General features: G+C 53.5%; 41 protein-coding genes (2 of these 41 cut by a window edge). 13 read left to right on the plus strand and 28 right to left on the minus strand.

Going from position 1 to position 57,671, the window contains the following annotated elements; translation table 11 throughout:
* From N5J69_RS03735 to wbaP, 23 genes are all read right to left on the minus strand, one after another.
* Positions 1–561, minus strand: partial view of a glycosyltransferase gene (locus N5J69_RS03735; protein WP_279768162.1) — the 5' portion only. The gene continues 696 nt to the left of window position 1, outside the view; only the first 561 of its 1,257 coding nucleotides appear in the window; the start codon lies at positions 559–561; its stop codon lies off the left edge, out of view.
* 15 nt (positions 562–576) lie between these two features.
* Complete coding sequence (locus tag N5J69_RS03740; protein WP_279768163.1) at positions 577–2,190, minus strand: glycosyltransferase; 1,614 nt, start codon at positions 2,188–2,190, stop codon at positions 577–579.
* A 1-nt stretch (position 2,191) separates the two neighbouring features.
* Positions 2,192–4,156: a methyltransferase gene (locus N5J69_RS03745; protein WP_279768164.1), complete on the minus strand. Its 1,965-nt coding sequence runs from the start codon at positions 4,154–4,156 to the stop codon at positions 2,192–2,194.
* The gene (locus N5J69_RS03750; RefSeq protein WP_279768165.1) at positions 4,143–5,513 is read right to left on the minus strand and encodes an ABC transporter ATP-binding protein; all 1,371 of its coding nucleotides are present in this window, start codon (positions 5,511–5,513) and stop codon (positions 4,143–4,145) included. The genes N5J69_RS03745 and N5J69_RS03750 overlap by 14 nt, the downstream gene beginning before the upstream one ends.
* On the minus strand, positions 5,503–6,324 hold the full coding sequence (locus N5J69_RS03755; protein WP_279768166.1) for an ABC transporter permease: 822 nt from the start codon (positions 6,322–6,324) through the stop codon (positions 5,503–5,505). The genes N5J69_RS03750 and N5J69_RS03755 overlap by 11 nt, the downstream gene beginning before the upstream one ends.
* Before the next feature lie 183 nt (positions 6,325–6,507).
* Positions 6,508–7,056, minus strand: coding sequence for a dTDP-4-dehydrorhamnose 3,5-epimerase (gene rfbC, locus N5J69_RS03760; RefSeq protein ID WP_279768167.1), 549 nt, complete (start codon positions 7,054–7,056; stop codon positions 6,508–6,510).
* Entirely contained in the window at positions 7,053–7,937 is an 885-nt protein-coding gene (rfbA, locus tag N5J69_RS03765) for a glucose-1-phosphate thymidylyltransferase RfbA (RefSeq protein ID WP_279768168.1), read from the minus strand. Before rfbA ends, rfbC begins: the two co-directional genes overlap by 4 nt.
* 44 nt (positions 7,938–7,981) lie before the next feature.
* Complete coding sequence (gene rfbD / locus N5J69_RS03770; protein ID WP_279768169.1) at positions 7,982–8,869, minus strand: dTDP-4-dehydrorhamnose reductase; 888 nt, start codon at positions 8,867–8,869, stop codon at positions 7,982–7,984.
* Positions 8,869–9,948 (minus strand): dTDP-glucose 4,6-dehydratase, encoded by a 1,080-nt coding sequence (gene rfbB / locus N5J69_RS03775; RefSeq protein ID WP_279768170.1) that lies wholly within the window; start codon positions 9,946–9,948, stop codon positions 8,869–8,871. The genes rfbD and rfbB overlap by 1 nt, the downstream gene beginning before the upstream one ends.
* A gap of 433 nt (positions 9,949–10,381) precedes the next feature.
* Positions 10,382–11,395, minus strand: a complete 1,014-nt coding sequence (gene galE / locus N5J69_RS03780) for a UDP-glucose 4-epimerase GalE (RefSeq protein WP_279768171.1) — start codon at positions 11,393–11,395, stop codon at positions 10,382–10,384.
* A 42-nt stretch (positions 11,396–11,437) separates the two neighbouring features.
* Positions 11,438–12,340: a UTP--glucose-1-phosphate uridylyltransferase GalF gene (gene galF, locus N5J69_RS03785; RefSeq protein ID WP_279768172.1), complete on the minus strand. Its 903-nt coding sequence runs from the start codon at positions 12,338–12,340 to the stop codon at positions 11,438–11,440.
* Between the two features lie 278 nt (positions 12,341–12,618).
* Positions 12,619–13,959: a lipopolysaccharide biosynthesis protein gene (locus tag N5J69_RS03790; RefSeq protein WP_098052856.1), complete on the minus strand. Its 1,341-nt coding sequence runs from the start codon at positions 13,957–13,959 to the stop codon at positions 12,619–12,621.
* Positions 13,956–15,179, minus strand: a complete 1,224-nt coding sequence (locus N5J69_RS03795; RefSeq protein ID WP_013358457.1) for a glycosyltransferase — start codon at positions 15,177–15,179, stop codon at positions 13,956–13,958. The genes N5J69_RS03790 and N5J69_RS03795 overlap by 4 nt, the downstream gene beginning before the upstream one ends.
* 4 nt (positions 15,180–15,183) lie before the next feature.
* Positions 15,184–16,446, minus strand: coding sequence for a colanic acid biosynthesis pyruvyl transferase WcaK (gene wcaK, locus N5J69_RS03800; protein WP_279768174.1), 1,263 nt, complete (start codon positions 16,444–16,446; stop codon positions 15,184–15,186).
* 157 nt (positions 16,447–16,603) lie between these two features.
* Entirely contained in the window at positions 16,604–18,820 is a 2,217-nt protein-coding gene (locus tag N5J69_RS03805) for a phage tailspike protein (protein WP_279768175.1), read from the minus strand.
* A gap of 82 nt (positions 18,821–18,902) precedes the next feature.
* Positions 18,903–19,937 carry a glycosyltransferase gene (locus N5J69_RS03810; protein ID WP_279768176.1) on the minus strand — a complete coding sequence of 345 codons (1,035 nt, stop codon included), beginning with the start codon at positions 19,935–19,937 and terminating at the stop codon, positions 18,903–18,905.
* Positions 19,938–19,983: 46 nt separating this feature from the next.
* Positions 19,984–20,736 (minus strand): glycosyltransferase family 2 protein, encoded by a 753-nt coding sequence (locus tag N5J69_RS03815; protein ID WP_279768177.1) that lies wholly within the window; start codon positions 20,734–20,736, stop codon positions 19,984–19,986.
* Between the two features lie 57 nt (positions 20,737–20,793).
* Positions 20,794–21,711: a glycosyltransferase family 2 protein gene (locus N5J69_RS03820; protein WP_279768179.1), complete on the minus strand. Its 918-nt coding sequence runs from the start codon at positions 21,709–21,711 to the stop codon at positions 20,794–20,796.
* A 128-nt stretch (positions 21,712–21,839) separates the two neighbouring features.
* Positions 21,840–22,976 (minus strand): EpsG family protein, encoded by a 1,137-nt coding sequence (locus N5J69_RS03825; protein WP_279768181.1) that lies wholly within the window; start codon positions 22,974–22,976, stop codon positions 21,840–21,842.
* Between the two features lie 277 nt (positions 22,977–23,253).
* On the minus strand, positions 23,254–25,431 hold the full coding sequence (wzc, locus tag N5J69_RS03830) for a tyrosine-protein kinase Wzc (protein ID WP_279768183.1): 2,178 nt from the start codon (positions 25,429–25,431) through the stop codon (positions 23,254–23,256).
* A gap of 12 nt (positions 25,432–25,443) precedes the next feature.
* A complete protein-coding gene (locus tag N5J69_RS03835; RefSeq protein ID WP_279768185.1) occupies positions 25,444–25,878 on the minus strand; it encodes a protein tyrosine phosphatase in 435 nt (144 codons plus the stop codon).
* A gap of 9 nt (positions 25,879–25,887) precedes the next feature.
* Positions 25,888–27,027: a polysaccharide export protein gene (locus N5J69_RS03840; RefSeq protein WP_013358466.1), complete on the minus strand. Its 1,140-nt coding sequence runs from the start codon at positions 27,025–27,027 to the stop codon at positions 25,888–25,890.
* A gap of 287 nt (positions 27,028–27,314) precedes the next feature.
* Complete coding sequence (wbaP, locus tag N5J69_RS03845) at positions 27,315–28,748, minus strand: undecaprenyl-phosphate galactose phosphotransferase WbaP (RefSeq protein ID WP_279768186.1); 1,434 nt, start codon at positions 28,746–28,748, stop codon at positions 27,315–27,317.
* Positions 28,749–29,533: 785 nt separating this feature from the next.
* Here wbaP and N5J69_RS03850 point away from each other — a divergent pair.
* On the plus strand, positions 29,534–31,105 hold the full coding sequence (locus N5J69_RS03850; protein WP_279768188.1) for a TerC family protein: 1,572 nt from the start codon (positions 29,534–29,536) through the stop codon (positions 31,103–31,105).
* Between the two features lie 13 nt (positions 31,106–31,118).
* On the opposite strand, the gene asmA is transcribed toward N5J69_RS03850, so the two are convergent.
* The 3 genes from asmA to udk form a co-directional block, all read right to left on the minus strand.
* Positions 31,119–32,942 carry an outer membrane assembly protein AsmA gene (asmA, locus tag N5J69_RS03855; RefSeq protein ID WP_279768189.1) on the minus strand — a complete coding sequence of 608 codons (1,824 nt, stop codon included), beginning with the start codon at positions 32,940–32,942 and terminating at the stop codon, positions 31,119–31,121.
* A 12-nt stretch (positions 32,943–32,954) separates the two neighbouring features.
* Positions 32,955–33,536, minus strand: coding sequence for a dCTP deaminase (gene dcd, locus N5J69_RS03860; protein WP_279768190.1), 582 nt, complete (start codon positions 33,534–33,536; stop codon positions 32,955–32,957).
* A gap of 78 nt (positions 33,537–33,614) precedes the next feature.
* Complete coding sequence (gene udk / locus N5J69_RS03865) at positions 33,615–34,256, minus strand: uridine kinase (RefSeq protein WP_004571279.1); 642 nt, start codon at positions 34,254–34,256, stop codon at positions 33,615–33,617.
* A gap of 284 nt (positions 34,257–34,540) precedes the next feature.
* Between udk and N5J69_RS03870 the strand changes: the two genes are divergently transcribed.
* The 3 genes from N5J69_RS03870 (at position 34,541) to yegD (ending at position 40,082) form a co-directional block, all read left to right on the plus strand.
* Positions 34,541–35,155 carry a phosphatase PAP2 family protein gene (locus N5J69_RS03870; RefSeq protein WP_279768191.1) on the plus strand — a complete coding sequence of 205 codons (615 nt, stop codon included), beginning with the start codon at positions 34,541–34,543 and terminating at the stop codon, positions 35,153–35,155.
* Between the two features lie 163 nt (positions 35,156–35,318).
* On the plus strand, positions 35,319–38,654 hold the full coding sequence (locus tag N5J69_RS03875; RefSeq protein ID WP_279768192.1) for a diguanylate cyclase: 3,336 nt from the start codon (positions 35,319–35,321) through the stop codon (positions 38,652–38,654).
* Between the two features lie 75 nt (positions 38,655–38,729).
* A complete protein-coding gene (gene yegD, locus N5J69_RS03880) occupies positions 38,730–40,082 on the plus strand; it encodes a molecular chaperone (RefSeq protein WP_279768193.1) in 1,353 nt (450 codons plus the stop codon).
* Positions 40,083–40,289: 207 nt separating this feature from the next.
* Here the strand turns inward: yegD and N5J69_RS03885 are convergent, their stop codons facing one another.
* On the minus strand, positions 40,290–41,633 hold the full coding sequence (locus N5J69_RS03885; RefSeq protein WP_279768194.1) for a carbohydrate porin: 1,344 nt from the start codon (positions 41,631–41,633) through the stop codon (positions 40,290–40,292).
* A 208-nt stretch (positions 41,634–41,841) separates the two neighbouring features.
* The gene (locus tag N5J69_RS03890) at positions 41,842–42,801 is read right to left on the minus strand and encodes an aldo/keto reductase (RefSeq protein ID WP_279768196.1); all 960 of its coding nucleotides are present in this window, start codon (positions 42,799–42,801) and stop codon (positions 41,842–41,844) included.
* Between the two features lie 240 nt (positions 42,802–43,041).
* On the opposite strand from N5J69_RS03890, the gene N5J69_RS03895 reads away from it, so the two are divergent.
* The 9 genes from N5J69_RS03895 to manD form a co-directional block, all read left to right on the plus strand.
* Positions 43,042–44,280: an MdtA/MuxA family multidrug efflux RND transporter periplasmic adaptor subunit gene (locus tag N5J69_RS03895; RefSeq protein WP_279768197.1), complete on the plus strand. Its 1,239-nt coding sequence runs from the start codon at positions 43,042–43,044 to the stop codon at positions 44,278–44,280.
* Complete coding sequence (locus N5J69_RS03900) at positions 44,280–47,402, plus strand: MdtB/MuxB family multidrug efflux RND transporter permease subunit (protein WP_279768198.1); 3,123 nt, start codon at positions 44,280–44,282, stop codon at positions 47,400–47,402. Before N5J69_RS03895 ends, N5J69_RS03900 begins: the two co-directional genes overlap by 1 nt.
* Positions 47,399–50,473, plus strand: a complete 3,075-nt coding sequence (gene mdtC / locus N5J69_RS03905; RefSeq protein ID WP_279768199.1) for a multidrug efflux RND transporter permease subunit MdtC — start codon at positions 47,399–47,401, stop codon at positions 50,471–50,473. The genes N5J69_RS03900 and mdtC overlap by 4 nt, the downstream gene beginning before the upstream one ends.
* Positions 50,474–50,518: 45 nt before the next feature.
* Positions 50,519–51,925 carry an MFS transporter gene (locus N5J69_RS03910; protein WP_279768200.1) on the plus strand — a complete coding sequence of 469 codons (1,407 nt, stop codon included), beginning with the start codon at positions 50,519–50,521 and terminating at the stop codon, positions 51,923–51,925.
* Positions 51,922–53,310 (plus strand): two-component system sensor histidine kinase BaeS, encoded by a 1,389-nt coding sequence (gene baeS / locus N5J69_RS03915; protein ID WP_279768201.1) that lies wholly within the window; start codon positions 51,922–51,924, stop codon positions 53,308–53,310. The genes N5J69_RS03910 and baeS overlap by 4 nt, the downstream gene beginning before the upstream one ends.
* A 6-nt stretch (positions 53,311–53,316) precedes the next feature.
* Positions 53,317–54,024, plus strand: a complete 708-nt coding sequence (baeR, locus tag N5J69_RS03920; RefSeq protein ID WP_279768203.1) for a two-component system response regulator BaeR — start codon at positions 53,317–53,319, stop codon at positions 54,022–54,024.
* A gap of 120 nt (positions 54,025–54,144) precedes the next feature.
* Positions 54,145–55,527, plus strand: a complete 1,383-nt coding sequence (gene yegQ, locus N5J69_RS03925) for a tRNA 5-hydroxyuridine modification protein YegQ (RefSeq protein WP_279768700.1) — start codon at positions 54,145–54,147, stop codon at positions 55,525–55,527.
* Between the two features lie 221 nt (positions 55,528–55,748).
* Positions 55,749–56,648, plus strand: a complete 900-nt coding sequence (gene yegS, locus N5J69_RS03930) for a lipid kinase YegS (RefSeq protein WP_279768204.1) — start codon at positions 55,749–55,751, stop codon at positions 56,646–56,648.
* A gap of 207 nt (positions 56,649–56,855) precedes the next feature.
* Positions 56,856–57,671: the 5' portion of a D-mannonate dehydratase ManD gene (gene manD / locus N5J69_RS03935; protein WP_279768205.1), read on the plus strand. It continues 399 nt past the right edge of the window; 816 of the gene's 1,215 nt are visible here — the first part of the coding sequence; the start codon lies at positions 56,856–56,858; its stop codon lies off the right edge, out of view.

Below are 57,671 nucleotides of genomic sequence, written 5' to 3' on the forward strand. Positions count from 1 at the left end.
AGGAATGTCTGCACGACAGAAATGGTAAATGCGTTCAGCCCACCAGTTGGCAAATGCCAGGCCAACTTCTGTCGCAGCAACGGCACAGAAACCTAAGTTATAAACACCATGCTTAAGGCTGCAAATTTCATTATCCATAACCGCAGACAATGAAGTTTCAGGCTTAGTCTGATGAGGAGTCAGCACAACGTTTGATGAATCCAGCGCTTCAAGAATATCATCCAGACGCGAGAAAATGACTGTATCAGGATCCAAATAGACGACTTTTTTGCAGCCAGGAAGTTGTAAAAGTCTTGAAAGCATAAATGGCTTAATAGCAGTTGCCAGCTCAACAATAGTGTGGCAATAAGCCCAGCCTTTCCAGTCAGGAATATCCAGTTCTGAGATAGAAACTATCTCATCAAATGGCTCATTACTGAGATCAATTTCTGGCCTTTTTTCGTCCGCGAGAACTAAATGAATTTTCCATTCAGGATGATACTTTCTGATAGACTGAAACAACATCCTTACTTTAGGTATATAGTTGAATGCTGCGCTGGTAAATACGTGAACTTCACTCATGACTGCCTCATTATTTCATTTAGCATAGATTTTACGGTGCATATCTATTAACTCTTGAACGACAATTTCAGGGTTCATAGAGGATAAAATAACACCCTTGTCGTACTCTTGTAATCTTTCTGCTGGTGCACCAAGATTGAAACTTGCAACGGGGAAACCTAACTCAATCATTTCCTGAACTACGTAGGAGAAGGTTTCAGGCCAGATAGATGGGAACAGAATAACATTTATTCCGTTTTCCTCCAGCAGCATCTTGAGATCTTCATGCTTATAAGGCCCCGTTTGCCGAACCACTTCAGAAGGGCAGGAAGCTTCAACAGCCCCTATCACAATGATTTCGATGTTATATTTTTTCTCAAGAATTTCTTTAGACAAATCCTGAAGAATTTTAGACCCTTTATGATAGCCTATTTGCCCTACTACTCCAATTTTGAGATGCTTAGTCTGAGTGATGAGGGCTTTTTGGGGCAGGTAATCAACCTTATGAGGCGTGACCTCAGCTTTATCATCATCTATTTGAGGGTAGACACGCTTGTATAGATTAAGCGTACTTTCAGAAAATGAAATCACTTTATCTGATGCGATTAATAAGTTCCCCCAACGATCTCGCCACTTTTTGATATCCCCACTTTCGAAAAGTGTAGTGAAGCCATAGGTATTATTTCTCAGGCATGAATAACATACTGAGGGATCAGGGATGTCACAATATTGTCCTTGATCATTAATTAAAAAGTGTGAGGGGCAAATAGGAAATAAATCATGGGCCAGCGTGCAAAGGGATGCGTTTGTTTTAATCTTCAAATTAATCAAAAAATCAGGAATAGTTTCCGGATTACAGAAAGACACTCCTGTATTATAAATAATTTCCTTTATCTTTATGTATTTTAACAAAAGATATATGAAATCATAACCGCTGATGTTGAATGCATTCCTGCCCTTACTGCTCACAACTATAAGTTTATAAGAGAGGGTGTTTACGGTAAAAGCAAGAATAAGGCAACACTTACCTTGCTCTATTTTTTCATTGACTATTCTTTCACGATAGTGATTTGCGCCGCCACCCAGATCATGATCCAGAAAAAAAACAGCTTTATCTGCTTCTTTTTTATTGATGAATTTAAATATCTCATCTGGCGAAGTGAGTGATTTAGAAGGTACTTTATTTTTATAACGTTTTATCTTGTCAACAAGCAGACGATAATTTCCGCTACGTAATAAATTAAAACCGCGCTTAAGCAAAACTATAAACTGCCTGAAAACTACACTTCTTGAAATTACAGGTGTTTCAGACGTTTGAGTTGTGTTTACAAGTTTGGATGGGATGTCAAGCAAGTCAACCGTATCGTCATCATAGTAACATGCCAGTTTTAATTCATCATCATCAAAATTTTTGTTTAGATTGCCATAAACAAAGAACCCGGAGTGACCAGCGTATTCGTTATCTTTAAAATAATCACCTACATCATGTCTGGCTTTGCCGTATTCTGCATCAACAAAGCAATCAGGCTCTCCTGTCAGGCAAAATCTTATTTTGTTAATTTTTTTATGTTTATTGAAAACCCAGCCGTATCCAAATATTGTCCTATTATTGCGTGTGAATGAATCAATAGCCCAATGAACATCATTCATCTTAATTGTCCTTTACAGTCCATTTTTTGATTATCCTGATCATCCAGTTTGATTCAAGCAGGGATAACTTTTTCCGCAGAATTTCAGCTTCGAGGGTTATGTCAGAAACAGTTTTCTTATATCCCTCGTTTAACTTATCCAATTCGATGATTTTGTCTTTGAGTACCACTATTTCAGATTTTTGCTTTCCTGACAATTCATTAATAGCGTGCTTTTCAGCAACAGTCTTTTCTAATTCAGCATCAAACTTAGCTTTTTCTCTGATTTTTTCTTCAGCTTCGTGAATTTCTTGCAAGCCAGGCAATACATCTTCAGGATACCATGTATATATTTTTGCCTGAGGCATACCTGATGCATATGCAAATAATTCGGACTCAAGATCCAGATATTCTTTGAACAGTTCATCATTGGAAACAAAAGATAACTCGTCAAAAAGATGTCTGACAAAATCACCACGCGTTAAAATTTCATCCTGAGCAGGTTTTGCAAAGATAGAAATTTTTCCCAAAAGAGAAAGCACTGCGCGGAAAACTAAATGGCCGAGCGTGAGGCCATTTTTAGCAAGCCATTCGCGCTCAAAGTATCTTGGATGCCCTTCCTCATCAACAACGAAATTAGAGGGGATAGCATCAAGGTAGGTCGGAGGAAGGCGCGTATTTTGTTCAAACCTGTCGTAAAAGACACCTTCTCCATCCAATGACTTCTGAAGACATTCAATATAATATTTAAAATAACCAGACACATACTCAATTTTCCAGCCAGGAGTAGTGACAATTTTAATAAATTCAACGTCCAGTAAGTTTCCTGATATGTACTTTTCATAACCATCAAGGCAAAAATCTATTTTATCGTTTTCGCCTGGCAAGAAACTATTTTCTTTTTCTCTACAAACCTGTACTTCTCTGCTACCAGTTTTTCTGAAGACTGTTCGCTTTTGAAAAGGAGCGTGACGTTCCTTTCCATAATGAACTGCGAGAATGTCTTTATCGTATGAGTCTGTATCATCGGTTCCTGCAACCAGGAGGAATGAATTACTTAAGTCGATAGCTAGTTTATTTTTAAATACAATCGGCCAGACTAGTTCTGGTACGAAGTTCAATTTTTCAGGCAGTTGTAAATCTGCCCGTACTGATTGCGATGCAAAAACATGCGCATTGAAAAAATCATCTAATGCACCCTGCTCAGTTACAACCGAAACAGGTAATTTATAATCCGGGAAGGGCAACAGTGTCTCTACAGACTTCAGCCCAACCTCTTTCAACTTTTGAAGTAAAACCTGATGACCGTATGTTTCAGCCTGTTCTTTATTATAGCGACCTTCAACGCCATACATTATTTGCCCAACATGGTCTTCAGCAGCACCAGCAAAATATTTCAGTCCTAACTGATTTTCAATTGCAATTACTAATTTACCATCAGGTTTTAGTTTCTGCTTAATTTTATTTAGCATTGTGACTGCACTATCAATGCCATCACTAAATAAATTCGAATATTCCAGAACACCTATGAGCGTAATGACGTCAAATTTTTCGTTAACATCGAAATCATCAAAACGCTCACTGACAACGGTTACATTCTGAAGATCTTTTGTTCTCAAACGTCCAATTTGCGCCCTGCGCAAACTTCCTTCCAATGCCAGAACTTGTGCGCCGCACTCACCGATATAACGAGTAATGGCACCACATCCGGAACCTACTTCTAAAACTTTTGTGTTTTCATTGAATAATGACTTTAGGGGTCTTAATAAATTAGATCGCAGGCTTGAAAAGTGGTATGTGGTAACCCAATCATTACAATGTGTTTTCAGCTCTTCAGACTGAACACTAAGATCATGCGTTTTTCCAAGTATTTCGAGGAGTTGATTTTCATGATTATCCCCATCGCTATATGGAATACCGTTGTAATCGCTACGAGCCCATATACCAGCATCTGAACGGAATTTATAGATTGTATTATTGAGCATCATTTTCATTTCCGGCGTGAGAATTAATTTCTAAATTCAGAGAAAGATCTGTCATTCCTGAAAAGGAGTCCACGGTTGGTACAAGAAAATGTATGACATCATACCTTCTGTCATGAGGCACCACTTCATCATTAAGCATTGATGCTACACCTAAAGATATAAAGTAGTCACCTGCACCAAGCTTATTCACAAAATCAAATTCGACAATTGCATGCGTTTGTGCAGCGCCATATTTTCCAGTTTCTTTGCTTAACAGGTGCGAATTTGTATTGTATACGGTCAGGCCTTCTTTGGTTTTAATGGCAAATCCAATGATAGGATTTATGATATGCTTATCGAAACGTACCGAGGCTCGCAAGCTGACTTTTTCTCCAGCGTATACTGTTGCAGGATTTTTTCTTCCGTTTGCGATCAGCTCATAGTCCATCCAGCAAGCTGACTTGTCACCCCATCGATATTCATTTTTATTATAGTTACTTTTTGAAGCAAAAACGTCGTTAATCAAATTAAGAGATTCGTTAAACTTGTTGTCGATAGTTTTTAAAATTTCAGTTTTCGAATCGTGTTGTTCATTATCACTATCATTACTGGTGGTCTTACCAAATAGAATATCCATGTACAAATTAACAGCTTTCTTAGGTATTCCCTGGTAAACTTCCTGACCATTACTAAGCAGAACAGCCCGGTCACAATGCGTTACGATTTGTTCACCGGAGTGAGTAACCAGTAATATACTGGTTCCATTTTTCTTGAGTTGACGTAAGCGCTCAAAACATTTGGCCTGAAACTTAGCATCACCTACAGCTAATGCTTCATCAACAATTAATATATCCGGATCAACCTGCGCTTGTACTGCAAAAGCTAGTCTGACGACCATTCCACTGGAATATGTTTTGACTGGCTGATCGATAAAATCACCGATATCAGCAAAATCAATAATTGCGTCATACTTCCTGTCAGTCTCTTCCCGCGAAAGGCCAAGTATTGCCGCATTCAAATATATATTCTCGCGACCAGTAAACTCAGGGTTAAATCCAGACCCAAGTTCTAATAATGCTGCAATCCTGCCCTTTGTCTCAACACTGCCTTCGGTTGCAGTCAACGTTCCACATATAATCTGAAGTAAGGTAGATTTGCCACTACCATTTTTTCCTATTAGCCCTACTGTCTCACCTTTCTTAACTTCAAAGGTTACTCCATTTAAGGCCCAAAATTCCCTATAATAATTTGTCTGCGATTTCCCTGCTAACCCTTTTATTTTTGGCAGCAGGAATTGTTTTAACCTGTCTTGTGGATTTTTATAAATATAAAAGCATTTTTTTACATTTTTTATACTTATTGCAATATTATCATAAGACATCTGCAAACCCTTTCCTTGACTTCTGGAATACTACAAACCCAACCCATGCGAATAATGAGCAACTTAAAAGATAAATCAAATACTCACTATATGATGGTATCGTACCCCAATACATTATTTCTCTGGCCTGTGAAATTGCTGGTGCAAGTGGATTTATATTTAACAGTGGTCTGTACTTTTCTGGGATTGCCGTTATAGGATAGAATATTGGCGATAAAAACATCAGGGCTGTAACTAAAATTGTTATAATTTGTCCGATATCACGCAGAAAAACGCCTACTGCCGAAAACAGCCAACCCACTCCTGTTATTAATATAAAAACAGGCAATATTAGTAGGGGTAAAAGAAGAATTGTCAGATGAGGAATACCGACTTCTATAATATAAAAAAGAACCCAGACGATGACACTAATCATAGCATGAAAAACTGCTGATAGTGAGTTGACTACCGGTAGTATTTCAAGTGGAAAAATAACTTTTTTGACGTAGTTTACATTTGATAATATTATTGTAGGTGATTTATTTGCGCACTCTGCAAATAAATTAAATATAATCAAACCGCTGAATAACACCAAAGCAAATTCTGATTTAGATGAAGCTTCAACACTCCACCTGGCATTGAATATAAAACTAAAAACAAAGGTGTAAACGACCAGCATAAATATCGGATTAAAAAAGGACCATAAAATCCCAAAGTATGACCCTTTATATCTACCCGTTATCTCTCGCTTAGTCAGATTCAGAATCAATTTCCTATTACCCCAAAGACTCGAGGCTATAGAAGCTGGAACAACACTATTAACACTTTTCATTAAGGCATCCATAGTTAACGCCAGAACTTTGATGCTGCATTTATAATGCAACGCTTAAAGAAAAATTGAGCCACTCTGGCTGAAATAATTGATGCCAGACAGACTTGTCATTATCACTTAAGCGCTGTTTAATAAGATGCTCGGTATGAAATATTAGTTTCGATGCAACTTTATTAACGAGAGTTATTTAAAAAACTCTGCGTCATTAAAATGCTTTCCTTTCTTATCTTTTTCAGAAAGAAGAGGTTGCTCACCTTTAACCAAAGGCCATTTAATTCCGACGTGTGAATCGTTCCATAGTAACGAGTGTTCAGCAGATGGATTATAATAATCTGTGCATTTATAAACAAATTCAGCGGTTTCCGACGTAACGTAAAAACCATGAGCAAAACCTTCTGGCACCCAAAGTTGTTTTTTATTTTCAGCAGAAAGATAAACGCCTACCCATTGACCGAATGTTGCCGAGCTCTTACGCATATCGACAGCTACGTCGAAAACTTCTCCTGACACAACACGAACAAGCTTACCCTGGGTATTGTTAATCTGGTAATGCATGCCTCTCAAAATCCCTTTTGACGATTTTGAGTGATTATCCTGAACAAATTGACGGCGACAAACATTCTCTTCGAATTTCTGTTGATTCCAGGTCTCCATAAAGAAACCTCTTTCATCGCCGAAAACAGCAGGCTCGATGATTTTGACATCCGGTATTTCTGTATCAATTATTTTCATTTTTGCGCATCACCACATATTGCCATCAAGTATCTGCCATAATCATTTTTCATGTAAGGCTTTGCTAACTCTCGTAATTTTGACACATCGATAAAGCCCATTCGAAAAGCAATTTCTTCCGGGCATGCGATTTTTAGCCCCTGACGTGATTCAATAGTATGAATAAAGTTATTTGCTTCCATCAGACTCTGGTGCGTACCAGTATCAAGCCAGGCATGACCACGTCCCATGATGGAAACAGAAAGTTTGCCTTGCTCCATGTAGATACGGTTTATATCCGTAATCTCCAGTTCACCACGAGGTGATGGAGCAAGGTTCTTAGCCATTTCCACAACGCTGTTGTCATAGAAATAAAGACCGGTAACTGCGTAATTGCTGCGTGGATTTTCTGGTTTTTCTACCAGAGAGATGGCTTTACCTTCGCTATCAAACTCAACGACGCCATAACGCTCAGGATCGGTAACATGATACGCAAAGACTGTAGCCCCATCTTCTTTATGAGATGCAGCTTCCAGTTGCTTGTAAAGGTCATGCCCGTAGAAAATATTATCACCCAGGATAAGTGCAACGGAATCGTCGCCGATGAACTCTTCACCAATGATGAACGCCTGCGCCAGGCCATCCGGACTCGGTTGTACTTTGTACTGAATTGAGATGCCCCACTGAGAACCATCGCCCAGTAAGCTTTCAAAGCGCGGTGTGTCCTGCGGTGTACTGATGATCAGAATATCGTTAATGCCAGCCAGCATCAGCGTGCTGAGTGGATAGTAAATCATGGGTTTATCGTAAACCGGCAGCAATTGCTTGCTCACTGCCATGGTTACCGGATAGAGGCGCGTTCCTGAGCCACCAGCGAGAATAATACCTTTATTCTTTTTCACAATTTCACCTTAATTGGCCAGGCCGCCATTACGACCTGTTTCTATTAAATTAGTGTCTCAAGCAGCATACGTTCAACGCCGACCGTCCAGTCAGGAAGATTCAGGCCAAAAGCCTGTTGAAACTTTTCTGTATTGAGTCTGGAATTAGCCGGTCGTTTAGCTGGTGTAGGGAATGCACTGGTTGGCACAGCATTGATCGTCTGTACCTGAAGTTCGACGCCCTGCTCTTTCGCAAACGCTATCACTTTCGTGGCATAGGCATGCCAGGTTGTCTCTCCCGCGGCAATAAGATGGTACAGGCCGGCAACGCTGCCGTTGACCAGAGCCACTCTTATTGCATGCGCAGTGCAGTCAGCAATCAACTCAGCGCCGGTAGGTGCGCCGAACTGATCGTTTATCACTGACAGTGAGTCCCGATCTTTTGCCAGTTTCAGCATCGTTTTGGCAAAGTTATTTCCCTTAGCTGCGTAGACCCAACTGGTGCGGAAAATGAGATATTTCGTCATAGTCCGCACAATGGCCTCTTCACCTTCCAGCTTGGTCTGACCGTAGGTGTTAAGTGGCGCAGTCGCATCGTCTTCGCAACAGGGCTTGTCACCGGAGCCGTCGAACACATAGTCGGTGGAGTAATGGATTAACCATGCCCCTGTCTCTTCAGCGACTTCCGCCAAAGCCGCGATGGAAGTGGCATTAACCAGCCGCGCCTTGTCCTGTTCTGATTCAGCTTTATCCACTGCCGTGTACGCGGTAGCATTCACGATCACAGCGGGTTTAATCCTGCGAACTGTTTCAGCCAGTCCCTGTGGATTTTCAAAATCGCCACAGTAGTCACTGGAATGACGGTCGACCACGATTAAGTTGCCTAACGGAGCCAGCGCACGCTGTAATTCCCAGCCTACCTGGCCATTTTTACCAAACAGCAGAATATCCATCAGCTACGCTTCTCATAGTTTTCTTCAATCCAGTTCTGATAGGCACCACTCTTCACATGTTCAACCCACTGTGAATTGTTGAGATACCACTCGACCGTTTTCTTAAAACCCGTTTCAAAAGTCTCTTGCGGTTTCCAGCCCAGATCTTTTTCGATTTTAGCAGCATCAATCGCGTAGCGACGATCGTGTCCCGGACGATCCTGAACGTAGGTGATTTGGTCGCGGTAAGGTGTCGCTTTCGGACGCAGCTCATCAAGCAGTTCGCAGACTTTCATCACAACATCAATGTTTTTCTTTTCGTTGTGTCCACCGATGTTATACGTGGTACCGGTCTTTGCATTTTTCACTACGGTATAGAGGGCACGCGCATGGTCTTCAACATAGAGCCAGTCGCGAATCTGGTCGCCTTTGCCATAGATAGGCAGAGGTTTGCCTTCCAGCGCATTGCTGATAATCAGCGGAATGAGTTTTTCCGGGAAATGATAAGGACCGTAGTTGTTTGAACAGTTAGTCACAATCACCGGCAATTTATAGGTGCGGCCCCAGGCGCGGACCAGATGATCGCTGGCGGCTTTCGTTGAGGAGTAAGGGCTGCTGGGTGCATAAGGGGTTTCTTCAGTGAATAGCGGCAATTCACCATCCATTTCATCCGGATGCGGCAGGTCACCATACACTTCATCTGTAGAAATATGATGAAAACGGAATGCTGCTTTACGCGCTTCTGGCAGCGCGCTCCAGTACTGGCGGCTTGCTTCTAACAGTGCATAAGTGCCGACCACGTTAGTCTGAACAAACTCTGCCGGGCCGGTGATTGAGCGATCGACATGGCTTTCAGCGGCCAGATGCATGATGGCATCAGGCTGAAATTCATTTAATGCGTCAGTGATAGCCTGACCGTCGCAGATATCGATCTGCCTGAAGGTGTAGCGTGGATTGCTGCTCACCTCTTTTAATGATTCAAGATTGCCTGCATAGGTTAGTTTATCAACGTTTATGACTTCATCATTTGTATTGTTGATTACATGACGCACAACCGCTGAACCGATAAAACCTGCACCACCAGTGATAAGAATCTTCATAACGTATTTATTCCTGACAAGCTATCTGAGGCATGGGCGCCTGAATAAAAAGCAGACAATCTTAAACATTTTCAGAGCACGCTACCGCCCCTGGGTTACAGCTCCCACAATGCTGATTATCCTGGACCGAATGAGTATGCTGACAACTGAATCCTGCCAGATGTTCAGCATTCAGTTGATTGATATCACTTTATTAATGAAATTAGTTAAGTAGGTTTATCATTCAACAAACGTAAATTCTATCACTCAGGTATGGCTATTACGAATAAAATGCGTTTATGTCATAGGTGTTAGTTCAACTAATGAGCATTTCATCGGACAGGTGATGGTTGCTGATGCATCAGGGTGATGCAATCAGAATAACGGGAAAGGAGTGATAAGATAATTCCTAACAGACATTAAAAAGGCGAACCTGAGTTCGCCTTCTTTTCAACTACCGAAACCCGTCCGGGTTCTTGCTCTGCCAGTTCCAGGTATCGCGCATCATCTCATCGATGCCGCGCGTGACGCGCCAGTCCAGCTCACTGTTTGCCAGTGACGCATCGGCCCAGAACGCAGGCAGGTCGCCGTCACGGCGGGGCTTGATTTCAAACGGAATCGCCTTGCCCGAAGCGTTCTCAAACGCTTTGATCATCTCCAGCACGGAGAAGCCTTTGCCGCCGCCCAGGTTAAAGGCGGTGTAGCCTTCAACCTTGTTCAGATGGTCCAGCGCTTTCAGGTGCCCTTCCGCCAGGTCAACCACGTGGATGTAGTCGCGCAGGCAGGTGCCGTCTGGGGTATCGTAGTCACCGCCAAACACGCCCAGTTTCTCAAGGCGACCAATAGCAACCTGTGCAATGTACGGCAGCAGGTTATTTGGGATGCCCGTCGGGTCTTCACCGATTTCGCCTGACTCATGTGCGCCAACCGGGTTGAAGTAACGCAGGGCGATCGCTTTGAACTTCGGCTCTGCTTTAGCGAAATCACGCATCACAAATTCGGTCATCAGCTTTGAGGTGCCGTAAGGACTGGTGGTGCCGCCAATCGGGGTCGTCTCAACGTAGGGAACCGGTGCATCTGCACCGTAGACGGTCGCAGATGAGCTGAAGATGAAGTTCCATACGCCAGCGTCACGCATCTCTTCCAGCAGTACCACGGTGCCTGCGACGTTATTCTCGTAGTACTCCAGCGGCATACGCGTCGATTCGCCCACCGCTTTAAGCGCAGCAAAGTGGATTACTGCTGAAATGCTGTTTGAGGCAAACAGGTCTCGCAGACAGGCGCGGTCACGGATATCGCCTTCAACGAAGGTTGCTTTCCTTCCCGCCAGTTTCTCCACGCGATTTATCGCTTCACGTGAGGCGTTGCAGAGGTTATCCAGAACCACAACATCATCACCGCGCTGCAGCAGCGCCAGTACTGTATGGGAGCCGATATACCCTGCTCCGCCCGTGACTAAAATTGCCATGAGAGCTCCTTTTAATCTGCCGCGCAGGACGCGGCGAATTAATTACTGTTGTTTTGCGAGAATGGCCTGGATAGCTTCGCGGAAATCGCGACCCTGCGCGTTGTTGCGCAGTCCGTAAGAGACGAAGGCCTGCATGTAACCCAGTTTACGACCGCAGTCGAAACTGTGACCGGTCAGCAGAGAGACATCAACAGTTTTGTGCTTGCTCAGGCTGGCAATAGCATCCGTCAGCTGGATACGGCCCCATGCGCCTGGCTCAGTGCGCTCCAGCTCTGCCCAGATATCCGCAGAAAGAACATAGCGACCCACTGCAGCCAGGTCAGAGTTCAGTCCGGCAGCATCTTCAGGCTTCTCGACAAAATCAGCGATTTTGCTGATATCGCCTGGGTGATTAATCGGCTCTTCGGTGGTGATCACTGAGTACTCAGAAAGATCGGACGCGGGCATATGCTGCGCCAGAACCTGGCTGTGGCCGGTCTCTTCGAAACGGGCAACCATCGCAGCGAGGTTATAACGCATGTGGTCAGCCGTTGAGTCATCCAGCAGGACGTCCGGCAACACCACTACAAACGGATTATCACCGATCATCGGGCGGGCACAGAGAATGGAGTGGCCCAGGCCCAGCGGCTGTGCCTGGCGCACATTCATGATCGTTACGCCTGGCGGGCAGATAGACTGCACTTCGCTCAGCAGCTGGCGCTTCACGCGCGCTTCAAGCAGCGCTTCCAGCTCATAGGTGGTGTCGAAGTGGTTTTCAACCGCATTTTTCGAGGCATGCGTGACCAGCACGATCTCTTTAATACCTGCGGCAACACACTCGTCAACGATGTACTGAATCATCGGTTTGTCGACGACAGGCAGCATCTCTTTCGGAATGGCTTTAGTCGCAGGGAGCATATGCATACCGAGGCCCGCAACCGGGATTACTGCTTTAAGCTTGGTCATATTTATTCCGTTTAATAAAATGAAGATGTGGGTCGATTATGCAGGATCGGCCGGAAGACCAAGTATAATCTTTATCTGAAAAGCGGACAGTAACTCTCTGTCATAACTTGGAAATTCGGCATTTTGCCCATTGCCAGCGACACCATAAACTGAACAAAGACAATCAGTAATCGCAGATTGCCGCTGCGGGTTTTAGGCTAATTCACTGTGGGGCTGAGGCCAGCCATAAATGAAAACGGGCGACCCAAAGGCCGCCCGTTGATTTAACGCTGTTGTAATCAGAGCCAGCCTTCAAACCACTCTGGCATTACAAACAGATTAAAGTGATTAACCAGCATCATCACGCCAACAAAGACCACCGATACCGCCACCCACTGCCGGGCATAGGGAATAAACCGAATGCCAATCACCGGCTTGATAAAGAACGGATGCGCCAGTGCTGAGATCAGGATCTGCGAGATGGAGAGCGTCAGCGCGACATAAAGCACGTTTGGCCAGATAAAGGTCGTCGCCAGTACCGCCAGAACCACAATGCTGGCCACGATGTTCCAGTAGAACTCAACGTTGGTGCGTCCGTTAGCCTGCGAAATGGCCCCGGTCAGACCGCCCATCGGCCGCAGCATCCCAAACAGCAGCATCAGCGGGATCAGGTGATAAACCTGCTCATGCGACGCGCCGTAGAGCACACGCACGATAACCGGCGAGAAGATACCAATGGCCAGATACATGGCACTGCTGAACAGCATGATCCCCAGCGTGCCCTTCAGGAACAGTTTCTTCAGCTGCTCGGCATCGTGCTGCTTCTCAGCAAAGCGCGGCAGTGCCAGACGGTTAATCACCGGCGTCACCAGCTTCAGCGGCTGCAACACCAGCTCTTTCGCCAGTGAGTAAACGCCCAGCATCTCTGCACCCATCACTTTACCGACCACCAGCGCATCCGCCTGGGTACGCAGCTGATTAATGGTCTGCGAACCCAGCTGATAGCTGCCGTAGCGAATGGCACCGAAGAATGTGGCTTTGTCGAACTCCCAGGTAGGACGCCACGACTTCTCACCCAGCGCAATCATGCAGAGGATGCGGGTAAAGGCATTGATAAACAGGCCCAGAATCGCCGCCGCTACCGTCAGTGAGGTGAACTCCAGCATCGCCACCACACAGAGGAAGGCAAACAGCTTGGTGCCCATCTCAATCTTCGCCAGCGAGACCATCCGCTTGGTTTTGATGTAGTGCGCCTGATACTGCGACAGATGTCCCAGCACCAGGAAGTTCAGGCTGGTCAGCATGATCAGCCCTGTCAGCTCTGGCAGGTGATAGAACCAGGAGACCGGGAAGGCGATCAGTAACATGATCAGACCGGTACACAAGCTAAGGGAGACGTTCACCCAGTAGATGGTACTCTGCTCACGACGGGTGATGTTCTGGCGATGTACCAGATAGCTGCTCATCCCCATATCCTGCAGCACACCCGCCACCGCCAGGATGGCGTTGATGATGGCTAACAGTCCCAGCTCGTGGGTTTCCAGTTTGCGGGCGAGAAAGCTCAGCTGTGCAACCTGCAGCACTGCGGAAAAGCAGGTGCTGCCGAACAGCCAAATCGCCTGTGACTTAAATCCACTCACACCAGTCGCTCCAGAATCTGTGCCAGTTCGCCGTAGGCGATGTGCTGATTAAATTCAGTCTCAACTTTGTGACGCGCAGCCGCAACAACCGGTGCCACATCCACCTCGCCCTGAGAAAGCTTCAACAGCGTCTCCGCCAGCGCCTCGGGATCGTCCTCTTCCACCAGCCAGCCGGAGACGTTGTTCTCAATCAGCTCCGGAATGCCGCTGTGGAACGTCGAGACGACCGGCAACCCGACCGCCATCGCCTCCATCAGTGCAACCGGAATCCCTTCCATATCGCCATCGGCGGCGGTTTTGGAGGGCAGCAGGAAGATGTCTGCCTCACTCAGTGCGCGACGGATCTCCTCCTGCGGTTTAAAGCCCGGCATGCTGACACAATCTTCCATCCCCTCGCGGGCGATGAAATCACGCATCATCTCATCCTGATCGCCATTGCCGATGATGGTGTACTGAAACTGACCACCACGCTGCTTCAGGATGGCGCTGGCTTTGACCGCCACATCCAGGCCTTTTTTCTCCGTCAGACGCGCCACCGAAACAATACGCAGCGGCGTATGGAACGCCTGGCGCGGCTGGAAGTTAAACTTCTCCGGCTCAATTCCCATGCGTGTAACGTGAATTTTTTCCGGCGGGCAGCCCATCTCAATCAGCTTGTTCTCCCACAGATGGCTGATAGGCAGCATCAGCTCACTCTGGCGGAACAGATTCACGTAGTCGAGCTTGTGCTCTTCCAGAATGTGACGACGGGAGATGTCCGCACCGTGGAACACGGTCGCCTGCTTACCCTTCAGAACGCCCAGCTCACGCAGTTTGTTTGCCAGTGCACCCGCATAGCCGAAATGCACCAGAAACACATCGGCGGTGAAGGTCTGCTTTGCATTGGCCACAATCGACGGCAGCAGCAGTTTGCTGGACTGCGCGCCATAACGGCGCACATTCAGCGAACGCAGCAGCGACGGCTTCGTCACTTTTGGCAGCACCAGCTTGATGCGCTGATTCAGCTTATCGACTATGGAGATTTTCTCTTCCGGCAGCAGATAGTGCGTCTTCGCCGCCAGACCATACTCATCGAACGCGGCATGCCGGTTCACTAAATCGCCGGGAAAGACTGAAATAATCTCCACCTCGTAACCGGCATCAATAAAATGGGTTACCTGATTTAGTACGAATGTCTCAGAGGCAACCGGGAAACGCATGGTGAAAAAAGTCAGTTTCATCACATTACCCTAATACTTTGAGAATCTCTTCAGTGATCCGGTTGCCAATTTCCCTTTCATTCGCAACGGCCGTGTCGACCTTAAGCTTGATGTTGTCGTAGTCGGCAAGGACCGTTTTCACCTTGTCGATCAGTGAGCCATCCATCAGGCTTTTCACATCAGTTGCCATCTGCGGCAGACCAAGCTGGTTCATCACACCCATCGACTTGTGCTCGTAGTTAATCGCCACAGCCGGGGTGCCGAAGTTCATCGAGATAATCGCCGAGTGCAGGCGGGTACCGATGGTCAGGTGGCAATCACTCAGCAGGATGCCCAGTTCCAGGTCATTAAACTCATCCATGATGACATGGTAATGTTCTGGCTGCGCCACGTGATCACGCAGCGTCAGCGCCACCATGCGGTCATCTTTGGCATAGCTGTCGATGCCGGTACAGGTTGAGAACGCCACAACCTGATAGCCCTCAGCGATCATGGCATTGATCACCCGGCCAAAGGCTGCTTCATACTCTTTCTGCGTCACGCCCAGACGTTTATCAAACGGGGCCAGTTCACGCACGGTAATCGCGATGGTTTTGCGGCCATTAATAATGCCCTGCCAGTAGCGCAGATTGTGGCTCGGGTTCTCCACGTCACGTGCGCGCACCAGGAACGCGGTGTCCACGCCAGGGGCCACTTTAGAGCTGGTCACGCCATCGCGCTTCATCAGATCAAGGCTGACCGATTCACGCAGTACCAGGCTGTCGACCCGATCAAAGACAAAGTTCGCCAGCGCATTGACGCGCGGGTTCTGGAAAGGCCCTACTGAGTGACCAATCAGGTAGATCGGCTTTTTTGCCATCAGCGCGCAAAGCGCATGGTCAAACTGGGTCACGCCATAGAGATCGACGAAGAAGGATCCGCCAACCTGAATAATCGCGTCATATTTCGCCAGGCTTTCGGTAAAGGCCTTCAGGTGCGGCGGCACCGCGAACGACTTAAAGATCCCGCCCTTGCCCAGATGCGCCATCATGATATCGGGCATCAGACGGTTCGCCACTTTACGCTTAAACGAACCGACCAGACCTTTGCCTGACTTGCTGTTGTGCAGATACAGCGCATCCTGCTGAATATCCTGCTGGAGCAGATAACCGGAGCTGGTTGGATAACGGCTAATAACATCAATGTCTAAATCACTGCGTGCAGACTTCATTGAATCGATCAGTCCACGAAGAATCGCGCCATCCCCGCGATTCCCACACGTATGGTTACCCACCAATAAAATTTTCATAACAACTCCGAATAAATTTTTTTAATTCTGTAAGCCGCCCAGATCCGAAATGGGCAAAATGAACTCTGTTTAAAATCATGCTTTACGGGATAACGCACCCAAAGGTACTGCTCCTGCTAAACCGGCCGCCTCCATTGTGGCGGCCCTGATACAAGGGTTACGACTTGATCGCGAAATAAGGCAGCGCAACCTGTTTACCGTTGATCACCACCGAAACAAAGCCTTCCGGCTTGCTGGTATCGACCTGGTCGGCGGAGAGCGGACGGGAAGCCATCAGCAGATCGCCCTGCTCGTTGGCACCCACGCCCGCTTTGCCGTTGTGCAGGCTGAAGCGCTGGGGCGCGCGTTTGGCCGCGTCGCCTGATGGCGGATTGCCCTTCTCCATCTTCGCGTTGACCCGTGCACAGCGTCCGGTGACAAAGCGATCTTTACCGGTGGTTTTCACCAGCACGGCCGCCGACGGCGTCCAGCCCGCCAGTTTGACGAAGATTCGGACATCGGTGTCGTGCTCAGCCACATAGCGGACATCCACAATCGGGCTGCTGCCTTCGGCTGACCAGCTTGCTTCAGAGAGATTTTTCTTGCGCTGCACGTGGATCACGGCGCGGCCGCCGGTGGTTTTGTCACCAATCAGGTTCATCAGCGGCTTGTCGCCACTGCCGTTGGTGAACTGCGACTGACCAAAAATTTCGATCTCCCACGAATCACCCACCGTCGGTGAGTAGAGGCTGCCGAGATCAAACCAGGTCTCCTGGTTGGTGTTGTTCTCTAAGCGCCAGCGCGAGGTGATGTAGTTGTATTTCAGGCTGCCATCCAGCGCGACGCCATACGATTCTACGCGGGTCGACCCCATCTCCCAGATGCTGAGCAGACGGTCGCCTTCCATCGAGTTGTCGATCCAACTGCCCGACTGCAGGCTGGTCTGGCGCATATTCAGGCGGGTGTTGTGCGCGATCAGCGGGTTCTTACAATCCTCAAGGCTCAGGGCATCGACGATCCACTGGCCGTTAGAGAGATCGCCCGGATTGTCACAGTGCTCAATCCAGCCGTTATGAATAATCGACTGGCCGCAGCGCGGCAGGTTAAGCACTTTGCCGCCACGGCAGTACTGCGCATTGAAGTTCGACAGCTCAATCGCGGTGCTGTGGTCCCATTTCCCCTGCTTCTGCCCTGACCAGCCCGATTTAATGACATCGCCGCTGCAGCGTGAGGCGTACCACTGATCGATTTTACAATCGAGGGTATCCTGCAGGCTGATGGCCGTGCCGCCGACTGCGTTAAAGCGCAGGCAGGCACCCCGGAAATATTGTCCGCCGGGACAGGTGTTATGGAAAAAGCCCTGCTGATTCGGGCTCTTCTCGCTGTTGCCGTTGAAAATCAGGTTGGAAAGCTCAACACGGCGGGCATTCATCTGAAAGACGAAATCAGACTTACCATCAGAAACAATAGTGGTCGCCGGGAAGTAACCGAAGTTAACCATCGCACCGGACATGCGGAAGAAGTTGAGGTACTTGTCGCCCAGATTACAGGCAGAGACCATAAAAGTACCGGCCGGGAACTGGACGCAAATCTGCTGGTTTGCCTGCTGTGACCACTGGAACATCGCCATAATAGCGGGTGCAGTATCGGTTTTACCGTCAGCAATTGCACCGAAATCAAACAGTGTAAGACGGTTAAAATCATCTACCACGCGACGCCAGTGATAGCCTTCACCGGCAAAGTTTACGCCGCCATCGTTCTGAGCAGGCTGGAAGCTGCCGACAAACTCGCCGCCGCCGACTTCCCGTCCTTCATGCCAGCTTTTGAGCTTAATCTTGGCCCCTTCAAACAGCGGACGGGTTTTGCGCAATTCCGCCACGGAAGGGATCTCACCAATCAGCTGATAACCCGCAGGCTGCGCCAGACGCTGACTGAAATCTGCCGCGCCCGGACGGCTGACATCGGCGATGTTAAACAGCGTCTGACCGTTGCTGTCCTCAACCGCCATGGAATGCGAAGGATTGGCAATCAGTGCAGCATTGTCCTGAATGAACTGCGCAAAGTTGCCTTTATTCAGTGCGATTGGCTGCGCTATCTCTGAAAGTTTACCACTGGCATCGCGCAGGAAAACAGGAATCTGGTTGCCCGGTTTGCTGGCATCCACACCCGCTTTACCAATCCAGAGTTTGCCCTCAAAGCCCTGCCAGAACTGCGGTGGCATGGCGTAGACATTCTCTGGCGTCAGGATAGGCACATCGCCTTTGGGAACGTCAGTGGCATCAACCGGCTTCAGGGCGATACCGTTACTTTTTGCAGCGTAGCTGGAAAAGGTGCTCACGGAGAGAGCCCCCACCAGAGCGGAGGCGGCGGTCTGTAAAACTTCTCTTCTTTTCATGCATCAAATCCCGTAGTCAATAAGGCCAGTGGCCATAGCGGTGTCCCTGAGGCACGTCGCAAGTGAGCATTTCCAGCTCCGGTTAAACCAGTGACAGCCAGCTTTGCTTTATCTGATTACCGTCGAATTTCAGCGCGGTCTGTTTCGTTTTTTCGCTCATGGCATAGAACAGCGCGTCATCGCTGGCGAGCTGCTCCATTCGGGCCAGAAACGTGGCTTTGTCATTCATCGGGACCAGGAATCCATCTTCACCGTGGTTGATGATCTCCTGGGGTCCGGTCGGGCAGTCATACGCGACGACCGGCAGTGACCAGGATTTCGCTTCCAGCAACACCAGTGGCAGCCCTTCATAGCGCGACGTCATCAGCGCCATGTCGCTGTCGCGGTAGTAGTCGTTGATGTTGCTGACCTTACCGACAAACTTTACGCTGTCGGTAATCCCCAGCACGGCCGCCTGGTCGTGCAGCTGCTGACGCAGTTCGCCGTCACCGGCAATCACCAGCGTCCAGTCCGCATGCGTCCGGGCAAAGTCACGCCAGATATCCAGTAGCAGATCAAAGCCCTTCTGGTTATCCAGACGGCCCACCGCCAGTGCCTGACGATGACGGGTCTGGCGCTGATAGCCTTTGTACACCACCGGGTTGGGGATTTGCTTGCTGGGGATACGCCAGCGGCTGAACACCTGATGATCTTTGTCGGTCAGAACAATCACGCGGTCGTAGTAGCGCAGCAGCAGGAACTTGAGGAACTTAATCGGTTTGCTGAAGGAGTTAATGGCGATATGTTCGCAGGCATAGGCTTTGCCCCGCTTCTTCTTCATCGCCAGCAGATTCCAGAAGGCGAACATCACGCTCAGGCGACCCATGCTGATCAGGAAGACGGTATCGAAACCCTCTTCGTGAATGCGGGCTACCGCGCTTTTTATCGGATTGCTCTGCCCTTCAAAGCTGACAATCCGTTTGACATGTTCAAACGGATAAAACGTTTTACCGCTGCCTTCCAGCGAGTAGATGGTGACGTCATGCGTTTCGCCAAGACACTCTGACATGAAGTTACAGATGTTCTCGGTGCCCGCATACGAATAAGCATCTTTGATCACCAGGACAATTTTTTTCATGAAACGCTATCCACCTCAAATTTTAAAGACAATCCTGCCGACAGGCTTAACGATGCTTAAGGGTAAACAGCACACCATTCACCATATACCAGGCGTAATAGTAATAGATTTTTAAAGGATTGTTTTTATAGATAATTCTTAATAATTCAAGGTGCCACTGGGCGGCTTTGTTCTTATTACGGGAAAGGGAATCGCCTAATTCGTAATAGTTGACCAGAATCGTCTGAATTACGCGCGCTTGCTTATAGCGGGTAAATAATTCATACAAAAACAGGAAATCTTCGTGGCCTTTACGCTGGAAGAAAAGACCCTGCGGCGGACGACGGAAACAGACGGAAGAAAAACAGACGCGATACTGCTTCTTAACGAAGTTTTCCTGCTGCAGGTAAGGTTTGCTGTAGGTAATATCGTGCTCGGCTTTGCGGGTTTTATAGTGATACTCGGTGATCACAAAATCGTCACCGGCCGCGATGGCCTCCACCTGCCGGGCCAGCTTATCGGCATGCCACTCATCGTCGCTGTCGAGAAAGGCGATAATCTCTTCCGTGGCCGCACGCAGTCCGACGTTGCGGGTTTCTGCTGCGCCCATGTTGACCGCGTTATCCAGAATGGTAATGCGCGGATCCTGACAATGCTGACGCACGAACTCCAGCGAGTCATCGGTAGATTTATCGTTGACCAGATAGAGGTGCCAGTCGGTATAGCGCTGATTGATAACCGATTGCACAGCGCGTAATACCGTCTGACGTGCATTATACATCGGCATTACAATGCCAACGGTTCCAACAGAAGTATTCATCTTCAACCCTGAATTAAATGAAAAGAGAGGTGCGCCTGGCATCAGGCGCAGCGTGCGTCAGGAGAGTGCTTTCTCACCGCCGAAACGTGCTTTGACCTTGTCTTTAACCCGGTTCATAAAATAAGCACGGTTGTCTTTGTTGGTGAGGAAGAAGTAACGCGCAAAGCTCAGGCTTGCCATCAGCGACTTACCATCCATCTTGTAGCGCAGCGGCAGCTTAAAAGCTTTGTAGGTGTGGATGTCACGCGGGGTCAGATGCGGCTTCATGGTATCAAGCCAGAACATCGAGTACTTCACCGACTCGCCTTTGTGTTTCGAGCCAAACTTTGTGACCAGATGGTAGTTAGCCAGCGGTGCGGGGATCATCACAAAGTCATAGCCCATGCGGTCGGCACGAATGCAGAAATCATAATCCTGATGACGGATGTAGCGGGTATCGAACTGAATTTTCACCGCGTCTTCGCGCTTCAGCACAATGGTGCTGGTCTGGATAAAGCCGTAGCAGCCGAACAGATATTCAGCAACGGTTTCATTTTTACCCGGTGGCTGCATCGGCATGACTTTCAGGAAGGTGCCATCCTGGTAAATATTCACCTGGCTGAAAATCACAACGTTCTTTTTGCCCTGCGCGTCGAGCTGCGCAATTTTTTCGCTCACCTGCTGCAGTTTGTCTGCCGCCCACTCATCATCGGCATCAAGGAAGCTGACATAGTCGCCGGTCGCCAGCTCAATGCCTTTATTGCGCGCACCCGCGCCGTTGAGCTTCACCTCAGAGAGCACCAGATTGATGGTGAGATCCTGGTAGCGTTCGCTGCGAACTACCTCGGCCAGCGCGGCGGCATCCGCAGATTTATCATCAACGATGATGACCTCGAAATTGCGATACGTCTGTGCTTTAACGCAATCCAGCGTCGTGACAATCGATTCTGACGCGTTATAAGCCGGAATTACGATGGAGAAACGAATGTCCTTCATTGCCAGCACCTCATTAAAATAGGTCAAAAATAAACAGTTCAATCGACAAGGGTCGACTAAAAACCGGTGGGCTTACCGTCAATCGCCCCAGCGTAACGTTCCTCACGCCTGGGCGATTAACGGGTTGATCAGTGGATTAACCAAAACTCACGTGCCACTTCATAGCCGGTAACCGCCTGCTTGGTTGAAATGGTGTTGTAGTAGAGGTAATAGAGCAGGAAGAAGACCAGCATGGCATAGAGCACGGGCTTCCACGATCGTCTGGCCTGATAAATCAGCGAGGTCAGGATGATCGGCTCAACCTGCTGCAGATAGTTAGACAGGCGCGAACCTGACGGGAAATTGTACAGGAAGATCCTGATCGCACCGCCGATGGCAAAACTTAAAATCAGCAGGTAGTTAAGGCGATACTGGGCGTAGTTTTCGCGCTTCAGCTCATCGGTCAGCATGAAGTAGAAGAAAACAAACACCAGCATGATGTTTTTCAGGTTCGACACGGCCAGGATGCTGCCACCCATTGCATAGGACGGGTCATTGTTATATCCCGATGCCCTCTCCCCCAGCGATCCCAGATGACCGGCAATCAGGGAAATAAAGCTGGAACCACCCACCACGGAAAGCGGCAGACTGGCGACAATAATAATTACCGGCCACCAGCGCCAGTCACGAATAAACAGGAACGGTATCAGCGTTACGACCATGACACCGGTGTTGTGGCTCGTGAACGACAGAATAAAAAAGGCAAACGCCCACCAGTAGCGCTTGAGATAGATCGACCACAGGACGCCAAGGAACAGGGCAGAACTGAGGCCAAAGCGAATCTGGTTAATGTCTTTGTTGATAAAGATGTGAGCCGAATAGAGCACCAGCGCCAGTACCGGATAGGGTGACATCTTCCTGAAGAACCAGGTATTGATGAAAACGGCTGTGGCACAGAAGACAAACAGGAAGATGCTCGCATTATGCGAAAACAGGCTGGTGATCCAGGCCATCGCAAAAATCAGCGGTTCGTAACGGAAAAACGCAACGGTTTTAAAAAAGCCGTTGATTTCAATGCGTCTTACAAAGTCCTCAAAGAAACTCCGGTACTGAAAGTCATCCATGCCTGTCCCGAGACCGCGTATTCCCCCAAAAACAATCAATATTACGGCAGCCAGACAGAGCAGCCAGGTCAGAATATGATTTGTGCGTTCGTCTTTTTTTAGCGCTATTTCGAACAGCGAAAGCAGCAGCAAAAAGCCTGATACATACCAATAGGGAGCCATGGTGTGATTCCTTAATTCCACAAGTTCTCATGCCAGCAATAATCACGCTTCGCCTTCCCGGCTGGCTTTTCAGCGAGCCTGACAGCACGGTTAACTATTACGTGCAGGCGATGCCATGCTGGTGATGAATTCTGTTGAGTGACGTTCGCCATGCGATTTATAAAGGTATCGCTTTTGTGGGTCTGGACAGAATAACCTGTGTAAATTGATGCGTGTCGTCATTCAAAGGGACGATAAAAAGGGGCGGTCAGACCGCCCCCTGTTTATTACTCAATGATCAGCTTTTATCGGCTTTGCCGTAGTCATAGGCATAGTAGTCATAACCATAGCCATACGCATTAGCCGCTTTACGCACCACGGCGTTGAGGATCACACCTTTAATCTCAATACCATTCTGGGCAAAGCGTTTGAAGCTGACGTCCACTTCTTTGGTGGTGTTGGCTTCGAAACGCGCCACCATCAGTGAGGTGCCAGCCAGCTTACCGATAATGGACGCATCGGTGACGGCCAGGATTGGCGGCGTATCGATTAACACCAGGTCGTAGTTCTTGCTCGCCCAGTCCAGCAGCTCACCCATACGGCGATGCATCAGCAGCTCAGACGGGTTAGGCGGAACCTGACCGCGTGGCAGGAAGTCAAAACCGTACACGCCCTGCTGAATCAGCGCCGGGCTGAATTCCGTTTTGCCGGACAGCACGTTTGACAGGCCTGATTTGTTATCCGCGCCCAGCAGTTCGTGGGTATAACCACGACGCATGTCACCATCGATGAACAGCACGCGCTGACCTGCTTTCGCAATCAGTGTGGCCAGGTTGGCACAGATAAAGGTTTTACCAATACCCGGGCTGGCACCGGTGATCATCAGGATGTTGTTTTTCGCTTCCATCATGGCGAAGTGCAGGCTGGTACGCAGGCTACGAATCGCTTCGATGGAGAGGTCAGTCGGGTTACCCAGCGCCAGCAGCGTTTCGTGCGGATCGGTTTTCACCTTGCTGCCACGACGCGCCAGTGCTTCGGTATCCTTCTTACGCTGCCATTCCGACAGTGGAACGCTGGCATAGACGTTCATGCCCAGCTCTTCCAGCTGATCCGGGTTCTCGATGCCGTGATGCAGCAGTGCTTTCAGCAGAACCAGACCGACTGACACGAACAGACCCAGAATCAGGCTCGCGGCGATGATCAGCATCTTCTTCGGTGCGACCGGCGCGTTAGCCGTCTGCGCATTGTCGATGATGCGGACATCACCCACGGTGCTGGCTTTGCTGATGCCCAGCTCCTGCTGACGATTCAGAAGCTGCATGTAGATCTCCTGACCAGACTGAACGTCACGGGTCAGACGCAGAATTTCCTGCTGAGTCTGTGGCATGCCAGAAATTTTCTTGTTCAGCTGAGCCTGCTCACCTTCCAGCGTTTTGCGTTTTTCCAGCAGCGCACGGTAGGTTGGGTGATCTTTGGTGAACAGCTGAGACACTTCAGCCTCACGGAAGGTCAGTTCGTTCAGCTGACTCTGCACGCTCACGGAGGAGTCCAGCGCAGATTTCGCTTCCAGTGACAGGTCAACCGATTCGTTCTGACGACGGAACGTGTTCAGCTTGTTTTCCGCTTCGTCCAGCTTGCTGCGAACGGCAGGCAGCTGAGTGCGTAAAAACTCCAGGCTTTTCTCTGCCTGCTCTGACTTGCGCTCCACGTTCTGTAACAGATAGTTGTTCACAATCTGGTTCAGGACTTTGCTGATCTGCTCGGGATCTTCACCCAGATACTCCAGACCCAGCACGCCGGTATCTTTACCTTTGTCTGCTACGGTCAGGTTAGAGAGCACAGAGCGGATTGCCTGCAGGTCATTCAGTTTGGTCACGGTGAAGCTGGTGCCTTCATCGGCGTGGATCTCGCTCACCAGCATGCTGATGTCGCCGTGCGACTCCAGCTGGCCGACTTTACCTTTGAACAGCTCATCGCCATCTTTAGAGACGGTGTAGCTATCCGGACCGGTCACTTCCAGTTCAACGTTACGCTTGTCGATAGTGCGTGGGATTTCCAGCCGCGAAATCGCGATATTGGCCGGTTTGTTGCCCATCAGGCGCGACAGACCCTTACCGATTACCGGGAAGTAGTTCTGCTCAACCACGGTGTCCAGATCCAGATCGTCAACGGTTTTGCCGATGACCATACGGGATTCCAGAATCTCGATTTCGGTATCAGAAGCGGGTGTCGGTGGCAGAATGCTGTCCAGTTCGTTCAGAACGGTGCTGGCATTCTTCTGCTCAACCTGGACTAACGCGTCCGCGCTGTAAATCGGTGTCGCAAACAGTGTGTAGAGTGTTCCCGCCAGCATGAAAAAAGCCGTAACGGCAACAATGATCCAGCGATGATCAATAAGCTGTCCCACAAGATGCGCCAGATCCCATCCATTCGACTCCTCTCCCGGCGCGGTTCTGACCTTATTTTTTATATTCATGGATAATCCCAACTATCGGCTTAATACGTTGACCCATTTCTGGGTAGCGTTTTCCAGTAATCCGTAAATCTCTTCAAAGGCCTCACGGCTTTTTCGATACGGATCCGCAATTTCTTTCTGATTGAGCCAATGCCCAAGCAACATGGTTTTGCCACGTGCGGCTGGGTCGATGCGATTCACCTGTTCAATATGTCGCTTCTCCATGACCAGAATCAGGTCAACGTTGCGGCACATGTCGGCCGTTAACTGTTGTGCCTGATGTCCTTCAAGCGACAGACCCTGCGCTTCAGCTACGGAGGATGCCATTTTGTCGGCCGGGTGGCCGACAAGTGCCCCCAGGCCGGCAGAACGAACATCTAAATCGGGCAGCGCACGTTTAAACAGGCGCTCTCCGGTCGGAGAGCGGCAGATGTTGCCAACGCAAACGACTAACACGGACGTAATCATGGTCAGACCTTAGTTCGACCAGTTGCGGATACGCAGTGCGCTCTCGCTCACATCGTTGATACCCGCGATGGTTGGCAGCAATTGCGAGATCACACGGTTCCAGCGCGTCAGCGGTGTAGAGGTGACATAGACGATGTCATATGGCTGAAGCTGGAATTCGGTTCCCATCACCATGGATGCCGCATCTTTGGTGTTCAACTGATAGATGTTGGCGATCTTATTGCGATCGGTGCCGCGCAGTGGACGGATAACGAATACGCCGGTGGCGTCAGAGGTGGTTTGATCCATCCCGGCCGCATTACCCAGTGCTTCCGCCAGCGTCATGCCGCTACGGTCCATTTTCAGGGTTGCCTGCTGCTTCACTTCACCCATCACGAAGATTTTCAGATCGTCGTTACGCGGAACGTAAAGGATATCGCCTGGATAGAGGAGGTGGTTCTGGCTCAGGTCGCCATTCTGCATCAGTGCCTGCAGAGAGACGCGCTGTTCGCGACCGTTGTGCGTCAGCACGACGTTACGCCAGTCAGCATCAGCGGCCAGGCCGCCAGCGGCGTTAATCGCATCCAGAATGGTTAATGGCACGTTAGTGATCGGCTGCTGACCTGACGTCGTAACCGAACCGGTGACATAGGTTTTCTGCGATTTGAACGACGCGATGCTCACATCAACCTGTGGGCTTTCAATGTACTGTGCCAGGCGGCGTGCCACTTCGTTACGCACTTCGCCAACAGTACGGCCCGCTACACGCACACGGCCGATGTAGGGATAAAAGATAGTGCCGTCAGAATGCACCCAGTTGCCGGTGTCGCTGGCGCTACGGTACTGACCTGCAGGGGTAGTCAGTTCCGGGTGATCCCAGACCGTCACGGTCAGGACATCGCCCACACCGATACGGTATTCGTAGTTCTGAATTTCGTTCTGCAGTGAAGGGTTTGCCTGAGCCACCAGAGGCTTAGGACGCATCTTCTCTACCAGTGAAGGCGTTAACGGGAAGACGTTGACATATTTATCGATGTCAAAGTTACTATCCTGTTGCTCAATAACATCTTTTCCTGATGTAGAAAGGCGAGAGCCGGGTTCGACTGTACACCCGACAAGGAATGTGGCGGATACCAGCAAGGGTATCAATTTCATTTTGATTGTAATCATTTAGATCTTCGCTATCAGTTATTTATTGATAGAGGCGAAACCGCCGCTGTGTAAGCGTCCAACAAAAAGTAAATCCTACCTGACTTAAGCACTGAACCTGTCGTTCATTATCCTTGCTCCACTTGTTATAAGTAGTGGCCATCGACCAGGGTGTACCCGAAACGCCTCACATCTTAGCGGACTATGAATGCTGAGCGATATCCCTGATGATGGCCGCTATCAACGACACGCCTGACAACGGCACAACACCTCTGAGCGCGCGTTAACGCGCTCACGCCGACTCACGATTAATAGGCACCGTCGCGTTTCAACACCACACCCACTGTTTTAAACAGAATGGCGATGTCATTCCACAGTGACCAGTTCTTCACGTACCACGAGTCGAAATAGACGCGGGTTTCATAGTCAACATCATTACGACCGCTGACCTGCCACAATCCCGTCATGCCCGGCTTAGCCATCAGGTAATAATCAACATCACCAGCATAACGACAAAGTTCATCTTCAATGACCGGACGAGGCCCGACCAGACTCATATCACCGCGTACCACGTTCCAGAGCTGAGGTAATTCATCAAGACTGGTTTTACGGATGAAATGGCCCACTTTAGTAATACGTGGATCATTTTTGAGTTTGAAATCTTTATCCCATTCCGCACGGGCAATCGGATCGGTGCGAAGCACTTCTTCCAGCACTTCTTTTGAATTAATAACCATTGAGCGGAATTTCAGGCATTTGAATTTACGGCCATTCATTCCCACACGCTCATGACCATAAATCGGCGGTCCGCCATCACGGCCAACCAGGAAGCCCAGTACCAGCAGCGCTGGCATCAGCATCAGAATAATCGAGAGCGCACCGACAATATCAAATGCCCGCTTCAGGAAACGCGAAGTGCGTTTTGCCAGGTTATTCTGAACCCGCAGGATCATCACTTCGTGGCTGAAGATATAGGCCATATCAGTACCGTAAAGCGGTACACCACGCAGCGTCGGGATGACGGAAACGGAACGACAGTTGTGCATCGCCAGTGATTTCAGCCACACATCACGATACTGACTCTGCTCATACTCTACGGCCACGATAAACTGGGTTTCGCTGCTGGTCAGGCTCCAGAGCGCTTGCTCGTCGCGCAGAACCGGTACCCCGTTCATGATCTCCTGTGGACAGGTACCATCAACGTCGTAGAAGGCGATGACGTCAAAACCCATAACCTCTTCGCTTTGCAGCGCCTGCCAGGCTTCGTCCGCATTTTTGCTGCTGCCGATAATAATGGTCTGTTTTTTCCACAAGCCATTTTTATTCAGCAGACGCTTAGCCAGCGCACGACAGGTCGGAATTAAAATCAGCGCCAGTACCCAGGTCAGTAACCAGACGAAACGCGACATCTGCCACTGCGACAGTGCGGTAATCGAAAGGTCGATAACAGAAAATATAAGAATGGTACGAAAAACTTCTTTTAATTCGAACCAGAAAGGTTTGCGGTAAGTGTAGTGACGCAGCCTTACCCAGAACCAGCCAATGCAAATTACCGACAGACAAATGTGTGTGGCAATTTTTAAATTCATTTCTTTTTCAGAAATATCTGCCAGTGGCGAACCTGACTGAACATTAATTAGCATCATCGCTACAAATAACGCTGCGTTGAAACAAATTAAATCTGAACATGCCAGCATTAATTTGGTAATAAGACTTTTAAACGTAAATTCTGTATCGCGCATATTTAACTCTTTATTTTATTTCCTTAAACCCGCAACGGCTATCGCCTGTTTAATCGTTAAGCGATGAAACCTCTCCAGACTGAGCCGTTTCTAAGGGGAGCTCCTGCGGCGTTTACGCCAGTGATCTTAACCATGACACCAATAATATTGTGATGAATACCAACAGATTACTCTGACTTTAAGCCCCGCCAGCACTGCTCATTTTATCAACGAAAAACGCGATTCAGGCACGCTACCGCCCTTGGCTGTCGCTGCCAATATCGCTGTCATCATTCATATTTCTCCCCGTAATACGTAACGCATCATACAGATGTTCACCGATGAATTACTGATTCCTGACATTGCGATTAATGCAGAATCGGTACGCAAATTACGACTCTGGGGCAGAGTTTGCTAACTTGTTGCTATACTAGTTATTACTGGCTTGTTTACAAGCAGGTCCCGCCATCCCTGGACTATTTTAGGAAAAAGACTACCAGCAATTAGTATTGATGCCTGACAGGCAGTGCAATTCTTTCTGTACAATTCGGATTAATGCCATACTCGCGTTAAGATAAATCGCATAAGCCCGGCAGGTGAATATCGCTTTATCGTAAAAAAATGACTCAGAATTATCTCCCCTGAACCCTGGAAAGTTAATCAAAGCGTCACACTGTTATGTTCAGATTTTGCACGCTATATCGGCCTGTTCAGGATAACACCCCCCTGCCCTGCCATTTGTACGTGGCTTCGCACTCCACTATCATCAGAGAAAACCCAATTTAAGACATTCAGGTGAACAAGGCATGCTGGAGGTAATTGCAGATCCCTCGCTATGGGCGGGATTAGTAACGCTAATCGTTCTGGAACTGGTTTTAGGCATCGACAATCTGATTTTTATCGCCATCCTGGTTGAGAAGCTTCCTGGCCCCCTTCGCGACCGTGCGCGCGTAATCGGACTCCTCCTGGCGCTGGTGTGCCGTTTAGTGCTGCTGGCTTCGCTTTCCTGGCTGGTTACGCTGAAAGACCCCTGGATTACGCTGGGGGGCCATCCCTTTAGCGCTCGCGACTTACTGCTGCTGTCAGGCGGGATTTTCCTGCTATTTAAAGCCACAACAGAGTTGAATGCGCGCCTCGAAGGCCATGATGAGGATGCCGGTCAACAAAAAGGCGGCGCTAAATTCTGGCCAGTGGTGGCGCAAATTGTGGTGCTGGATGCCATCTTCTCGCTGGATGCGGTGATCACGGCCGTGGGTATGGTCAATGAATTGCCGGTGATGATGATTGCGGTCACCATCGCCATTCTGCTGATGCTGCTGGCCAGTAAGCCGCTGACCCGCTTCGTGAATAGCCATCCTACCATTGTCATCCTCTGCTTAAGCTTCCTGCTGATGATTGGCTTTAGCCTGGTGGCAGAGGGCTTTGGCTTTGTTATCCCTAAAGGCTATCTCTATGCGGCCATTGGCTTCTCGGTGGTGATTGAGGCACTGAACCAGCTGGCACACTTTAATCGCCGGCGTGTGCTGTCGGCGGGTCGCCCGTTGCGTCAGCGCACGGCGGAAGCGGTGTTACGGATGCTGCGGGGAGCAGCTGAACCGGCGGAACTGGATGCGAAAACCTCGTCGCTGATTGCAGATAGCGATGCCAGTATGCTGTTTAACCGCCAGGAGCGGGTGATGATTGCCCGGGTACTGGGCATGGGTCAGCGCCACGTTAACAGCATTATGACCTCGCGCCATGACGTCGAACATATCGATCTCAGTGACGACCCGGCAGAGATCATGTCACGCCTCGACCGCAACCAGCACACGCGCATTCTGATAACGGACAATTCCAGCGAACCCCTGGGCGTGGTGCATGTTATCGATCTCCTGCATCAGTCGCTGCACCATAACTCTCTCGACCTTCGCGCCCTGATTCGGCAGCCGCTGGTCTTTCCTGAACGTCTGACGCTGCTGCAGGCGCTGGAACAGTTCCGGCAGGCCCACACTCACTTCGCCTTTGTGGTGGATGAGTTTGGTTCAGTGGAGGGCGTCGTGACCCTGAGCGATGTGATGGAGACCATTGCGGGCAATCTGCCGAATGAAGCGGGAGAAATTGATGCCCGCTACGATATTCAGGTTCAGGGGGAGGGACACTGGATTGCCAACGGCCACATGCCGCTGGAAGATCTGGCGCTCTATGTGAAACTGCCGCTGGACGAGCAACGTGACTATCATACGCTGGCAGGATTACTGATGGATAAGCTGCAACACATCCCGGAGGAAGGAGAAGTGTTGCAGTCAGGTGATTATCTGCTGCGCACCCTGCAGGTCGAAAATCATCGGGTACAGAAAGTTGAAATCCTGCTTCAGCCCGAAAGCGGTGAACCGGTTTAAGAGAATGCGCCCGCTACGGGCGCATGATTTTCTTCAGGTTCTCTTTGTTCTCGCCCTCTTTCTGACGATCGATCCACTGATTCAGCCGTGACTTCGCCTCACTCTGCAACCGGTCACGCACCACGGCATCCACCGGCAGGGAATATTGCAGGTTGCTCCAGTCACCATACATCCGCAGGGGAACCGGCTGGCTGGAGAGCGTCTTCACCAGCGCGTCGTCGCCCCGCCAGCCGCTGATTTTCAGCCCCAGGGTGACATCCAGCTTTTGCTGTGCCATGTCGACGCTGCCCGCCCCCTGCAGGCCCAGATTCTGACCGTTGCCGTTAATGTCGCTGAAGCTGAGTACGCCTTTATTCAGCGCGACCTGGCCACTGATCGACTCAATGCCTTCATCAACCGCTTCCTGGTTGCTGACTTTATCACTTACCCGTGCCACGGCACGCTGCACCATCTGTTGCAGATTAAGCTGTGCCAGCTTCAGGTTACTGGCGCTGATAGTAGCCCTGCCCTGCCAGCGCCGTTTGGCCGCTTCAACACTCAGCGTGTTGCCTGACAGCTCACCATCGAGGCTCAGATTCCCCTGCAGACTTTCGGGCAGGGCAAGCGCTTTCAGCAGGGGCTGAATGGCAATCAGCCGGAGTTGGGGTTTCAGGCTGACCTGCGTTTCCGGGTGACGAATATCAATGCTGCCGGGAACCGAGAAGCTGCCATTGCCCAGTTTGCCGCTGAGCGTATTCAGCGTCATCAGTCCCTGCTGATTGCTGGCATTTAACGCCAGTCCGGTCAGGGAAAGGCCGCGCCATACCACATTATCCGCCTGGAGTTTCAGCGCCAGCGCCAGGTCATTCAGCGGCGAGTCAGCATTGCTGCGTTCCCGTGGAGCAGCAATCACCGGCGAACGGGCCACGGTGGCATGCTGCACGCCAGGCGTTTCAGAAACAGGCGTGCTGGTGAGTAAATTGTCGAGATTCAGCGTGCTGGCTTTCAGATCCAGCGCCAGCTGCTGCGGCGGGGAAAGATGACCATTGCCCTGCCCGGTCAGCGTACTGTCGTTGGCGGTGAGCTGCAGATTGCTGAAGGAGAACTGCTGGCGGTCACCATTCCACTCGCCCTGCAGGCTCATTGACCCTTTGATTCCCTGGACCGGGATATCCGCACCGGAAAGGGTGTAATCAAGCTGCTGTAACTGGCCGCTCAGACGATGGGGATATTGCGCGGTATCGAGCTGACCTTTGAGATTCAGGGTGGCGTTGCGCTGATTGCGCATCAGGCTGGTGCTCAGCGACAGCGTCGCCAGCCTGTTCGCGTCCTGTTCCATATTGATGTTGAGGTCGCGGAAATTATATTCGTCGCCGCCCGGCTGCTGCCAGATAAGCAGGCTGTCTGCTACCCGCAGTTTAGCGATATCAAATGACCAGCCGCTGGACGCAGAAGCAGGCTCCGAATCACGCGGCCCCTGAGGCGCATTTTTAGCACGCTGCGTGCTGCTCTCGGGCGTGACCCGCACGATGGCATTTTTCAGCATCACCTGACTGACGCTGAGCTGATGGGATAAGAGTGGCCAGAGGTCGACATCAAGCCGCATGTTTTCTGCCGAGACCATTGGCTGGCTGGCTCCCGGTGCGGTAAGGCTCATCCTGCCCGCCAGAATGCTCAGCTGAGGCCAGACGTGCCAGCGCAGATCGCTGCTGACCTCAAGGCGATAACCACTGCGTTGTTCAACCTGTTGCACCATATAGGCGCGAAAGTCGTTGGGATTGACCAGCAGCACCAGCGCGCTCATTCCCGTTACGACCACCACTAACAGGATGGCCAGCGTGGTTATCACTCTTTTCATTACATCCTCAAATCAGTCTTTGTCGATACGGCTGGCATCAGCGCCCTGCTGACCGCGATATTTCGCATCTTCACGCCGGTTGTAGGGACGCGCAGCCGGACCTGAAAGCGGTTCAAAACTCAGCGCACCGATCAACATACCCGGACGCAGTGCCAGCGGCAGTTTACCTGAATTGTAGAACTCCAGCACGATACGCCCCTGCCAGCCCGGATCAATGCGGTGCGCCGTGACGTGAACCATCAAACCCAGTCGCGCCAGCGAAGAGCGGCCATCCAGCCAGCCGACAAGATCGTCGGGCAGCGTCACGGACTCCAGCGTAACCGCCAGCGCCAGCTCGCCCGGATGGAGGAAAAAAGCTTCCCCGTCAGACAGCACGATCTCATCGCTCATTACCCGGTCCAGTGCCGCGCTCACTTCCTGTTTCGGGCCACTCAAATCGATAAAGGCCGCGGTATGACCGCTGAACGTGCGGAACTGATTACCCAGGCGCACATCGACCGTGGCACCGTTAATGCGCTCGACCGGCGGGCGTGGCTCAATGGCCAGCTTGCCATTGTCCAGCCAGGCTTCGATATCGCGATCGCATAATCTCATTGCGCTAACTCCCTGACATAAGTGTAGCAAACCGGCCTGCGTGCCTGCCGGTCTGCACCACGTCCGGATGGACGTGCGTTATTCAAAAAACTGATTGATTTTCGCCTTGAGGATATCAATGGCGATACGGTTTTTTCCCCCGCGCGGCACAATGATATCGGCGTACTGTTTTGATGGCTCGATAAACTGCAGGAACATCGGACGCACGGTCTTCTGATACTGACTCATCACCGAATCCATAGAACGGCCGCGCTCGTTGACGTCACGTTTCATGCGGCGCATCAGACAGATGTCGAGCGGCGTGTCCACGAAGATAGAGAAGTTGAGTTCCTGGCGCAGACGGGCATCGGTTAACAGCAGAATGCCTTCAAGGATAATAACCTTTTTGGCCTTCAGGTGTTGCGTTTGCTGGGTGCGGGTGTGTTCAACATAGCTGTAGACCGGCAGCTCAATATCCTGCCCGGCTTTCACCGCCTGCAGGTGCTGCAACAGCAAATCATGATCCATCGCACTTGGATGGTCATAATTGGTTTTAACCCTCTCTTCCATGGTGAGGTGACTTTGATCTTTGTAATAAGCATCTTCCGGGATAACCCCGATGTGCTCGTCACCTACCTGATCACGGATTTCACGATAGAGCGTGCTGGCAATTAAACTTTTACCGGATGCGGAAGCGCCGGCAATGCCTACAATCACGCACTGATGAGACTTGTCAGTCATACTTTTTTAAGACCTGATAACTGGAGCCTGCCACTGGTCACACATTACGCGGGCAGCGGACGGGCCGAAATGGAGAGGGTGTGTTCGCGCTAAGTATAGGGATTTCGGCCTTTTGATGCCAGAGAAATGGCGTCGGCGACTTTTCAGACTTTCTCCTTTGGACGCCACTCATTTCACCGATAAACTAACGTCACACCATACTATAAATAAAATGGCCTGCGCGGCGCGCTGTTCTGACGACACGCGTCGCTATCGTGACGACTGAATGATGCATCTGGAGTGGTATGCACTGGAAGACTTTGACCTATTTTGGCGACAGCATGCTGTTGATTCCGACAGCAGTGATTATTGCCCTGATTTTGCCGTGGAAGAGTGACAACCGCCGCACGGTCTTTTACTGGATTGTGGCCTTTGGCCTGGCTGGCCTGACCGTCAGCCTCTCTAAAATTCTGTTTCTGGGATTTGGCATCGGCAGCGCCCGCTTTAACTTCACCGGTTTCAGCGGTCACAGCGCCATGTCCGCCACGCTGTGGCCGGTTATGCTCTGGCTGATTTCCGGGCGCTGGCCCGCGAAATGGCGAATAGCGGCGATTGGGTTCGGTTACCTGATCCCCCTGATGGTGGGCTTCTCCCGCCTGGTCATCCACGCGCATTCTAAAAGTGAGGTCGCAACCGGGCTGCTGCTGGGCTTCACGCTGAGCACCGCGTTTCTCTTCTCCCAGCGCCGCACCTCGCTAAAAGGCTTCAGCTGGCCGCAGGTGGGGGCTGCCCTGTTAGTGCCGTTTGTATTGATGAGCCACGGTCGCGTCGCGACCACGCAGCAGTTTCTGGAACGCTTCTCTGCCAGCCTTGCGGGCATGGAGAAACCCTATACCCGCGCCGATCTTTTCCGCCAGTAATCAACGCGCTGGCCATCAATCTTACCCTGCCCGTCAATTCGCCGAATAACGGGCAATGTTGATTTCATCCCTTTTTTCGTTGCCGAATGTGCTAGCATGCAGTCAGAGAATGACTGGTGCCTGATTCGCCGTTGCGGAACCCTGCACCCTGCCGGAAGTCCGCATGACGATAGAGATCCTGTCCCCGCAAAAAAACGCGCCAAACCGCTGGCTCTCGGCCCTGGTTCTGGGCGGCGTGGTATTTGTCCTGACACTGTTCTGTCTTGAACTGATTGTTGTCAGCGGTAAAATTTCCCCGCTCTGGTTCCCGACCACGTTAATGACCGTTGTGGTGTTTCGCTGCCCGTCACGTCAGCTGCCGCTGCTGCTGACCGCCTGCGTGCTGGGCACCGCCGGGGCGAATGCCATCATCATCGGACCTGCCCTCTCTAATATTAAATTCGCGCTGCTTAATCTTATTCAGGCCGGTGTGGGCGGCATGCTGCTGCGCGCCCTTCTGGATCGGCGTGCGCCGCTGGATTCCCTCCATGACTGGGCCCGGATGGTGCTGTCGGTGGGCATTGTGACGCCCGTGCTCGGCGGCCTGCTCGCGCTCTGGACGCTGCAGGTCAGCGGCCATGCCTCGTTTCCCTTCTTTTATACCTGGGTCATCTCCGAGATCATCGGCATGCTGGTGTTAGGCCCGATGCTGCTGCTGCTGCCCTGGCCGCTGCGACGTGCGCAGTTCAGCGATCTGCGTCTCGCCGAATCCCTGCTGACGCTGCTGGTTACCCTGGGTGCCAGTTATCTGGCCCTGCGTTTCCTGCCGTGGCCCTTTACCTTTATTGTGGTGATCCTGTTCTGGTGCGCGGTGCGCCTGCCCAAGCTGCAGGCATTTGTCCTGTTCTTCCTGAACGCCAGTTTTATCTCCATGCTGCTGGCTTTTGATAGGGTCAGCGTGGTTAATAACAACAGCGCGCTTGGCCCGGTCTCCAGCTGGCTGCCGTTTCTGCTGGTGTTAATTCCCAGTCACATTATGTCGCTGGTGATGGATGCATTCCGCCGCGAAAAGCTCCACATTACCCACAGCGAAACCCGCTTCCGTCACGCGATGGAGTACTCCGCCATCGGCATGGCACTCGTCGCGCCGGAGGGCAACTGGCTGCAGGTGAACCGCTCTCTCTGTCAGATTCTGGGTTATCCGGCGGAGGAGCTGAAACGTCTGACCTTTCAGCAGATTACCCATCCCGACGATCTCTCACTCGATCTGCACCACGTGAGCCGCCTGCTGGGAGGCGAGATTGACACTTATACCTTTGAAAAGCGCTATTTCCGCAAGGATGGCGAAATTGTCTGGGCGCGGCTGACGGTCTCGCTGGTGCGCGACAGCAATCATGCCCCGCTCTACTTTATTGCGCAGATTATCGATATTTCAGAGCTGAAGCAGAGCGAGCAGGTGAATCGCCGGCTGATGGAGCGTATTACGCTGGCCAACGAGGCGGGCGGCATCGGCGTCTGGGAGTGGAACCTGCTGACCGGCGAGATGCTGTGGGACAAGCGCATGTACGCCCTGTTTGGCCTTGCGCCGCATGAGTCGCCCAGCTATGACCTCTGGATCCATCTGCTGCATCCCGGCGATCGCGAATACGCCGCGCTGACGGTGCAGCAGGCGATTGAGCTGCGCAGCGCGTTTCATATGGAGTACCGCGTGGTCGATGCCCAGGGGCAGCGCTGGGTGCGCACACAGGCTAACCGGCTACTGAGCAAAGAGGGACGCATTGAGCGGATGCTGGGCATCTGTCAGGACATCACGCCGCTGCGCAATCTTAATGAGGCGCTGTTTCAGGAGAAAGAGCGCATGGCGATCACCCTGGATTCCATCGGTGAAGCGGTAATAAGCACCGATGAAGAGATGCGCGTCGCCTTTATGAACCCGGTGGCAGAGAAAATGAGTGGCTTGTCGCAGGCGCAGGCTGCTGGTCAGCCGCTGAGTGAACTGCTGCATATTACACAGGGACGTAACGGCCCCGAAGTTGAAAACCTGCTGTTATGCCAGCTGCCAGCGGAAAAAATCACCCCCGGTCTCGCGGAAGATTTGGTGCTGCATACGCCCGATGGCGGCCACATTGATATCCATTACAGCATCACTCCGCTGCGTTCCGAAGCGGGGCTGGAACAGGGTGCCGTGATGGTCATTCAGGATGTCAGCGAATCACGCAAACTGATGAAGCGCCTGAGCTATAGCGCGCTGCATGACACCCTGACCCGCCTGCCGAACCGCGCCAGTTTTGAGCTTCAGCTTAAGCGTCTGCTGTTTGATGCCGCTGAACATCAGCATCAGCATGTGCTGGTGTTTATCGACCTGGACAAGTTTAAAGCAGTGAATGACAGCGCCGGGCATGCCGCAGGTGATGCGTTGCTGCGCGAGCTCTCCGATCTGATGCAGCACCATCTGCGCAGCAGCGATTTCCTGGCCCGACTGGGCGGCGACGAGTTTGCGCTGCTGATGCCCGATTGCGACGTTGCTCAGGCACATGACGTGGTGCAGCGCATCGTCACCGCGGTCAATAATTACCGGTTCCAGTGGCTGGGCCGCCTTTATCACGTGGGTGCCAGCGCGGGCATAACGCAGATTTCAGCGGAAAACTGCCAGAGCGGCGATGTGCTTTCGCAGGCGGATATCGCCAGTTACAACGCCAAACGCAGCGGGCGCGGACGGCTGGTCATCTACGAACAGCATCGGTTACCGCTGCCGGAAAATCCTCAGGGCATGGATGCCGCCATGATTGATGCGCTGCAGATCGAACTCCCTGCCTGGGCCGTTGCACCGCCCGGAACACCGCTGGCGGCCTTTATCTGGCTGCTTGAGGTGCAACTGTTTACGGCTGAGGGTCTGCAGGTAGAGGAGACGCTGCTGCGCAATAACCTCCCTGACGATGCGCTGCGTCGCCGGCTGGATAACACTATTCTGGAGGCTTTTTTCCGTCACGATGTGCAGAAGCTGAACAACAAAGGCATCCCGGTGATCCTGCCACTCAATGAACAGGTACTGAGTGATGCCGCCTTTGTGCAGCAACTCTGTCAGCGCTTTGTTGCCGAAGGTCTCGCCGACAGCCGCTGCGGTTTCGCCTTCCCTGCCGCCACTGTACTGAGCAAGGGCGATCAGCTCTATGCCGCGCTGATGCAACTGCGTCAGTGTGGCTGTCGTATCGTGTTGCAGCATTTTGGCCGTAATCTGGATGCCTTTAATCTGCTGAGCGACGAGGTGGTGGATTATCTGGTGCTGGCCCCTGAACTGGTGGCTAACGTTCACAATAATCTGATGGATGAAATGCTGCTGACCATCATTCAGGGCCAGGCAACCCAGCGCAACATCTCGGTGCTGGCGGGTCCGATTTCAGTCCCCGCCATCCTCAGCACGCTGGCGACCCTTGACGTCGATGGCGTCTGGGGCAGTGCCGTGGCCGAGCGACAGCCGCTGCGTTCACTGGCGGAAGATCGCATCTTCGCTGTCCGCTAATTCCCGCGCTGCCTGCTTGCCACCCTGCTGAAGCTGCGCTAAAGTCGCCCCCTTTTTTCCGGCATGGGGGCGAAAATGTTCATAGGATTCGATTACGGCACGGCTAACTGCTCCATTGCAGTCAGCGAAAATGGCACGCCACGTCTGTTAACGCTGGAAAATGATCAGCGCCTGTTGCCGTCAATGATCTGTGCGCCGACCCGCGAGTCGATTAGCGAATGGCTCTACCGTCATCATCAGGTGCCGACACCGGACAGTGAAACCACGGCGCTGCTGCAGCGAGCAATGCGTTTTAACCGCGAAGAGGATATTGAGGTCCAGCCCAACAGCGTGCAGTTTGGCCTCACCGCGCTGCAGCATTACATGGTCGACCCCGAAGATGTCTGGTTCGTTAAATCCCCTAAATCGTTCCTGGGTGCCACTGGCCTGAAGCCGCAGCAGATTGCCCTGTTTGAAGATCTGGTCTGCGCCATGATGCTGCATATCCGCCAGCAGGGTGAACGTCAGCTGGATCAGTCTGTCGATCAGGCGGTCATCGGGCGGCCGGTTAACTTCCAGGGTTCAGGCAGTGAGGAGGCTAACCAGCAGGCGGAAGGCATTCTGCTGCGCGCCGCTCACCGCGCCGGTTTCCGCGACGTGGAGTTTCAGTTTGAACCGGTGGCGGCTGGACTCGATTTCGAAGCCACGCTGCAGCAGGAAACGCGGGTGCTGGTGGTGGACATCGGCGGCGGAACCACCGACTGCTCGATGTTGCTGATGGGGCCGAAATGGCGTGACAGAGCCGATCGCCGCGAAAGCCTGCTGGGTCACAGCGGCTGCCGCGTCGGCGGTAACGATCTGGATATCATGCTGGCGTTTAAAACCCTGATGCCGCTACTGGGTCTGGGCGGTAACACCCAGAAAGGCACTGCCCTGCCCGCCCTGCCGTGGTGGAACGCGATTGCCATCAACGATGTTCCGGCGCAAAGCGACTTTTACAGCGCCGCCTGCGGAAAGTGGCTGCGCGATTTAGTGCGTGACGCTGAACAGGGTGACATCGTGGCGCGCCTGCTGAAAGTGTGGCAGCAGAAGCTCAGTTACCGGCTGGTGCGTGCGGCGGAAGAGAGCAAAATTGCGCTGTCAGCCAGCCCGGCGCACACCGCTTCACTCGATTTTATTGCCGCCGCGCTGCAGACAGAGGTAAGCGTGGGTCAGTTGCAGGATGCCATCAGTCAGCCGCTGGAGAAAATTCTGGAACAGGTGCAGCTGGCCTTAGCCACCAGCCAGATTAAGCCCGATGTGATTTACCTGACCGGCGGCAGTGCCCGTTCGCCGTTGCTGCGTGCAGCACTGCAGCAGACGCTGCCCGACACGCCGATTGCCAGCGGCGATGATTTCGCCTCGGTCACCGCAGGGCTGGCCCGCTGGGCGGAAGTGATGTTCCGCTAATCCTGCCCGGCCCTGTTCTGTTATAAAAAAACGGCACCTGAAGGTGCCGTTTTTGTTTGCGGATGACGACGAGCAGGCTCAGGGAGCACACGCCTTCTGCAAAAACGCAAAATCCGCCATCCCTGGCCCGCTTTGCTTTGCTACTGGCGTATACTCTCATCGCTTTACGTCCGGGAGTCGTCTGTTAAGGTGCCGTTTTATTGAGAATCAGAATGCAATGTTGGCGCTGATCCCGCCGATAAACGCATCTTTCACTTCGCTCACCGCACCCGGTGCAACCACATACTGCAGGTTAGGTCGCAGTGACATCCAGTTCGTCACTTTGGCGTTGTAGTAAACCTCATAGTTGTACTCTGACCCTTCCTGAATCGGCAGATAGGTCGGACTGTCAAAGCGGCTCTCGCCATTCGCCTGATTCTGCTGACGCAGTGAGCGGGTATAATCGCTGTTCACGTGAATACGCGACGCGCCCACGCCAATCTCATCCTGCGGTCGGGCATCAAACGGTCCTGTCCAGGTCAAGGCGAGAGACTGATAGTTGTCGGTTTTCGAGGTCTTGTGATCGTTCATCACCGCCTGAACCCGCACGCCCAGGCCGCGATTCACATCGCCATCCTGCGCGGTCAGCTGCTGCTGCAATAACAGATAGCCGCCATAGGCGTGCGCCTGATCCTGATAGCCGCCGTTGCGCCAGCTGCCATAAACATCGCCATCCACCGACGAGTAGTAATAGCCGATGCGGTAATTACCCGGTAATTTCTCCGGCCCGAAGGTTGGTTTCCAGCCCAGTTCAACCGGCACCAGATTCCCTTCTGAATTGCTGGTATCCAGACGGAAGCCATCGCCACGGTCGTAGTTAGCGCTGTTCTGGTTATAGAAACCGACCTGGAAGAAGACGTCAGGCGTGAGATTGAACTTAACCCGACCGCCCCACTGCGACACCGGCCAGTTGAACCAGCGATCGCCGCGCCAGTTACCCGCCTGGCCGCTGCCCAACGCCAGGTTCTGGAACAGATTGCCATCGAAATTATCGAAGTCTTCCCCCACCGTCACGCGTCCGGCTTTGATATCGACAACATCGTTAAACAGCCCTTTACGCAGCCAGAACTGCGTCAGACGCCAGGTCTGACCACGACCGTAAACTTCCTGCACCGAAGAGAGCATGCCGGTGCGCTGGTCCGCGACCTGGTCGGAAAGATTCTGCCCGTTACGGCTGGTGACCGTCATCTGAAACTCAGCATCCTGCCAGTCCAGCAGCTTTTGCAGGTCGAAATTGGTGCCAAACGTCCACTGGTCGCTGTAGCGCATGGTGGTGTTGGTATCGGCTCCGCCGCCTAAGTTTGCAGCGCTTTCCATGGTGTAGTTAACGTCAAACTTAATGCCGTCGTCCTGCAACTGCGTTCGGTAACCGCCCCAGTCACCAAACATCCATTCGGAGTCCGGGCTTAGCGCATCAGCGGCCAGGGCCTGCGCGGAAAACATTGCCAGGATCAGGGTGCCGGTTGCCACACGGCGCAGCGGAAAACGCTGTTCTGCTTGTCTGTTTTTCATTATGTTTATTCTTAGGTAAGTTACGGAAAGTGACGAGCAGAGGATAATGCTGACTAATCTTCATTTATTGTAAATACGTGCGCATAATTTCCTGAAACATCAGTTTATTAACGCATTTGTGATCGGGATCGCTGAATGGTTATTCTTCGGGCAGGTTGCGCACGTTTTAGCAGGCAGAAACGCAAAAGGGGCGCTAGCGCCCCTGCAATTAGCGGCTTGCCTCGTCCAGCTGCGCAATCTGTGCCGGGGTCAGCGTGAGCTGCATCGCGCCAGTCAGATCGTCGAGCTGTTTAAGGGAGGTCGCACTGACAATCGGTGCGGTGATGCCGGGACGGGCAATCTGCCAGGCCAGCGCCACCTGAGTCGGTGTTACCTGATGGGCGTCGCTGATTGCATCCAGCGCGTCGAGTATCCGCAAACCGCGCGGGTTAAGGTATTTCTCCACCACCCCCTGACCACGCGCACTTTTACCGGCGTCTGCGGCATCACGGTATTTACCACTGAGAAAACCGCTGGCGAGTGAGTAGTAGTTGATCACGCCTAAACCGTGCGCCATGACCACCGGCTCCAGCTCTGACTCATAGGGCTTACGATCATACAGGTTGTATTCCGGCTGCAGGGTTTCGTATCGCGCCAGCCCCTGTGCTTCACTGACCTCAAGCGCCTCCTGCAGCCGCGCCGCGCTGTAATTCGACGCGCCAATAGCCCGCACTTTCCCCTCGCGGATCAGGCTGTCAAAAGTGCTCAGCGTTTCTGCCAGCGGCGTGTCCTGATCGTCACGGTGCGCCTGATAAAGGTCGATGTAGTCCGTCTGCAACCGGCGCAGTGAATCTTCGACAGCCTGACGGATATATTGCGGCTTCAGCCCGGTTTTCTCCGGCGACAACTCCATACCCACTTTCGTTGCCAGCACGATTCGATCGCGCCTGCCGCTTTTTTTCAGCCACTCACCAATAATGGTTTCCGATTCACCGCCTTTATTACCCGGCACCCAGCGGGAGTAAACGTCGGCGGTGTCGATAAACCACAGTCCCCGGTCCACCAGCGCATCCAGCAGAGAAAAGGAGGTAGCGCGATCCACTGTCCAGCCAAACACGTTGCCGCCAAACGTCAGTAACGGCACCGTAATACCACTGTCACCCAACTGCCGGGTTTGATTCTGACTCATTATCTGCTCCTGATTTGCCTGACAAACGGTCCGTTTCTTAGCATAGCAAAGCCCTTTCACCCCTTTATGACGATTGTGCTGCGATTAATGTCAGAACAGGCATAATTAACCCGCCCTGACAGATATTCCTTATTTCCTTCAACTTCTGCCCGTCAGAGGCGACTACAATCTTCCGTTTGCAGGCTACCCATTTGATGCCTGCGCCTGGGACTACGCCACTGCTGGAGAGCATCAACAATCATGAGCACCCGACATCCTGTGATGAAAAAAACACTGATCGTGCTGGCCCTGATCGCCGTGGCCGCTGGCGGCTACTATGCGTGGCAGCACAATGCACAGCCACAGAGCAGCAGCCAGACGGATTCACCCGCGCCGCGTGGCGGCAAAGGGGGGGGTGATGGCGCGCGTCGTCCTCTCGCGCCAATTCAGGCGGCAACCGCCACCCGCCAGAGCGTGCCGCAATTCCTCAGCGGGCTGGGTACCGTCACCGCCGCTAACACGGCCACGGTGCGCAGCCGGGTCAATGGCGATCTGCTGGCGATCCACTTCATCGAAGGCCAGCAGGTCAAAGCGGGCGATCTTCTGGCAGAGGTTGACCCACGGCCTTATCAGGTGGCGTTAACCCAGGCGCAGGGCCAGCTGGCGAAAGATCAGGCGACGCTGGCTAATGCCCGTCGCGATCTGGCGCGCTTCGAAAAGCTGGCAAAAACCTCGCTGGTGTCGCAACAGGAGCTGGATACCCAGCGCTCACTGGTGAATGAAACGCTCGGTACCCTGAAAGCGGACGAAGGCAGCGTCGCCAGTGCGCAACTCAACCTGACGTACAGCCGAATTACCGCACCGATTGCCGGGCGGGTCGGACTGAAACAGGTGGATGTGGGCAACTATGTCACCAGCGGCGACACCACCGGTATTGTGGTGATTACCCAGACGCACCCGATTGATGTGGTTTTTACCCTGGCGGAAAACAGCATCAGTTCGATTCAGCAGGCGCAGAGAAGCGGCCAGCCGCTGCTGGTGGAGGCCTGGGATCGCAGCAATCAGAATCTGATCGCCAGCGGCAAACTGCTGAGCCTCGATAACCAGATTGATGTCACCACCGGCACCATCAAAATCAAAGCGCGTTTTGACAATCAGGACGACACGCTGTTTCCCAACCAGTTCGTCAATGTACGGCTGAAGGTCAACACCCTGCAGGATGCGGTGGTGATCCCGCCTGCCGCCTTGCAGATGGGCAATGAAGGCCACTTTGTCTGGGTGGTTAACAGTGACAACAAAGTCAGCAAGAAAAGCGTGATTGCCGGTCTGCAGGATAGTGAGAAAGTGGTGGTCAGCGCCGGTCTGGAAGCGGGTGAGCGCGTTGTGACCGATGGGCTGGATCGCCTGACCGAAGGCGCGAAAGTCGAGGTAGTCGCGCCGCAGAGCAACGCACCGCGTGCCACCCGTGCGACCCTGCCGTCAAAAGGAGAGCGTGAGTAATGCAGGTCATGCCTCCCGATCACAGTGGCGGGCCGTCACGCCTGTTTATTCTGCGCCCGGTCGCCACCACGCTGTTGATGATTGCGATTTTGCTGGCTGGCGTACTGGGCTACCGCTTCCTTCCGGTCTCGGCACTGCCCGAAGTTGACTACCCGACCATCCAGGTCGTGACGCTCTATCCGGGGGCCAGCCCGGATGTGGTCACCTCATCGATCACCGCCCCGCTTGAGCGCCAGTTTGGTCAGATGTCCGGCCTGAAGCAGATGGCGTCGCAAAGCTCTGGCGGTGCCTCGGTGGTGACGCTGCAGTTTCAACTGACGCTGCCGCTGGATGTGGCCGAACAGGAGGTGCAGGCTGCCATCAACTCCGCCACGAACCTGCTGCCCAACGACCTGCCCAATCCGCCGGTCTACAGCAAAGTGAACCCAGCCGATCCGCCAATCATGACGCTTGCCGTGACCACCCGCAGCATGCCGCTGACGCAGGTGCAGGACATGGTGGAAACGCGGATTGCGCAGAAGATCTCTCAGGTCAGCGGCGTCGGGCTGGTGACGCTCTCGGGCGGACAGCGTCCGGCGGTGCGGGTTAAAATGAATGCACAGGCGCTGGCAGCGCTGGGTCTGACCAGCGAAACGGTGCGCACCGCCATCAGCAATGCCAACGTTAACTCCGCCAAAGGCAGCCTGGATGGCCCGACCCGCTCCGTCACCCTGTCAGCTAACGATCAGATGAAATCGGCGGAAGATTATCGCCAGCTGATCATCAGCTATAAAAACGGGGCACCGGTGCGCCTGGGTGATGTGGCAACCATCGAACAGGGCGCAGAAAACAGCTGGCTCGGAGCCTGGGCTAACCGCGATGCGGCAATTGTGCTCAACGTTCAGCGTCAGCCCGGTGCCAATATCATCGCCACGGCAGACAATATCCGTGCCATGCTGCCCGCGCTGACGGCCACGCTGCCTAAGTCGGTAGAGGTTAACCTGCTTACCGACCGCACCACCAACATTCGCGCTTCAGTAAACGACACGCAGTTTGAGCTGATGCTGGCGATGGCACTGGTGGTGATGATCATCTACCTGTTTCTGCGCAACGTGCCCGCGACGCTGATTCCGGCGGTTGCTGTGCCGCTGTCGCTGATCGGCACCTTTGCAGCAATGTACTTTCTTGGTTTCTCCATCAATAACCTGACGCTCATGGCGCTGACCATCGCCACCGGCTTTGTGGTCGATGATGCCATCGTGGTGATTGAGAACATCTCACGTTACATCGAGAAAGGGGAAAAGCCACTGACCGCCGCGCTGAAAGGCGCCGGGGAGATTGGCTTCACCATCATCTCCCTCACCTTCTCACTGATTGCGGTGCTGATCCCGCTGCTGTTTATGGGCGACGTGATTGGCCGCCTGTTCCGCGAATTTGCCGTGACGCTGGCGGTGGCGATTCTGATTTCGGCTGTCGTGTCACTGACGCTGACGCCGATGATGTGCGCCAGAATGCTGAGCGCGGAGTCGCTGCGTAAGCAGAACCGCTTTTCGCGCGCCAGCGAAGCGATGTTTGATCGCATTGTCGCCTTCTACGGTCGTGGCCTGAGCCGGGTACTGAGCCATCCCTGGCTGACGCTGTCGGTGGCGCTGGGCACGCTGGTCCTGACGCTGCTGCTGTGGATGATGATCCCGAAAGGCTTTTTCCCGCAGCAGGACAACAGCATTATTCAGGGCACGCTGCAGGCACCGCAGTCGGTCTCCTACGCCAGTATGGCGCAGCGCACCCGCGATGTTGCCTCCATCATCATGAAAGATCCGGCGGTTCAGAGCATGACCTCGTTTGTCGGTGTGGATGGCACCAATGCCTCGCTGAACAGTGCGCGGCTGCAGATCACCCTCAAACCGCTGGATCAGCGCGACGACCGCATTCCTGCTATTCAGCAGCGCCTGCAGCAGCAGGTCAGTGAAGTGCCGGGCGTTCAGCTGTGGCTGCAGGCGGTACAGGATCTCACCATTGACACCCAGGCGAGCCGGACACCCTACCAGTTCACGCTGCAATCGGGCTCACTCTCGTCGCTCAGCACCTGGGTGCCCGCCCTGCTGACCCGGCTCAGCACCCTGCCGCAACTGCGCGATGTCAGCAGTGACTGGCAGGATCAGGGACTGGAAGCCTATGTCAACGTGGACCGCGACAGCGCCAGCCGCCTCGGCATCAGCATGGCGGACGTCGATAACGCGCTTTATAACGCCTTTGGTCAGCGGCTGATCTCCACCATTTACACCCAGGCGAATCAGTATCGTGTCGTGCTGGAGCAGGAGAACAACGCCACGCCGGGTCTGCAGAGCCTGGAGGCGATTCGCCTGAACAGCAGCGACGGTGGCAGCGTGCCGTTAAGCGCCATTGCCCGCATTGAGCAGCGCAACACGCCGCTGAGCATTAACCATCTCGATCAGTTCCCGTCTGCAACCTTCTCGTTCAACGTGGCTGACGGCTATTCACTGGAAGATGCGGTAAAAGCGGTGTCGCAGGCGGAAGCGCAGCTTGGCATGCCTGCCGAGCTGATGACCCAGTTCCAGGGCAGTACGCTGGCCTTTGAGGCGGCCCTGAGCAGCACGGTCTGGCTGATTGTGGCGGCCATCGTGGCGATGTACATCGTGCTGGGTGTGCTCTATGAGAGCTTTATTCACCCGATCACCATTCTGTCGACGCTGCCCACGGCGGGTGTCGGCGCGCTGCTGGCGCTGATGCTCAGCGGTAATGAGCTGGATATTGTGGCGATTATCGGCATCATCCTGCTCATCGGCATCGTGAAAAAGAACGCCATCATGATGATCGACTTTGCGCTGGCAGCGGAACGTGAACAGGGCATGAAACCGTACGACGCCATCTACCAGGCCTGCCTGCTGCGCTTCCGTCCGATTCTGATGACCACGCTGGCGGCCCTGCTCGGCGCACTGCCGCTGATGCTCAGCACGGGCGTCGGTGCCGAACTGCGTCATCCGCTGGGGATTGCGATGGTCGGCGGGTTGATTCTGAGTCAGGTACTGACGCTGTTCACCACGCCGGTCATTTACCTGCTGTTTGATCGTCTGGCACACGCCACCCGCCGCCGCTTTGGCCGCACGGAGGCCGCAGAGTGAAGTTCTTTGCCCTGTTCATCCATCGGCCCGTCGCCACCACCCTGCTGACGGTGGCTATTGCGCTGGCGGGAATGCTGGGTTTCCGGCTGCTGCCAGTGGCCCCGCTGCCGCAGGTTGATTTCCCGGTGATTGTCATCTCCGCGTCGCTGCCGGGTGCCGCACCAGAGATCATGGCGTCGTCCGTGGCGACGCCGCTGGAGCGCTCGCTGGGCCGCATCGCCGGGGTCAGCGAAATGACCTCCACCAGTTCACTGGGCAGCACCCGGATCATTCTGGTGTTTGATTTTGATCGCGACATCAACGGCGCGGCACGTGACGTGCAGGCCGCGATCAATGCCGCGCAAAGCCTGCTGCCGACCGGCATGCCGTCGCGTCCGACCTATCGCAAAGTGAACCCCTCTGATGCGCCGATCATGATCATGACGCTGACCTCGGATACGTACAATCCGGGTCAGCTCTATGATTACGCCTCGACCCAGCTGGCGCAGAAGCTGTCGCAGATTGAGGGCGTGGGTGACGTCACCGTGGGCGGCAGCTCGCTGCCTGCGGTGCGCGTGGCGCTGAATCCTCAGGCACTGTTTAACCAGGGCGTGTCGCTGGATGCGGTGCGCACCGCCATCTCGAATGCTAATCAGCGTCGGCCGCAGGGCGCGCTGGATGACGCGCAGCAGCGCTGGCAGCTGCGTACCAATGACGCGCTGCAGACCGCCCGTGAATATCAGCCGCTGGTGGTGCACTACACCAACGGCGCGGCGGTCAGGCTGTCGGACGTGGCGACCGTTGAGGATTCGGTACAGGACGTGCGTAACGCCGGGATGTCACGCGGTAAACCGGCGGTGCTGCTGCTGATCCGCAAAACGCCTGACGCGAACGTGATCGACACGGTAGATCGGATCCGGGCCGAAATGCCGCTGCTGCATGAGGTCATCCCCGCCGCCATCGACCTGCAGATTGCTCAGGATCGCTCGCCGACCATTCGCGCCTCGCTGCATGAAGTGGAGCAGTCACTGTCAATCGCCGTGGCGCTGGTCATTCTGGTGGTGTTTGTCTTCCTGCGCTCCGGTCGTGCCACGTTGATTCCCGCCGTGGCCGTGCCGGTCTCGCTGATTGGCACCTTTGCCGCAATGTACCTTTGTGGCTTCAGCCTGAATAACCTGTCGCTGATGGCGCTGACCATCGCCACCGGCTTTGTGGTGGATGATGCCATTGTGGTGCTGGAGAACATTGCCCGCCACATTGAAGCAGGCATGAAACCGCTGGCCGCCGCGCTGAAAGGGGTGCGGGAAGTGGGCTTTACCGTGCTGTCGATGAGCCTGTCGCTGGTTGCTGTGTTCCTGCCCCTGCTGATGATTGGCGGGCTGATTGGCCGCTTCTTCTCTGAGTTTGCCATCACGCTGTCGGTGGCGATTATCATCTCGCTGTTTATCTCTGTCACCCTGACACCGATGATGTGCGCCTGGCTGCTGAAACCCCACGCGCCCCGCAGCCAGCCGCGTCGGCGTGGCGCAGGTCGGCTGCTGATGGCCATCCAGCAGGGTTACGGTCGTTCGCTTAACGTGGTGCTGAACCATGCTCGCTGGATCATGCTGCTGTTTCTCGCCACCATCTTCCTGACCGGCTGGCTGTTCGTGCATATTCCGAAAACCTTTATGCCGGAACAGGATACCGGGCGGCTCTCCGGTTTTATCTCTGCCGACCAGAGCATTTCGTTTCAGGCGATGCGCAGTAAGCTGCAGGATTTTATGGAGATCGTCGGGGCCGATCCCGCCGTGGACAGCGTCGTGGGCTTTACCGGTGGCATGCGCACCAACAGCGGCTCAATGTTTATCTCACTGAAGCCGCTGTCGGAGCGCAAAGAGAGCGCCGTAGAGATTATTGCCCGGCTGCGCAACAAACTGGCGAAAGAGCCGGGAGCCAGCCTCTATCTGAATGCGGTGCAGGATCTGCGGGTCGGTGGCCGGGAATCAAATGCTGGCTATCAGTATTCGCTGCTGTCGGACGATCTCGCCGCGCTGCGGACGTGGGAGCCGAAAATCCGTGAGGCCTTCTCTGCCCTGCCCCAGCTGGCGGATGTGAACTCCGATCAGCAGGATAAAGGCAGTGAGATGGCACTGACTTATGACCGGGAAAGCATGGCGCGGCTCGGTATCGACGTCTCTCAGGCCAATGCGCTGCTGAACAACGCCTTTGGTCAGCGTCAGATCTCCACCATCTACCAGCCGCTGAACCAGTACAAAGTGGTGATGGAGGTTGATCCGCGCTACACCCAGGATATCAGCGCGCTGTCGCAGATGTTTGTGATTAACACTGAAGGTAAAGCGATTCCGCTGTCGTGGTTCGCCCACTGGCAACCGGCAAATGCGCCGCTGTCGGTGAACCATGAAGGGCTGTCGGCCGCCTCGACCATCTCATTCAACCTGCCAGAGGGTGTGTCGCTGTCGCAGGCGTCGGAAGCGATTGAACGCACCATGACCGCCATCGGCGTGCCGTCCAGCGTGCGCGGCAGCTTTGCCGGTACGGCGCAGGTGTTTCAGCAGTCGCAGAGCAGCCAGCTCTGGCTGATGCTGGCGGCGATTGCCGCGGTCTATATTGTGCTGGGCATTCTCTATGAGAGCTATGTGCATCCGCTGACGATCCTGTCTACCCTGCCCTCGGCAGGTGTCGGTGCGCTGCTGGCGCTGGAACTGTTTGATACGCCCTTTAGCCTGATTGCGCTGATCGGTATTCTGCTGCTTATCGGTATCGTGAAAAAGAACGCCATCATGATGGTCGATTTTGCACTGGAGGCAGAACGCAACGGCCAGCTCAGCGCACGGGAGGCGATATTCCAGGCCTGCCTGTTGCGCTTCCGGCCGATTATGATGACCACGCTGGCGGCGCTGTTTGGTGCGCTGCCGCTGGTAGTAAGCAGCGGCGACGGTGCCGAACTGCGGCAGCCGCTGGGGATTACCATTGCGGGCGGACTGGTCATGAGCCAGCTGCTCACGCTCTACACAACGCCGGTGGTCTATTTAATGATGGATAAGCTGCGGCGGAAAAAACGTCCGCTGGCCGCCGCGCAGCAGCCGTGATGGGTGTGGCAGACACCGCACGGGACGCCTTAATCGGGGGGATCGATGACGACGCAAAGCACGCAGGTCCGCTGGCAACTGTGGATTGTTGCTATCGGGTTCTTTATGCAGACGCTGGATACCACCATCGTCAATACCGCGATCCCGTCGATGGCGCACGATCTGGGGGTCAGCCCGCTGCACATGCACTCGGTGATCGTCTATTACGTCCTGACGGTTGCGGTGATGCTACCGGTCAGCGGCTGGCTGGCCGATCGCTTTGGCGTGCGCAACATCTTCTTCAGCGCGATTGTGCTGTTCAGCCTCGGTTCGCTGCTGTGCGCCCTTTCCGGCACGCTGGATCAGCTGGTGCTGTCGCGGGTGGTTCAGGGGATTGGCGGGGCGATGATGGTGCCGGTGGGCCGCCTGACGGTGATGAAAATCGTGCCGCGTGAGCAATATATGTCCGCCATGACTTTTGTGACCCTGCCCGGCCAGATCGGCCCGCTGCTCGGCCCCGCGCTGGGCGGTGTGCTGGTGGAGTACGCCAGCTGGCACTGGATCTTTCTGATCAATATCCCGGTCGGCATTGCAGGCGCGATTGCCACCCTGATGCTGATGCCGAACTACAGCATGCAGACGCGCCGCTTTGATTTTGGCGGTTTTATCCTGCTGGCAGCCGGGATGGCCACCCTGACCCTGGCGCTGGATGGTCAGCGCAGCAGCGGCGGCTCGCCGTTGCTGCTGGGTGCCATGATCCTCACGGGTCTGTTCTCGCTGCTGTTCTATTTGATGCACGCGCGCGGCAATGATAATGCGCTGTTCAGCCTGAAGCTGTTCGATAATCGCATCTACACCATCGGCCTGCTCGGCAGTTTTACCGGACGCATCGGCAGCGGCATGCTGCCCTTTATGACCCCTATTTTCCTGCAGCTCGGCATGGGTTATAGCCCGTTTCACGCCGGTCTGATGATGATTCCGATGGTGCTGGGCAATATGGGGATGAAGCGCATTGTGGTGCGCATCGTCAACCTCTACGGCTATCGCAACGTGCTGGTGATGTCGACCGTGGCGCTGGCGCTGGTGGTGCTGCTCTTCCCGCTGGTCGCCATGCTGGGCTGGGTCTGGCTGCTGCCGCTGGTGCTGTTTATGCAGGGCATGGTCAACGCCATTCGCTTCTCGTCAATGAATACCCTGACGCTGAAGGAGCTGCCTGATGAGCTGGCCTCCAGCGGAAACAGCCTGCTGTCGATGATTATGCAGCTGTCGATGAGTGTGGGTGTCACCGTGGCCGGCCTGCTGCTGGGCGCGTTTGCCCAGGAGAGCACGGCGAACAGCGCCGTGGAACACCAGATGTTTATTTATACCTACCTTTGCATGTCGCTGATTATCATTCTGCCCGCGCTGGTGTTCTGGCGCGTGCCGCCACAGGCGAGCACCAATGTTGATCTGCGACCCCGGAGAAAAAAATGAGTGTTAACCTGCGCCTGGGGATCGGGGCCAAACTGTTTATGGCGATCTTTGCCACCTGCATGCTGGTGCTGATCACCATGCACTGGGGGGTTCGCCTCAGTTTCGAACATGGCTTTGTCGACTACATTAAGCGCGGCAACGAGCAGCGGCTGCATCTGCTCAGCGATGCCCTGGCCGATCAATATGAGCAGCACGGCAACTGGGATTTTTTGCGCCACAACGATCGGCTGGTGTTCACCATGCTGCGTTCCCTGGAGCAGAATCCTGACAGCAACAGCCAGCTGCCGCCGCACGGCTGGCGCACCCAGTTCTGGATCCTCGATCAGCAATATAAAGTGATGGTCGGCCCGCGTGCGCCGGTGCCGCCGGAGGGGACGCGCCGTAACATTGCCACCAGCACCGGCAAGGTGGTGGGCTGGGTAATCGGCTCGCCGCCGGAGCGGCTGACGCGCAGTACCGACATCAACTTTGATCAACAGCAGCGGCGCACCAGCTGGATGATTGTGGGGCTGTCAACGCTGCTGGCGGCGATGGCGACCTGGCTGATGGCACGCGGCCTGCTGGCACCGGTTAAGCGGCTGGTCGATGGCACGCATCATCTGGCCGCCGGTAATTTTGCCACGCGCGTTGAGGTCAGCAGCCGGGATGAGCTGGGCCAGCTGGCCGGTGACTTTAACCTGCTCGCCAGCTCGCTGGAAAAAAATGAGAGCATGCGCCGCGCCTTTATGGCTGATATCTCCCACGAGCTGCGCACCCCCCTGGCGATCCTGCGCGGCGAGCTGGAAGCCATGCAGGATGGCGTGCGCAAACTGACACCGGACGCCATCGCCTCGCTGCAGAGTGAAGTGGTGGTGCTGACCAAACTGGTTGAGGACCTGCATCAGCTGTCGCTGTCGGATGTGGGTGCCCTTGCCTACCGCAAGCAGGCGACCGATCTGGTGCAGCTGCTGGAAGTCACCGCAGGCAGTTTTGCTGAACGCTATCGCGCACACGGTCTGACGCTGAAGCTGAATCTGCCCGATAACGCCCCTTTCTTCGGCGATCCCGACCGCCTGATTCAGCTGTTCACCAACCTGCTGGAGAACAGCCTGCGTTACACCGACAGCGGTGGCCGGGTTGAAGTAACGCTGAAGTATGAAGAACCGCACTGGCATATTGAGTTTGACGACAGCGCACCGGGCGTGGACAGAGAACATCAGGTACAGATTTTTGAACGATTCTTCCGCACCGAAGGCTCGCGCAATCGCGCCAGCGGCGGCTCGGGCCTGGGCCTTGCCATCTGTAAGAATATTGCTGATGCCCACGGCGGCGATATACATGCGGCGCACTCTGATTTAGGTGGACTGAAAATCGCGCTACACTTGCGCTATGTTCCCCCTATGTAGACGCTTATGAGCCAGGAAAACCACGACCCGCTGATTCTGGTGGTCGAAGATGAGCCGAAACTGGCGCAGCTGATGATCGATTATCTGCACGCCTCCAACTTCCGTACCCATCACATCGCCGACGGCAACGCCGTGCTGGACTATGTGCGCCAGACGCCACCCGATCTGATGCTGCTGGACCTGATGCTGCCGGGTACGGATGGCCTGACGCTGTGCCGCGAAATCCGTCGCCACTCCGAACTGCCGATTATTATGGTCACGGCCCGCACCGAAGAGATTGATCGGCTGCTGGGGCTGGAGCTGGGCGCGGATGACTACATCTGCAAACCCTTCAGCCCGCGTGAAGTGGTGGCGCGGGTCAAAACGATTCTGCGCCGGGTAAAACGCTCGGCGGAAGAGCCGCAAAGCGTCTCGTTACTGCGGGTCGATGAGAGCCGTTTCTTCGCCAGCTGGCGCGAAAAGCCGCTGGATCTTACCCCGGCGGAGTTCCGCCTGCTGAAAACCCTGTCGCTGGAGCCGGGCAAGGTTTTTTCACGCGAACAGCTGCTCAACCATCTTTATGATGACTATCGGGTGGTTACCGACCGCACCATCGACAGCCATATCAAGAATCTGCGGCGCAAGCTGGAGAATCTCGACAGCGAGCAGCCCTTTATTCGCGCCGTCTACGGCATGGGCTATCGCTGGGAAGCCGATGCCTGTCATTTGATCTAGTTTGATCCCGATCAATTTACTTCCCTTTTCTCACTGCCTACAATTCCGCACCGTTTGCAGGGCTTAATCGCCCTGCACCTGCCGCTTAAGGCGGCATACTGACCTGACATCAGTGAGAAGATCATGAAACCCGAACTGCTTTCCCCCGCCGGTACGCTGAAAAACATGCGTTACGCCTTTGCTTATGGTGCCGATGCCGTCTATGCCGGTCAGCCCCGCTACAGCCTGCGGGTGCGCAACAACGAATTCACCCACGAGAACCTCGCGCTGGGCATCAATGAAGCACACGCGCTGGGCAAAAAATTCTACGTGGTGGTGAACATCGCGCCGCACAACGCCAAGCTGAAAACCTTTATTCGTGACTTAACGCCGGTGGTGGCGATGCAGCCCGACGCGCTGATCATGTCCGATCCGGGCCTGATTATGCTGGTGCGTGAGGCGTTCCCGTCAATGCCGATCCACCTGTCGGTGCAGGCCAATGCGGTCAACTGGGCCACAGTAAAATTCTGGCAGCAGATGGGGCTGAGCCGGGTGATTCTGTCACGCGAGCTGTCACTGGAGGAGATCGCGGAGATCCGCCAGCAGGTGCCGGAGATGGAGCTGGAAGTCTTTGTTCATGGCGCACTGTGCATGGCCTATTCCGGTCGCTGTCTGCTGTCGGGCTACATGAACAAACGCGATCCGAATCAGGGCACCTGCACCAATGCCTGCCGCTGGGAGTATAAAGTGGCAGAAGGCCAGCAGGATGAGGTGGGTAATATTGTCGGTATCCATGAGCCGATAGCCGTTCAGGATGTGACGCCCACGCTGGGAGTGGGTCAGCCCACCGACAAGGTGTTTCTGCTGGAAGAGAAGATGAAACCGGGCGAGGTGATGAGCGCGTTTGAAGATGAACACGGCACCTACATCATGAACTCGCGGGACCTGCGTGCGGTTGCGCACGTAGAGCGGCTCAGCGAGATGGGGGTGCATTCGCTCAAAATTGAGGGGCGAACCAAGTCCTATTACTACTGCGCCCGCACCGCTCAGGTTTATCGCCGGGCGATTGATGATGCCGCAGCCGGTAAGCCGTTTGATCCCTCACTGCTGTTAACTCTGGAAGGCCTGGCACATCGCGGCTATACCGAGGGCTTCCTGCGCCGTCACACGCACGACAGCTACCAGAATTACCAGCAGGGCTTTTCGGTCTCGGATCGCCAGCAGTTCGTCGGCGAATTCACCGGCGAGCGCCGGGGCGAATGGGCTGAAGTGGCGGTGAAAAACAAGTTTATGCTGCACGACAGCGTGGAGATCATGACGCCTGAGGGCAACCTGAATTGCCAGCTCGATGCGCTGCAGAATGCACGCGGCGAACCGACCGGCGTGGCACCGGGCGACGGTCATCGCGTCTGGCTGCGGGCTCCTGAAGCGGTCGATCTGCGCTTTGCGCTGCTGCTGCGTAACTTCGATCATGGCGAAGATACCCGCGACCCTCATAATCGTTTACCAGTGGAAACAATTTGAGGAAATCAGAACAGGATCACAGACCCCTGTGCTGCGCTGCTTTATAGTCGCGCCTGCTGCTAACGAGTAACAACAAACGGCAGATTTACCAGGAACCACCTCATTTACCCGCCCGGCTCCCCCGTGCGGGTTTTCTTTTTTCTCTCTTTCGCCAATAATTTACTGCTGGCAGCTGTGCTATACCTTCCCTTCTTACTCTGTAGATCTTCAAGGAACGCAAAATGGATAATAAACCGCTTACGCTGCTCATCCTGAACGGGAAAGGCGCGGGTAATGATGATCTGCGCAACGCCATTACCACCCTGCGTGAAGAAGGCTTCGACATTGCGGTGCGTGTCACGTTTGAAAAAGGCGATGGCGACAGGTACGTCAAAGAGGCCATAGCCCTGCAGGCGGAGACCGTCGTCGCAGGCGGTGGCGATGGCACCATCAATGAGGTCGCGACAGCGCTGGCGGCTTCCGATGCCGATCATCGCCCGGTACTGGGCATCCTGCCGCTGGGAACGGCCAACGACTTTGCCACCAGCGTCGGCATCCCGGAAGAGATGGAACCGGCACTGCGCCTGGCGATTCAGGGCAAAGCGAATGCTATCGATCTGGCCAGAGTGAACCAGAGCCACTACTTCATCAATATGGCGACCGGCGGGTTTGGCACCCGCATCACCACGGAAACCCCGGAAAAGCTGAAGTCGGCGCTGGGCGGCGTCTCCTACTTTATTCACGGCCTGATGCGCATGGATACGCTGAAACCCGACACCTGCGAGATTAGCGGGCCCGATTTTGCCTGGCAGGGTGATGCGCTGGTTATCGGTATCGGTAATGGGCGTCAGGCGGGCGGCGGTCAGCGCCTGTGCCCTGCTGCGCTGATCAACGATGGCCGGCTTGACGTCAGCATTGTAACTGCGCAGGAGCTGTTGCCTACCCTGCTGCACTCACTGACCGGCGACGATGACAATCCCGGCATCGTCACCACCCGGCTGGCGTCGCTGACGATTCGCTCTCCCCATGAGATGACCTTTAACCTTGATGGTGAACCGCTCTCCGGGCGCGAATTCGTGATTGAGGTGATGACAGGCGCGCTGAGCTGTCGTCTGCCACCGCAGTGTGAACTCCTGTCCTGAGCAGGATTTAGGGGGCTGACGCCCCCTTTCCACGCCTGTCTGCCTCCCTGTTTTACCATCCTCATCTTCCGTTCCCCCTTGTTTACTGCGCCTTCGCAGCACTGAAACACTCTGTGACTGGCCTCACAACTCTGCCAGCCTTACTTGTATGGTAGTATTAAAGCGCGTACTTTTTCATCATTGAATGCGGACTGAAAGGCAACCAGGATGAAAATTGTTAAGGCGGAAGTATTTGTAACCTGCGCAGGCAGAAACTTTGTCACCCTGAAGATCACCACCGATCAGGGATTGACAGGCGTGGGTGATGCCACGCTGAACGGCCGCGAATTGCCGGTCGCCTCCTACCTGAAAGATCACGTCTGCCCGCAGCTGATTGGCCGCGATGCGCATCAGATCGAAGATATCTGGCAGTACTTCTACAAAGGCGCTTACTGGCGTCGTGGTCCGGTCACCATGTCCGCTATCTCTGCCGTCGATATGGCGCTGTGGGATATCAAAGGTAAAGCCGCAAATATGCCGGTTTATCAGCTACTGGGCGGGGCTTCACGCACCGGCGTGATGGTTTATTGCCACACCACCGGTCACTCCATTGATGAAGTGATGGATGATTACGCAAAGCACAAAGCGCTGGGCTTCAAAGCGATTCGCGCACAGTGCGGCGTACCGGGCATGAAAACCACCTACGGCATGGCAAAAGGCAAAGGCCTGGCCTACGAACCTGCAACCAAAGGTCACTGGCCGGAAGAGCAGCTCTGGTCGACGGAAAAATACCTCGATTTCACGCCGAAACTGTTTGCGGCAATCCGCGATAAGTTCGGTTTCGATGAGCATCTGCTGCATGACATGCACCATCGCCTGACGCCGATTGAAGCGGCGCGCTTTGGTAAGCGCGTGGAAGATTATCGCTTGTTCTGGATGGAAGATCCGACGCCTGCTGAAAATCAGGAATGCTTCCGCCTGATCCGCCAGCACACCGTCACGCCCATTGCGGTGGGCGAAGTCTTCAACAGCATCTGGGATTGT

It is taken from the genome of Pantoea sp. GD03673 (assembly GCF_029844725.1).
In the GTDB taxonomy this organism is placed as follows: domain Bacteria; phylum Pseudomonadota; class Gammaproteobacteria; order Enterobacterales; family Enterobacteriaceae; genus Pantoea.

Excerpts from the sequence above, each read along its gene's own strand:
- N5J69_RS03740 (WP_279768163.1), bottom strand. The coding sequence starts at position 2,190 with ATGAATGATGTTCATTGGGCTATTGATTCATTCACACGCAATAATAGG.
- N5J69_RS03745 (WP_279768164.1), bottom strand. The coding sequence starts at position 4,156 with ATGATGCTCAATAATACAATCTATAAATTCCGTTCAGATGCTGGTATA.
- N5J69_RS03750 (WP_279768165.1), bottom strand. The coding sequence starts at position 5,513 with ATGTCTTATGATAATATTGCAATAAGTATAAAAAATGTAAAAAAATGC.
- N5J69_RS03755 (WP_279768166.1), bottom strand. The coding sequence starts at position 6,324 with ATGAAAAGTGTTAATAGTGTTGTTCCAGCTTCTATAGCCTCGAGTCTT.
- rfbC (WP_279768167.1), bottom strand. The coding sequence starts at position 7,056 with ATGAAAATAATTGATACAGAAATACCGGATGTCAAAATCATCGAGCCT.
- rfbD (WP_279768169.1), bottom strand. The coding sequence starts at position 8,869 with ATGGATATTCTGCTGTTTGGTAAAAATGGCCAGGTAGGCTGGGAATTA.
- rfbB (WP_279768170.1), bottom strand. The coding sequence starts at position 9,948 with ATGAAGATTCTTATCACTGGTGGTGCAGGTTTTATCGGTTCAGCGGTT.
- galE (WP_279768171.1), bottom strand. The coding sequence starts at position 11,395 with ATGGCAATTTTAGTCACGGGCGGAGCAGGGTATATCGGCTCCCATACA.
- galF (WP_279768172.1), bottom strand. The coding sequence starts at position 12,340 with ATGACCAAGCTTAAAGCAGTAATCCCGGTTGCGGGCCTCGGTATGCAT.
- N5J69_RS03795 (WP_013358457.1), bottom strand. The coding sequence starts at position 15,179 with ATGAAACTGACTTTTTTCACCATGCGTTTCCCGGTTGCCTCTGAGACA.
- wcaK (WP_279768174.1), bottom strand. The coding sequence starts at position 16,446 with ATGAAAATTTTATTGGTGGGTAACCATACGTGTGGGAATCGCGGGGAT.
- N5J69_RS03805 (WP_279768175.1), bottom strand. The coding sequence starts at position 18,820 with ATGAAAAGAAGAGAAGTTTTACAGACCGCCGCCTCCGCTCTGGTGGGG.
- N5J69_RS03810 (WP_279768176.1), bottom strand. The coding sequence starts at position 19,937 with ATGAAAAAAATTGTCCTGGTGATCAAAGATGCTTATTCGTATGCGGGC.
- N5J69_RS03815 (WP_279768177.1), bottom strand. The coding sequence starts at position 20,736 with ATGAATACTTCTGTTGGAACCGTTGGCATTGTAATGCCGATGTATAAT.
- N5J69_RS03820 (WP_279768179.1), bottom strand. The coding sequence starts at position 21,711 with ATGAAGGACATTCGTTTCTCCATCGTAATTCCGGCTTATAACGCGTCA.
- N5J69_RS03825 (WP_279768181.1), bottom strand. The coding sequence starts at position 22,976 with ATGGCTCCCTATTGGTATGTATCAGGCTTTTTGCTGCTGCTTTCGCTG.
- wzc (WP_279768183.1), bottom strand. The coding sequence starts at position 25,431 with ATGAATATAAAAAATAAGGTCAGAACCGCGCCGGGAGAGGAGTCGAAT.
- N5J69_RS03835 (WP_279768185.1), bottom strand. The coding sequence starts at position 25,878 with ATGATTACGTCCGTGTTAGTCGTTTGCGTTGGCAACATCTGCCGCTCT.
- N5J69_RS03840 (WP_013358466.1), bottom strand. The coding sequence starts at position 27,027 with ATGATTACAATCAAAATGAAATTGATACCCTTGCTGGTATCCGCCACA.
- wbaP (WP_279768186.1), bottom strand. The coding sequence starts at position 28,748 with ATGCGCGATACAGAATTTACGTTTAAAAGTCTTATTACCAAATTAATG.
- N5J69_RS03850 (WP_279768188.1), top strand. The coding sequence starts at position 29,534 with ATGCTGGAGGTAATTGCAGATCCCTCGCTATGGGCGGGATTAGTAACG.
- asmA (WP_279768189.1), bottom strand. The coding sequence starts at position 32,942 with ATGAAAAGAGTGATAACCACGCTGGCCATCCTGTTAGTGGTGGTCGTA.
- dcd (WP_279768190.1), bottom strand. The coding sequence starts at position 33,536 with ATGAGATTATGCGATCGCGATATCGAAGCCTGGCTGGACAATGGCAAG.
- udk (WP_004571279.1), bottom strand. The coding sequence starts at position 34,256 with ATGACTGACAAGTCTCATCAGTGCGTGATTGTAGGCATTGCCGGCGCT.
- N5J69_RS03870 (WP_279768191.1), top strand. The coding sequence starts at position 34,541 with ATGCACTGGAAGACTTTGACCTATTTTGGCGACAGCATGCTGTTGATT.
- N5J69_RS03875 (WP_279768192.1), top strand. The coding sequence starts at position 35,319 with ATGACGATAGAGATCCTGTCCCCGCAAAAAAACGCGCCAAACCGCTGG.
- yegD (WP_279768193.1), top strand. The coding sequence starts at position 38,730 with ATGTTCATAGGATTCGATTACGGCACGGCTAACTGCTCCATTGCAGTC.
- N5J69_RS03885 (WP_279768194.1), bottom strand. The coding sequence starts at position 41,633 with ATGAAAAACAGACAAGCAGAACAGCGTTTTCCGCTGCGCCGTGTGGCA.
- N5J69_RS03890 (WP_279768196.1), bottom strand. The coding sequence starts at position 42,801 with ATGAGTCAGAATCAAACCCGGCAGTTGGGTGACAGTGGTATTACGGTG.
- N5J69_RS03895 (WP_279768197.1), top strand. The coding sequence starts at position 43,042 with ATGAGCACCCGACATCCTGTGATGAAAAAAACACTGATCGTGCTGGCC.
- N5J69_RS03900 (WP_279768198.1), top strand. The coding sequence starts at position 44,280 with ATGCAGGTCATGCCTCCCGATCACAGTGGCGGGCCGTCACGCCTGTTT.
- N5J69_RS03910 (WP_279768200.1), top strand. The coding sequence starts at position 50,519 with ATGACGACGCAAAGCACGCAGGTCCGCTGGCAACTGTGGATTGTTGCT.
- baeS (WP_279768201.1), top strand. The coding sequence starts at position 51,922 with ATGAGTGTTAACCTGCGCCTGGGGATCGGGGCCAAACTGTTTATGGCG.
- baeR (WP_279768203.1), top strand. The coding sequence starts at position 53,317 with ATGAGCCAGGAAAACCACGACCCGCTGATTCTGGTGGTCGAAGATGAG.
- yegS (WP_279768204.1), top strand. The coding sequence starts at position 55,749 with ATGGATAATAAACCGCTTACGCTGCTCATCCTGAACGGGAAAGGCGCG.